Here is a 57,671-nt window from a genome sequence, read left to right on the forward strand (position 1 = left end):
TTTCCAGGCTAACAAGGTATCCAGCAGTTCAGCCGGAGAAAGGGCTTTAATCCACTGACCGTTGAGCCAGTTCAGTTTTTCCACATCAAAGATTGGACCGCCCAAAGACACACGGTTGATGTCAAAGTGTTCAATCATTTCCGCCAGGGTGAATTTTTCACGCTCGTCTGGCATTGACCAGCCCATGCGGCCCAGATAGTTCAGCAAGGCTTCTGGCAGTACACCGATGTCTTTATAGTAGTTGATTGAAGTCGGGTTCTTGCGTTTTGACAGTTTGGATTTGTCCGGGTTACGCAGCAGCGGCATGTGGCACAGTACTGGCATGTCCCAGCCAAAGTATTGATACAGCAACTGATGTTTTGGTGCCGATGGAATCCATTCTTCACCACGAATGACATGGGTAATTTGCATTAAATGGTCATCGACCACGTTGGCTAAATGATAGGTTGGCAGGCCATCAGTTTTCAGCAGAATCTGCATGTCGACTTGCGCCCAAGGAATTTCCACTTCACCGCGCAGCATGTCGTTAAATTTGCAGATGCCTTCGGTTGGAATTTTCATGCGGATTACGTGCGGTTCGCCTGCCGCCAGACGACGCTGAACTTCTTCGGCAGAAAGCTGTAAACCGCGACCGTCATAACGTGGAGATTCGCCACGTGCTTGCTGTTCAGCACGCATCTGGTCCAGTTCTTCTGCAGTCGCGAAGCAGTAGAAGGCATGACCTTTTTCAACCAGTTCCAGCGCATACTGTTTATAGATGTCCATACGCTCCGATTGACGGTATGGCGCATGTGGGCCACCCACGTCTGGACCTTCTGACCAGTTCAGGCCTAACCAGCGCAAAGAATCAAGAATCATTTGTTCAGATTCAGGGGTCGAGCGCAGCTGGTCGGTATCTTCAATACGCAAAATAAACTCGCCGCCATGCTGTTTGGCAAAGCACAGGTTAAACAAGGCAATATATGCAGTGCCTACATGCGGAAAACCGGTAGGAGAAGGAGCAATACGGGTACGAACAGTCATAATCAGTAATGAGTCAGAATGTAAATTGGAATCTATTATAACGAAAAAGCCTGATCACTTAATGCTTTATTCTGCATTCGATGATCAGGCTGCAACAGCACGCGGCTTGAGGGGGAGTCAGTCGCGCGCAGGTTCAGTTCAATCCGGTCAATTAAGACTGGTTCGAGCTGAAGAAGGATTGTACAAAACGGCTAAAACGCTGGTTTTGTGAAGCAAAGAAATTCTGGGTTGGCGCTGCTTTAATTGACGTCATCATTTTCAGGTCATTATCGGCTTGCAGCTTGTCTGTTTTGGTGGTGCCTAACTGTTCTTTTTGCTGCAACAGGGCTTTTTCAATGAGGGAAGGTTTTGCTGGCGTCATTTTCACCGCAGTATGGGTATTTTTAACCACTGCCGTATGGCTGGTTTGCGCCATCAGGCCCAATCCTAAACTTAAACACAGTACATAGACTGACTGTTTCATCCTGATACTCCCCCAAACTGGTTTTGGATTTAATTTTTTTACGTTGTGGCTACTATATAACCACAGATAAAATGTAAAAAGTAAGAACTGCATCACACTTTTTACAAAAATATAAAAAATGTCAGGCTGCTGGTTACTTCTATTCACATTTCGCTGTTGAGTACATGTTTTAGCAAATAACTGTGAAGAGAAAGTGAAGATCAGCAACAAAACTTATCTTATATCATATTTTTTTATATATAATTATGCAAGTTTCGCATTTTATTGATATGTAACTGGGTGTTTTGGTGAATGGATCAAGTGCGGGCTATCTCATCTTAATCTTGCTTTAAATCAGCACGGTTTGCCAAGCGTCTGAAAGCCGGGTTTATTCATATTTTTGAATATCTATTCCATAAAAAGCTATAACCTGATTTTGGCCCATCTTATGCTGCTTTTTAAAAGAAAAACAAATGATTAAAAGAAAAAATTGCCCATCTTAAAACGAAAGTAAAAATTTTTCTGAATTGCGATTTATGATTTTATTTCATATAGTTAGCATTAATGTAGATAACCTATTTGTGCTGTCATGAAATCTCAAATTAAAGCTTTATTTTCAGCGGCTTTGCTGGCAACCGGCCTTGCGGCAACAGTCAATTCTGCCCAGGCAGCAGATCGTCAATTTTTAAACGTGTCTTATGATGCGACACGCGAATTCTATGATGAATTTAATGCCTCATTTGGTGATTACTGGAAAAAACGCACCGGTTTAAGCGTGAATTTCAAGCAGTCCCATGGCGGTTCAGGCAAACAGGCGCGTTCAGTGGTCGATGGCCTGAAAGGTGATGTGGTGACTTTGGCACTGGCCAACGATATTGAAGAAATCGTCAGATCGGGTCAAATCCAGCCGGGTTGGCAAAAAGAGTTCCCGCATAACTCGGCACCATATACCTCAACCATCGTATTTATGGTGCGTAAGGGCAATCCAAAGCACATCAAAGACTGGACCGATTTAACCAAACCGGGCGTACAGATTATTACCCCAAACCCGAAAACCGGTGGTCTGCCACGTTGGGTATACCTGTCTGCATGGGGCTATGCATTGAAACAGCCTGGCGGCAATGAAGCCAAAGCCAAAGATTTTGTCAGCAAGATGTATCACAACGTTAAAGTGATGGACTCTGCAGCACGTGCCTCAATGACCACTTTCGCAGAACGCGGCATTGGTGATGTACTGCTGACCTGGGAAAACGAAGCGCTGGTGACCCTGAAAACACTGGGTAAAGACAAGTTTGATATTGTTTATCCATCGATGTCGATTTTAACCGAGCCTTCAGTGGCAATTGTTGACCGTACCGTAGAGCGCAATGGCAACAAGTGGCTGGCAACCGGTTATATCAACTATTTATATTCACCGCTGGGACAGGAAATGGCAGCCAAACATTTCTATCGTCCACGCAATGAAAAGGTACTGGCCAAGTATGCGCATCAGTTCCCGAAACTGAAAACCTTCACCATTGATGAAGTATTTGGTGGCTGGGCCAAAGCGCAGCAAACCCACTTTGCGAACGGCGCCATCTTCGACCAGATTTATAGCAGCAAACGTTAATTGTCTGCATACTGGTTAAAAAATAAATTCAAACAGCCTCCTTGTGAGGCTTTTTGAATATTTGGCAAAATCACAAAACGGTTTTCTCTATGAAAAGTAATATTTCTGTACAAAAAGTCGTTTGGAGCTTTGTCAAAACAAGGTAATAATGTGCAGTTAAATTTTGGCTGTATTGATTGAATCCTTATGTCGCATATTTCTGTATTACTCCACGAAACTGTTGATGCCTTGCTGGCAGAACGCAATACAGGAATTTATGTCGATGGCACCTTTGGCCGCGGCGGGCATACCCGTTTATTGCTGTCCAAATTAGATGAACATGCGCGTGTGTATGCCTTTGATAAAGACCCACAAGCCTTAGCGGTTGCAGCAGAACTGGAACAGCAAGATCCGCGGTTTAAAATTATTCATGCCAGCTTTGCCGATTTAAAGCAGGAACTGGCCGCACGCGGTATTGAACAGGTCGATGGCGTGATGGCTGACCTGGGCGTATCATCTCCGCAGCTGGATCAGGCTGAACGCGGTTTTAGCTTTATGCAGGATGGCCCGCTGGATATGCGTATGGACAACTCGCAGGGGGAAACCGCGGCTGAGTGGTTGCTACAGATTGAAGAAGAAGCCCTGGCCAATATTATTTTTAAATATGGCGAAGAACGTTATAGCCGCCGTATAGCTAAAGCCATTAAAAACGCCGGTTTGATTGAAACCACCGGCCAGCTGGCCGAAATTGTAAAAACTGCCCATCCAAAATGGGAAAAGCATAAACATCCGGCAACGCGAACATTTCAGGCCATTCGTATTGCTATTAATAAAGAATTAGAAGATATTGATATTTTCTTGCCTCAGGCCGTGGAAGTGCTGAAGCCTGAAGGCCGTCTGGCGGTCATTAGCTTCCACTCTTTAGAGGACCGTTTGATTAAACAGTTTATTCAAAAAGAATCAAGCTTGGCAGAAGATACCGGTTGGGGGCTGCCGCAAGTACAACAAGATACCCGCCGTTTAAAAAAGATTGCTCGTATCCGTGCGAGTGAAGAGGAAGTCAAAGCCAATCCGCGTTCACGCAGTGCGTGGCTGCGTGTGGCTGAAAAGTTAGCTTGAACAGGCGAAGAATGAAAACCAAAGCAGTTGAAAACAATACAGAACAGTCACGACTGAAAAAAATGGTCGTCTATTTGATTTTGTTGGCCCTGGTGTTTATCAGTGCGCTCATGGTGGTCTTTCAGGTGTTTGAATATCGACATGATTATCGTCAGCTCAGTTCTTTTATGCGTGAGCGCGATGATCTCAATGCCGAGTGGGGCCGTCTGCTGATTGAACAGCAGACCTTTGGTGCCACCGCCCAGATCGGGACACGTGCCGTAACCCAGTTACGCATGTATTCACCACCCACCGCACAAACTGTGGTGATTTCATTGCCGACGACTTCAGAACAGAAACAATAGGGCTGGCTGTACATGGTAAATTCGCGTAAGAAGCAAACAGGTAAAAAACAGCAGTCTGTTACCCAAAAAAGCAGTTTAAATGTCGATATGTGGCGCTTCTACCTGATGTGGGGAACGGTGCTGCTGGTCTTTGTGGCGCTGGTCTGCCGGGCCTTTTATGTGCAGATTATCAATCATGATTTTCTGCAGAATAAGGCCAATGCCAATATTCTAAGAACTGAAAAACTCAAAGCCATGCGCGGCGTGATTTACGACCGGCATGGCGTGCCTTTGGCGATTAGTACCCCCATCATGAAAGTGGTGATTGATCCGCGTGATTATTTTGAGGCCAAAGAGCTGTATGACGACACCATGGCCGAGCTGGCCAAAGACCCGAATAACCGCAAACTCAAGCGTCAACTGCCCAATAAAAACCTGAATCTGGATGAACTGGCCGATGCGGTGGGCATGGACCGTCAGGAATTGCATCAGAAAATGCATGAGCGTCCGCGTTCGCGTTATCTGGTGCTGCAAAAAGAAGTACCGCCACAGCAGGCGGAGCTGATCCTGAAGCGCAACTTCCAGGGTGTCTATACCGAGAAAAACTATAAGCGTTATTATCCGCAGCCACAGCCGAATGCCCAGATTATTGGCCTGACCAATAGTGAAGGCACCGGGATTGAAGGTCTGGAAATGCAGCTGAACAGCCGTCTGGCTGGGGTCGATGGCGAACAGCAAATTATCCGTGATAAACGTGGTAACCGGGTTAAAGATCCGGAAGTGATTAAAGAAGTCGAGCACGGTGAAAATATCACTTTAAGTATCGACTCGCGCCTGCAATACATCATGTATCGTGAACTGACCGCTGCCGGCGTGGCCAATAATGCCCGTTCTGCCACAGCCATTGCAGTCGATGTGAAAACCGGTGAAATTCTAGCCATGACCAGCTGGCCATCGTATAACCCGAATGACAAAAAGGGCCTGGAGAACAAAGATGCCATGCGTAACCGCGGGGCAGTCGATTCCTTTGAGCCGGGCTCGACCATGAAGCCATTTACCGTGGCCATGGCGCTGGAAAGTGGTAAATATTCGGCCAATACTGTGGTCAATTTAGGGGGTGGTTCGATGCGTGTTGGTAACCATACCATCCGTGATACCCGCAATTATGGCAATTTGACCCTGGCTGGCATTATCCAGAAATCGTCTAACGTCGGCGTGGCGAAAATTGCCCTGTCTTTGCCCTATCCAACCTTGCCCACCTTCTATAAACGCTTGGGCTTTGGCCAGCGTTCGGCTGTGAAATTCCCGGGTGAAAGTGCCGGCCTGATTTTACCGCCAAGCAAGTGGAATGTCTCTGAAGTGGCAACCATGTCCTATGGTTATGGTCTGAATGCGACCGTGCTGCAACTGGTCGATGCCTATGCCATGATTGCCAATCAGGGCAAAAAACTGCCGCTGAGTCTGTATAAGTTGGAAGGCGAAGTGCAGGGCGAGCAGATTCTTGACCCGAAAATTGCCGAGCAGGTTCTGCTGATGATGGAAGCGGTGACTTTACCGGGCGGTACGGCGCGTCAGGCCAATATTCCGGGTTATCGTGTTGCCGGTAAAACCGGTACCGCACATAAATTGCGTGCCGACCGCAAAGGCTATTCGCAAAATGAATACCGCGCCCTGTTTGCCGGAATTGCACCGGTCAGTGACCCGCGTCTGGCCATGTTTGTGGTGGTAGAAAACCCGACCGGTCAATACTATGGCGGTCTGGTCGCTGCGCCAGTGTTTGCACGGGTGATGCAGGAATCCTTACGTTTAATGAATGTACCTTTAGATAAACCTTTAGATACAGCACAAATCCAGTAAATAGGTGATGAATGTCCATTACATTTCAAGATCTTTACACCGTTGAGCATGTTGCTGGATGGATGTCACAACCCTTTGCCGGCTTCAGTTTAGACAGCCGCAAAGTTACAGCAGGGCAAATTTTTATTGCCCTGACCAGTTTTTCGCAGCCTGAAAAAACCGTCCAGTTTGCCGAAGCGGCGTTGGCGCGTGGCGCATTGGCCATTATTGCAGAAACCGATTTGGGCCTGCCGAATCAGCTGATCGTACCGGAGGTGCGGCACTTAATGGGGCAGTGGCAAAAACAGTATCTGCATGCCACGCAGCCGGTGCAGGCCACACGTATTCTGGCGGTTACCGGCACCAATGGCAAAACCACCATTGCCCGTCTGATGGCAGAACTGCTGATGCTGCAGCGCAAGCCATGTGCGGTGATGGGCACCACCGGTAATGGCATTTTGCCGAATCTGGAAGCTTCTTCGCATACCACGCTGGATGCTTTACAGCTCCAGCAGGCCCTGCACAGCTATGCCCAGCAAGGCGCTGAATTTGCGGCAATTGAAGCCAGCTCACACGGATTGGAGCAAGGCCGTTTAAATGGCTGTGCGATTGAAATTGCCGTGTACAGCAACTTAAGCCGTGACCATCTGGATTATCACGGTACGCTGGAGGCTTATGCTGAAGCCAAAGCCGCGTTGTTCCGTTTTGCGTCTTTAAAAGTAGCCGTTATCAATCTGGATGATGCCTTTGCGGAAGTTATGCTGACCGCCGCGCGTCAGAATCCGGCACAACCGAAAATCCTGACTTATTCCACCACGCAGGCGGCGGATTATCAGGTGCAGAATATTGAATACAGTCTGGCTGGCGCGCAGTTTGAACTGATCAGCGCCCAGAAGCGTTATCGTGTACACAGTCCGTTACTGGGCCATTTTAATGTGGAAAATCTGGTCGCCAGCCTTATTGCCGTTGAGCAGGCCGGATTTGACTTATCGGATTTAATTGCCAGCGCGCCACAGCTGCAAGGTGCACCGGGACGGATGCAGGTGATTCGTGATGGCGAACGTCTGTTTGTGGTCGATTATGCGCATACGCCAGATGCTTTGAAACAGGCGTTAATTACCCTGAAACGGCATGTATCGCAGCAGCTCTGGGCTGTCTTTGGTTGTGGTGGCGATCGTGACCGCGGCAAACGTCCGTTAATGACCCAGGCCGCGCTAGAGCAGGCTGATATCGCCTTGCTCACTTCGGACAATCCGCGGACTGAATCACCCGACCAGATTTTTGCTGACATGCAGCAGGGCATTGATTTTAGCGGCCACAGCTATCATGAAATCCGTGATCGTCGTGAAGCAATCAAGTTTGCGGTGAAGCAGGCCCAGCCGGGCGATATTGTGGTGATTGCCGGTAAAGGTCACGAAAATTATCAGGAAATTGATGGGGTGCGACACTGGTTTGATGATGTCATTGAAGTTCAGGCTGCAATTGATGCCCAGCATCATGCTACCAGCTCTGCCTATCCCGCCTAATCAGGAATTTTTATGCATACTTCAACCACCAGTACTGCGGTCCTAACGCCGTGGAGCGCAGCGCAGTTACAACAGGCTACCCAGGGTTATTGGCTGAATGGTCGTACGCCAAGCACTGAAATTAAACGTATTTTAACCGACTCCCGTCATGCCGAAGCCGGCGATGCTTTTCTAGCACTGAAAGGTGAGCGTTTTGATGCCCACGATTTTGTGGCACAGGTGGCAGCCAGCGGCTGTCAGGTGGCGCTTGTCAGCCAGCCGGTCGATGCCGATATTTTTCAGTTGGTGGTGCCGGATACCCGCTTGGCACTGGGTCATTTGGGTGCTTATCGTCGTGCTCAATATCCCGATCTGAAAGTAATTGCCTTGACCGGTAGCAGCGGTAAGACCACCACCAAGGAAATGCTGGGCAGTATTTTATCGCGTCTGGCGCCGACCTTAATTACCCGCGGTAACCTGAATAATGATTTAGGCGTACCGATGATGTTGCTGGAGCTGCGTCCGGAACATCAATATGCGGTGATGGAGCTTGGGGCCAGCCATCAGGGTGAAATTGATTATACCTCACAGCTGGTACAGCCGCAGGTAGCCGGGATCATTAATATCGGCACCGCACATCTGGGCGAGTTTGGTGGTCGTGAGGGTATTTGCCGGGCCAAATCTGAAATTTATGCGCATATTGTGGCAGATGGATGTTCGATTGTACCGGCCGCAGATGACTTTGTTGACACAATCCGTCAGGCGGTTCGCACTGAACAGTGCCTCAGCTTTGGTAACGGCGGGGATGTGTTTGCCACCGATATCGAGCTCCAGCCACAAGCGGCCCGTTTCCAGTTGCATACGCCGCAAGGCGTGCGTGCAGTCGATTTACCGTTTGCTGGTGAACATAATATCCAGAATGCTACAGCCGCAGCGGCGTTTGCGCTGGCGATTGGCATTGGTCTGGATGATATTGTTGTCGGACTGGAACAGGCCCAAGGTGCCAAGGGTCGTCTGAATTTTATTCAGCACGGTGCGCATCTCTTGATTGATGATACCTATAATGCCAACCCGACCTCAATGCGGGCGGCCGGTGAAGTGCTGGCGCAGCAGGAGGGGATTCGGGTCATGGTCATCGGTGATATTGGCGAGCTGGGTGCATCGGCGGCAATTGAGCATTATAAGCTCGGCCGCGATCTGGTGTCGCTCAAAGGCCTGAACTTTGTGGTGGCGGTGGGCGAGTTTGCTCCGGCCAGCCAGGAAGGGGCACGCAGTACCCAATACGGCAAAAAACTCCAGGCCTTTTTGAATCAGGAACAGGCCTTGCCATTTTTAATTAGTCTAGTCGAAACACATCAACCTCAGTCCATGAGTTTCCTGTTCAAAGGTTCTCGTTATACCCATATGGAAACGTTGATGACTGCATTGATGGAGAAACTTTAAATGCTGTTATGGTTGTTTGAACAGCTTGCGGGCTATCACAGCTCGTTTCAGGTGGTTCGTTATTTAACATTACGTTCATTGCTGAGTGTCCTGACAGCGCTCGGGATTGGTCTTTTGCTTGGACCTGTGATGATTCGTAAGTTACAGGCATTAAAATACGGTCAGGCAGTCAGCTCGTTTGCGCCAGAAGGGCATGCGAAAAAAATGGGTACCCCGACCATGGGCGGTGTGCTGATTTTACTGTCGATTGGGATTTCGACCCTGCTCTGGGCCGATCTTTCCAACCCCTATGTCTGGATTGTGCTGGCGGTTATGGTGATCTTCGGTGCGGTTGGCTGGGCCGATGACTGGATTAAAATCCGCTATAAAGACAATGCCGGACTACCGGCACGCAAGAAGTTCTTCTGGACTTCGGTGGCCTCTTTGGGCGCAGGTATTGCGCTGTACTATATTGCCACACAGCAGCCGAACCCGGCGCAAACCGCCGATATGCTGGATGTCTTAATTCCGTTCTTTAAAGATTTCAGCATTCCGTTATCCATGATTCCACTGGGTATTGGCTTTATTATTTTCACCTATCTGGTGATTAATGGTGCTTCCAATGCGGTGAACCTGACTGATGGTCTGGATGGTCTGGCGATCATGCCAATTGTACTGGTTGCGGCCGGTTTAGGTGTATTTGCCTATCTGGCCGGTGATGTGCGCTTTGCCGATTATCTGCATATTCCTTATGTCAAATACGCCTCTGAACTGGTGGTGATCTGTGCCGCCATGATTGGTGCCGGTCTGGCCTTCCTCTGGTACAACGCGCATCCGGCGCAAGTCTTTATGGGTGATGTCGGCGCTTTATCGTTAGGTGCGATGCTCGGCACAATTGCGGTGATGGTGCGTCAGGAAATCGTTTTTGCGATTATGGGTGGGGTGTTTGTGGTTGAGGCGATTTCGGTCTTCCTGCAAATTGGCTCACTGCGGATGCGCAATAAACGCGTGTTCTTAATGGCGCCGCTGCATCATCACTATGAAAAGAAAGGCTGGCGTGAAACCCAGGTGGTGATTCGTTTCTGGATTATTACAATTATGCTGGTGGTTTTAGGCTTAATGACCTTAAAATTGCGCTAAGCAAATTGAACTGAAAAGTCGGCGCTTGCCGGCTTTTTTTATGGCAGCAAGCTTGGGAGAAAAACATGAACCTGCTGATGTGTCCTGTCTGTCGTCAGCCCTTAAGCCTGACCGACCGAACATGGCGCTGTGACAACAAGCACAGTTATGATGTGGCCAAACAGGGCTATGTCAATTTGCATGTGGTGCAACATAAGCACAGTAAAAATCCGGGCGATACTCCGGAGTCTGTACAGGCGCGCCGGGCATTTTTAAGTGCAGGACACTATGCGCCGCTGCAGCAGGCGGTGGTGCAGAAAATTCGCAGCCTGCGTATTGAAAACCTGCTTGATATTGGCTGTGGGGAAGGCTATTACACCAACGCCATGGAGGCTGAAGTGCTGCAATGTGTGGGCGTCGACATTGCCAAAAATGCAGTACAGGTGGCGGCCAAGCTGAATAAAGGCGTGACCTGGGTGGTTGGAACCGGTGCGACTTTGCCGGTTTTGGATAAATCAATTGATCTGTGTACCAGTCTATTTAGCCCGATTCCAAAAGCGGAAATTCTGCGGGTGTTGAAACCGGAAGCTTATCTGATGGTGGTAACCCCGGGACCGCAGCATCTGTTTGCGATGCGCGAAACCTTGTTTGAAGAAGTTAAAGCGCATGAGCCGCAGAAGTTTGTGGAACAGCTAAAAGATGCGTTTGAGTTGGTCAGTGAAGATGTGGTTGATGCAGCAATGTGCTTAAATCAGAGCGATTTAAAACATCTGATTGCGATGACGCCATATGCCTATAAGGCCAAACCGGAACGCCGTCAGGCGCTGGAGCAGCAGGATCAGTTCCCGCTGAATGCGCAATACCAGATATATCTGTTTCAGAAAAAGTAAGTCCTAAAAAAGCCCTCAACTGAGGGCTTTTTGTTGTGCGTTTATAAGACTTCATCAATCAGGTTTTCAATCGCATCAGGGCGAGAATTCTGCTGCTGATTTTGCGCTGGTTGTTGCGGCTGTGCCGGTTGCTGTGGCTGAGGCTGCATTGGTGGTGGAGTCGCCTCATCCGGAATCAGGATTTCCTCACCCGGCAAATCATCAAAATCATGCTGCGGTGCAGGCACGACCGGTGCCGGCGCAGGACGATACAGCGGACGGGCCAATGGCGGTGATGAACGATAGCGCTGCTGCAACTCCTGGTCCATGCTGTCATTGCTGGCACTATCGCGGCTTAGCTGGTTGCCTTTACGGTCCAGACTGACCCAGGCTTCCGGTGTACCTTGCAGGGCTTTACCCATAAACTCGGTCCAGATCGGCAGGGCTGCGACACCGCCATATTCACGACGACCCAAAGTCGTTGGCTGGTCAAAACCGACCCAGGAAATGGTCACCAGTTTACCATTAAAGCCAGCGAACCAGGCATCTTTGGCATCGTTGGTGGTTCCGGTTTTTCCACCAATATCATTACGGCCAATACGCAGGGCAGCGCGTCCGGTACCATACTGAATCACATCACGTAGAATATTGGCCATATCATAGGCCGAGCTGGATTTTAAAATACGCTGTGCCTGACGATACTGGCTGCGTTCAATCTTGTTGGCTGGCGCTGCATCTGCGGTCTGAATCGACTGATTGGTGACTTCAATCACTTCATCATCTGGCGTTTTTACTTCAGCTGTTTCAGGATTTTTTTCATCTTCACTGATACAGGCAATGCAGGCATATTCAGGATTGGCCTGATAGATGGTTTTGCCATACGCATCTTCAATACGCTGAATAAAATGCGGTTGTACCCGATAACCGCCATTGGCAAAGGTGGCATAGCCGGTGGCCATTTGCACCGGCAGCACCTGTGGCGTACCTAAGGCGATGGTGTAGTTACGCGGAATCTGGTCTTCCTGCAAGCCAAAATCCATAAATAGTTGGCGGGTACGGTCCAGACCGACGGTTTGAAGTAAGCGGACTGAAACGGTATTTCGAGATAAATACAGCGCACGGCGTAAAGGAATCATGCCCAGATAGCGGCCATCCGAGTTACGCGGCGACCATTTGCCAATGGTAATTGGGCTGTCATTGAGCATGGTATGCGGAGTCATGCCGCGTTCCAGTGCCAGCGCATAGACAAAGGGTTTAATGGTTGAACCCGGTTGACGCCAGCCTTGCAAGGCACGGTTAAAGGTCGATTGATAAAAGTTATAACCGCCGACAATGGCTTCAATCGCGCCATTGTTTGGGTTAATTGCAATCAGCTGCCCCTGAACTTTGGGAACTTGCACCAGTGACCAGGAACTTTTGTTCTGGTTGGGGCGTAAACGGACAATATCGTTAACTTTGACAATTTGAGCTGCCCGGTTTGGTGCTGCGCCAACACTATTGGCATTGCGATAGGGACGCGCCCAGGACATGCCAGACCACGGGACAGTGACGGTAGAACCATCCTGCATCAGGGCTTCAAAAGAATTGTTCAGGACTTTGGTGACTTGTGCGGGATAGGTGTTGGCAAAGGCACGAAAGTCACTCAGTGGCTGGTCATGCGCTTCGGCACCGCGCCAGCCATGACGGCGGTCATATGCTTCTAGACCATTTTGCACCGCCTGTTCGGCATAAGCCTGACGTTTACTGTCAATGGTGGTGTAAACCTTATAACCAGAATCAACCGCCTGCTTGCCGAATTTTTTGACCAGTTCAGCTCGGACCATTTCCCCAACATAGGGGTGAATATTACTGATACTGCGATCCGGCATATCCAGGTTAATTGGCTCGGCAATCCCAGCCTGATATTCATTCTGGTTGATATAACCGAGTTGCAGCATCCGGCCCAGAATCCAGTTGCGACGTTCTAAGGCACGTTCCGGATTGACCACTGGATTGTAACGTGATGGCGCTTTTGGCAGACCAGCAATCATCGCCATTTGCGCAATACTCAGTTCTTCCAAGCTTTTGTTATAGTAAATTTTGGCTGCTGCCGCGATCCCGTAAGCATTTTTACCGAGAAAGATTTTATTGACATACAGGGTCAGAATTTCTTCTTTGGACAGGTTCTGTTCAATTTTTCGGGCTAGAAAAATTTCAGTCAGTTTGCGTCTTAAAGTGCGTTCCGGGCTTAAATAATAGTTCTTGGCCACCTGCATGGTAATGGTCGAGCCACCGGTTTGCACATTAGAACCGGTCACCGCTTCACTCACCGCACGGCCTAGGCCTTTAAAGCTGATGCCGCTATGTTCGAAAAAGGCCGAATCTTCAGCCGCTAAAAAGGCATAGATAAACTTTTCGGGAATCTGGTTGTACTCGACAGGTACAGAAAGTTTGCCACCATACTCTGCAATTAACTGATTATCCGTGCTATAAACTTGTAAAGGCTTCAAAAGAGGCGCTTTTTTTAGAGTGGTCATTTCCGGCAAAGATGGGGCAATATAGAGATACATGCCATAAAAACCCATCGGAATGGAAACTAACACAATAATTATGAGCAAAAAAAATGGATGAACACGGCCCGAACAAGATAGCTTTTTCATAACAAGTAAGTTTTAATAAGAGCTAATGGCAAACTAATTGCTGGTCAGTATAGCCTTTACCCATACGGATTGTTAGATGAGTTATTGTATCCGTACAAAAATATAGACCACAAAGCAACTTAGTGAATGGCATTTTTTTTGGGGATAAAAAAATAATAGGAAAAACTTATTGTGCGCAGGTTATATCGTAAACCGAGTAAGGGGTTAATAGGTGTAGATATTAGTTCTACTTCTGTTAAGTTATTGGAGCTCTCTGTAAAGAATGATCGTTACTGGGTGGAAAGTTACGCCTTGGTACCGCTCCCAGAGGGCAGTGTGGTTGAGAAAAATATTCTGAATCCTGAAGCTGTAGGGGATGCGCTCGAGCGTGCCTTTAATTTGGCCAATACACCGACAACAGCTGCCGCTTTAGCGATTCCAACCTCAATGGTAATTAGCAAGACCATTGAGATGGATGCCGATATGACGGATGACGAACGTGAAGTTCAAATCCGGATGGATGCAGAGCAATATATTCCTTTCCCATTAGATGAAGTTAGCCTGGACTTTGAGGTGCTGCCTGATCGTCTGGCCAATCCAAACCGGGTCAATGTTTTGCTGGTGGCGACACGACTGGAAAATGTCGAGAGTCGCTGTGAAGCGATTGAACTGGCCGGTTTAACCCCAAAAGTGGCAGATGTTGAAAGCTTTGCCATTGAAAATGCCTTTAAAGTCTTCGCCGATACCTTGCCGATGGGGGTAAATACCATTGGTGTGTTAGACATTGGTCATACTATGACCACGCTGTCGGTACTCAAAGACAATAAAATTATTTATACCCGCGAGCAGGTCTTTGGTGGCAAGCAGCTGACCCAGGAAATCCAGAACCGCTATGGTCTGTCCTTTGAAGAAGCCGGCCGCGCCAAGAAAAGCCGTACCTTGCCAGATGATTACGATGTTGAAGTGCTGGAGCCATTCCTTGAGGCGGTGGTGCAGCAGGCGGCACGTTCGCTGCAGTTCTTCTTCTCCTCATCGCAGTTTAATGAAATTGACCATATTCTGCTGGCCGGTGGGAATGCCAATATTCCAGGCCTGGCCAAGCTACTACAGCAAAAACTGGGTTACCGCGTCACCATTGCCAATCCGTTTTTACAGATGGGTTTCTCCTCCAAAATTGATATTAAAAGAATTGAAAGCGATGCCTCTTCATTGATGGTGGCATGTGGCTTGGCATTGAGGAGTTTTGATTAATGGCAAAAATTAACTTACTCCCTTGGCGTGATGAGCTAAGAGAAAAACGAAAAAAAGAATTTATTGCGGTTTGTATTGGGGCTGCATTAATTGGGGTGCTGGCCGTCACGCTGGCATGGTTCTATTACAATCATAAACTTCAAGATCAGGAACAGGCCAATCAGCTGGTGATCAGTACCAACCAGAATCTGGATGTACAGTTAAAGTCGCTGGAAGGCCTGCAAGAGCAGCGTAATGCCATTGTCGAGCGCATGAAGCTGATTCAGGGTCTGCAAAGTCAGCGTCCGGTCGCGGTACGTTTGGTCGATGAGCTGGTCCGCGTTACCCCAAGTAGCATGTATTTGACCAAAGTGGCCCGTATTGGCAATAAATTTACCTTTGAAGGCAAGGCCGAAAGTCCAAACACGGTAGCAGAGTTCCTGCGTAATCTGGAAGCATCGCCATGGTATCGTAACGCCTTCATGAATTCTTTCTTGGCCGTTGAAGAAAATAAAAACAAGGCACCAAGTTCGGTTGTTCCACGGGTAGAAGAAAGCTATGGCAGCTTCGTGGTAACGGCAGATTTGGATGAAATTGCACTTCCAGGCACAGCACCTGCGTCTGGTACTCAAGCAACAGCGGGGGCAGTACAATGAGTCTCGATCAATATGAAGAAATGAATCAGGATCCTGTTGCTGCGCCAAAGAAAAAAATGACGCTGGATAAATTCCTGCAGCAATGGAATACCTTGGATCCGAATAACTATGGCAGCTGGCCGTTTTCCGTCAAGCTGACCATCTGGATCTTTATCATTATTTTAATTGCCTTCCTGGGCTATTTCCTGGCCATCAAGCCGAAGCTGGATGCAATTTCCAATGCGCGTGCACAAGAGCAGAATCTGCTGAATGAGTTTCGTGAAAAAGATTCCAAACTGCGTAACTTGCAGCAATATCAGGCGCAGTTACAGGAAATGGAAGCCAACTTTAACCAGCAGCTACAACAGTTGCCAAAAGAAACCGAAATTCCAGGTCTGGTTGAAGATGTCAACGTTACGGGCGTGAACTCAGGCCTAAGATTTAAAAATATCCGTCTGGAAAATGAAATCAAGCAAGAGTTCTTTATCGAGCAGCCAATTTCGATTGAAGCCACCGGTGATTATCATGCTTTTGGTTCTTTTGTGAGCGGTACAGCCGCTTTACCGCGAATTGTGACCATGCATGATTTCACTATTACTGCCGGTGAAAACAAGGAAAAGAAAACCGATATTCCACAAATTACCTATGTCGCGAAAGCCAAGACCTATCGCTATGTCGGGAATACCGATGCACAGGCCGGGAATAGCACGACTCCAGCCACAGGAGCAGCACAATGATGAAATTTGAAAAACTTTCGTTGGTTCTGGTGTTGGGCCTACTGGCTGCAGGCTGTGATTCACGTATTGATGCCGTGAATGCACAAATGGCAGAAATCCGTAATCAGCCGCCGTTACCGATTGAACCGGCACCGACTTTTGAGCCGGCACCTGTATTTAACTATGCAGCACATCAGCTGAAAAGCCCGTTTATGCCAAGTTCTCTGGCGGCCGAGCTAAAGATTATGGCGGGTAAACGGGTTTATCCAAACCTGTCGCGCCAGTTGCAGCCTTTAGAAAGCTATGCACTGGAAACTTTAAGTATGAAAGGTAGCATGCGCGGGCAACGCGGCGAGATTCTGGCCCTGATTCAAACTCCAGATGGGGAAATTGAACGGATTCAGCGCGGCAGCTATATGGGCTTGAATCATGGTCGGGTCATCAATATTACGCCGACACAAATTGACTTAATTGAGATTATTCCAGATGGTCGCGAAGGGTATGTTGAACGTCCAAGAAGTCTAGTACTGATTGGGCCGGCGCCATAAATTAAAGGAATAAAAATGAATAATACTGTGAAAGATTTTATTTTTGGGGATGGCATTACAATGAACAATTTGTTCCGTCAGTTTTCAATGGGCGCTGTTGCGATGGCCGTCATGCAAGTGGCCAATGCGCAGGTCAGCATTACCAATATTGTACCAATGCAAATTCCAGGACAAGGTACTGAAATTCGTGTCATGTTCAATGGCTTGCCACCTCAGCCTGCAGCCTATCAGCTTGAGCAGCCATCACGTTTGGTGCTGGATTTTGATAAAGCCCAGCAAACCTTAAAGCAGGCCAGCATTCCGGTTGCAACCCGGGAAGCCAGCTCGGTGGATGTCAGTTCCGATGCCCAGCGTGCACGTTTAACGGTCAATCTGGCTGAAGCGGGTGCTTTTACTACCCGTGTCGAAGGCAATACTTTTATTCTTAAAATTAACAGCACTCAGCCAGCCGCAACACCAGTAGCTGTACAGCAGACGGCTCAAGGCGTATCAAATATTGGCTTCCAGCGCGGTGCAGAAGGGGAAGGTCAGGTGGTAATTGACCTGGCAGGCAGCAATACCCCGGTCGATGTGCAACAGCAAGGCAGTAAAATTATTGTCCGTACTTTGGGCAATAAAATTCCTGCGCATCTGGCACGCCGTTTAAACGTCAATGATTTTGCCACGCCTGTATCTACCATTGATGCGCAAAATGATGGTGGCAATGGCGTAATTACCATTCAGTCTGCCGGAAGCTATGAATATATGGCGTATCAGGCGGAAAATAAACTGACCATTAGCCTGAAACGCCCGGTAGATAAGAACCCGTTCAAACCACGTGCAGCACAAAGCTATACTGGCAAAAAGATTTCTTTAGATTTTCAGGATATTGAAGTGCGTCGTGTGCTGCAGTTACTGGCGGATTTTACTGGAATTAACATGGTCGCCGCTGATACGGTACAGGGCAATATCACCTTACGTCTCAAAGATGTGCCGTGGGATCAGGCGCTGGATATTATTTTAAAAACCAAAAATCTGGATAAACGCCGTAATGGCAATGTGATCTGGATTGCACCCGTCGCAGAGCTGATCAAGGCCGAAGAAGAAGAAGCTAAAGCGATTGCACAAAGCGTCAAGCTGGCGCCGCTGCAAACCGAATATATCCAGTTAAATTATGCCAAGGCTGCTGATATTGAAAAACTGATTACTGAAGGACGTAATTCAAAAAATAGTAATAATAATTCCAATAACAATAGTAGTACTAATAATATAGATCCTTTGGGTGATAGTGTTGGTAGTCTGCTCAGCCCACGTGGTACGGTGTCGGTTGATCCACGGACCAATACTTTGATTATTAATGATACTGCGCAGAAGATTGATCAGATTCGTGGCATGATTGACTTGCTTGATGTACAGGTCAAACAGGTCATGGTTGAGGCACGGGTTGTACGTGCATCAACAGAGTTTGCTAAAGAGATGGGGGTGAAATGGGGGATATTATCTCAAGGTATAACCAATAACAACCATTTGCTTGTAGGTGGTAGTGATACAACGCTCTGGGATTTAAGAACCCCTGAAATTGATGGCACTACAGGAATTCCAACTTACGATATTCAGCGTCCAGATAACTTAAATGTTGATTTGGGTGTAGAGAATGCAGCGGGTCGTATTGCATTTGGTTTGATTAGTTTATCTGACTTTATGCTTGATCTTGAATTGTCAGCACTTCAAGCAGATGGTTATGGCGAGGTTATTTCAACGCCTAAAGTCCTAACAGCGGATAAACAAAAGGCGACAGTAGAGTCTGGTTTGGAAGTGCCATATCAATCTACCGAAGGTTCGGGGGCTAATGCAACGGCTACAACTGAATTTAAAGATGTTGTATTAAAGCTGGATGTCACACCAAGTATTACACCTGATGGTAAAGTGCAAATGGATTTGGATATATCGAGTGACAGTATCGCAGGGGTAACACCGATGGGTGAGTATTACCTGAATAAAAATCGTTTAAATACGAATGTGGTGGTTGAAAATGGCGAAACTGTTGTTCTTGGTGGTATTTTTGAACAGGAAACACTAAATCAGCAAACTAAAGTGCCATTCCTGGGTGATATTCCATATTTAGGCCGTTTATTCCGTAAAGATATTAAATCGGACAATAAACGTGAGTTGCTGATTTTTGTGACACCACGAATTGTTAATGACAGTGTTTCAAGAAATCATTAATATATTTTCAATTTAACAAAATAAATAGGTGACTCCTTGCCAAGCAAAGAGTTTAACGCCCTGCCAAATATCTATTTGGTGGGGCCGATGGGGGCCGGAAAAACCACGGTAGGGCGACATTTGGCAGAGCTGCTCGGACGCGAGTTCCTGGACAGCGATCATGAAATCGAGCGTCGTACCGGGGCCACCATTCCCTGGATTTTTGAAAAAGAAGGGGAAAGCGGTTTCCGTAACCGTGAAACCACTGTCATTGACGAGCTGACCTCTCGCACTCAACTGGTTCTTGCCACCGGCGGCGGTGCAGTCACCCAGGCCCCGAACCGTGAATTTCTCAAACAGCGTGGTATTGTGGTGTATCTGTATACCCCGGTGGAAATCCAGCTGCAACGTACCTACCGCGATAAAAACCGTCCTCTCCTTCAAGTTGAAAATCCTGAACAGAAACTGAAAGATTTGCTTGCAGTACGCGATCCATTATATCGTGAGGTGGCGCATCATATTATTGAAACCAATCAGGGTGCAGCCCGTGATCTGGCGCAAAAAATCCTGAATGTGATCGTGGCGAAGAAATCAATTTAATTGAGTACAGTGTTTTAAAACCATGCAAACCTTATATGTTGAACTCGGCGATCGCCGTTACCCGATTTTTATTGGCAGTGATTTAAATCCGCAGACGCTACTGGAACCTTATATTCAAGGCAAGCAGGTCATGATTGTGAGCAACAGTACCGTGGCGCCTTTGTATTTAAAGCACTATCAAACTGCCATAGAAGCACTGGGTAAACAGGTGGCAACATGTATTTTGCCCGATGGTGAAAAATACAAGAATATTCAGCATCTCAACCTGATTTTTGATGCGCTGCTAGAAGCTGGTTTTAACCGCGACTGTACTGTGCTGGCCCTCGGTGGCGGTGTGATTGGCGATATGGCCGGATTTGCCTCAGCCTGTTTCCAGCGTGGTGTGTATTTTATTCAGGTGCCGACCACCTTGCTGTCTCAGGTCGATTCCAGTGTGGGGGGGAAAACCGGGATTAACCATCCGCTAGGTAAAAACATGATCGGCGCCTTCCAGCAACCGCAAGTGGTGCTGGCTGATATGTCGCAGCTCAAAACCTTGCCCGATCGTGAACTGTCTGCCGGTCTGGCTGAAGTGATTAAATATGCCCTGCTGGGTGATATTGAGTTTCTGGACTGGTTAGAACAGCATATGGAGGGGCTGGTAGCACGTGATCCGGTTTTACTGGCAGAAGCGGTGTATCGTTCTTGCGCGCACAAAGCCCGGATTGTCGCCAATGATGAAAAAGAGCAGGGCGAGCGCGCATTGCTGAATTTGGGTCATACCTTTGGTCATGCCATCGAGTCTTATCTGGGTTATGGCGAATGGCTGCATGGTGAAGCGGTTGCGACCGGCATGGTGATGGGCGCCGATTTATCGTATCGGATGGGCTGGATTTCCGCAGACGATGTTGAGCGTACAAAAAGAATCATTTCTCGTGCCCAATTGCCGATAGTATGTCCTAAAATTCCGTTGGATGATTTTCTCGGTTTTATGGCCCATGACAAAAAAGTGTTGAATGGCCAGTTGCGACTGGTATTAATGCAGCGTCTGGGACAGGCCATCATTACCCGGGAATTTGATCCGGAATTAATGAAACAGTCTATTCTTGCGCATCAGGCAGCATAAATAAGGGATCCCATGGCAGCAGCATCACAAAGCGTCAAACAACGTGTTCAGAATTCCATCTGGTTGGTGTGTGGTGCGCTGTGTCTGCTGCTGGCGATTATCTTCTGGGCCATTACCGATCGTGATGAGTTGGTTGAAGTCGAAAAAGCCCCGGAATCAGAAGTTGAATTGCAGATTCAGCCGGCAAAAGTCGCGGCAACCGCGCATTTGGGTGCCTTGATTGATGAGGTCAAACCGCTGGAACAAACCAAGCGGTTAACCGCTTCGGGGCTGCATGAGCCTGAATTTCGTGGCACCAAGTTTATCTCCGAGCAGCGTAAGAACCAGACCATTGAGCTGTTCCGCGTGAGCGAAGAAGATATTATCAAGGGTTTTCTAAAAAAACAGGCCGATCGCCAGAATTTTCTTTATATTCGCTTGAGTGGTGAAAACCGTGCCGAGCAATATGTATTGCTGTATGGCAATTATAAAAATACCAGTCAGGCGCAAAGCGCTTTAGAACAGCTAGCGCTGCAATTGCCCGCATCGGTCAAACCGGTGGTGACCAGCTTTATGGACTATCTGGCGTTTGTAAATGACCTGGGTGCAGAGGAAGTAAGCCTGAACAATAAACTTTATGAAGTGGCTTTAAAGCCGGCTGCGCTACCGAAAATTGATGAAAGTCTGCTGGCTGCACCAAAACAGAGCGCAACCAGTCCGCAACGCTCCACCACAACCACCACCGTAACCCGCCGTGATCAGGACGGAAACGTAGTGGATGTGCAAAAATCACAAAGTGGTGTTGCTCCACCTGCACCAGCATCGAATAACACCACCACAGAACAAGAAATTAGTGATCCTTTCAATTAAACTGCCGTTCTAAAATAGCGCAGGCTGGTGTATAAAAATAAAGATATGCACAAAAACAGTGCGTATAAAATAAGCGAAACTTCCCTGAAAGCGCACCGCTCTCACTGAAACTTGCCCAAATTAAGTCATTTAAAAATAGCACAATAAAGTTGGCATCATTTTTGCATTATTGGTGCATCAATTGAGTTAATGTCCCTATTTTGGAGCAAGAAAGATTCAATGATTGTGCGAAATCGTCAAATGTTTATGCTTGATTTAAGTGCATAAAGGCAGTCACGGTTTTCCTCAGTTTGTCATCTTGATCACTCAAGATCAGAGCCAGGAGAAATGAACTTGCTCAACATGGATCTTAAGCTAAGTCAGTCGGACCAGGTCGCAAAAGAAAGTAGATTGTTAATGCCCAGCAAGGGCGCGTTGAAAGAAGGGTACGCTATGCACATGCCATCGCCTAATACTGTAGCTCCCGCTCAAGGTTTATACCAACCGGATGAGTTTAAAGATAACTGTGGTTTCGGTTTAATCGCCCATATGCAGGGTGATGCAAGCCATGATCTCGTCAAGACCGCCATTCATAGTTTGAGTTGTATGACCCACCGTGGTGGTATTGCCGCAGATGGCAAGACGGGCGATGGTTGCGGTCTATTACTTGCCATGCCAAAGCAGTTCTTCCGTGAAGAAGCCAAACGCTTAAGTGACATTACCTTAAGTGAAGTGTTTGCTGTGGGCACCATTTTCCTGAGCCTCGATCCGGCCTTAGCTGCGCATGCCAAACAGACGTTAACCAAAGAAATTGAAGCAGAAGGCTGTAAAGTCATTGCCTGGCGTGTAGTGCCAACCAATAACGATGCCTTAGGCTCAATTGCCATGCAGTCTTTGCCTGCCTTTGAACAGGTCATCGTGAACTGCCCGATTGGCGTGACTGAAGTTGAATTTAACCGTAAATTATTTTTGGCGCGTCGCCGTGCCGAGCAGCAACTCAGCAATGATCCGTATTTCTATGTGACCACTTTATGTTCAACTGTGATCAGCTATAAAGGTCTGATGATGCCAGCTGCGATTGCTGACTTCTATACCGACCTGGCTGATGAGCGTTTAGCGTCACATATCGTGGTGTTCCACCAGCGTTTCTCGACCAATACCTTGCCACGCTGGCCGCTGGCGCAGCCGTTCCGTTATCTGGCGCACAATGGTGAAATCAACACCATTACGGCAAACCGTAACTGGGCGCTGGCGCGTACCCCTAAATTTGAAAACCCGTTATTGCCGGGCTTAACCGAGCTGAATCCAATTGTGAACCGTACCGGTTCGGATTCATCCAGCCTGGACAATATGCTGGAAATTCTGGTGGGTGGCGGTATGGATCTGTTCCGTGCGCTACGTATGCTGGTACCACCAGCCTGGCAAAACGTGGAAACCCTGGATGCAGACCTGCGTGCCTTCTATGAATTTAACTCGAAACACATGGAAGCCTGGGATGGTCCGGCAGGTCTGGTGATTCAGGATGGTCGTCATGCCATCTGTATGTTGGACCGTAACGGTTTACGTCCGGCACGCTGGGTCATCACCAAAAATGGTTACATCACCTTGGCTTCTGAAATTGGGGTTTGGGGTTATGAACCGGAAGATGTGGTGTCGAAAGGCCGTGTCGGTCCGGGTCAGATTCTGGTGGTGGATACCATGACTGGCAAAGTGCTGGACACCAGTGATGTAAACCAGCACCTGAAAAAAATGCGTCCTTACCGTGAATGGTTACGTGAAAATTCAATTCGCGTTCAAGGCAGCCCGGAATTAGAAGAATATTTATGTGATCAGGGCTTAAAAGGCGATGGCCTGAAAGCGGCACAAAAAATGTTTATGGTCACTTTTGAAGAACGTGACCAGTTACTGCGTCCAATTGCAGAAAGCGGTCAGGAAGCCGTTGGCTCGATGGGCGATGATACCCCAATGGCCGTGTTGTCGCGTCAGGTGCGCCATGTATCGGATTATTTCCGTCAGCAGTTTGCACAGGTCACCAACCCGCCAATCGACCCGTTACGTGAATCAATTGTGATGTCGCTGGAAACCTGTCTGGGCCGTGAGCAAAATGTGTTTGAACAGGGACCGGAACATGCTGATCGTCTGATCATTTCCAGCCCGGTACTGTCAAACTCGAAAATGCACCAGATTCGTACTTTAGGACGTAAAGGCTATGAAATTGCCGATATCGACCTGAACTATGCTGAAACTGAAGGTCTGGAAGCGGCAATCACACGTATTTGCGAGCAGTCTGCGCAAGCGATTCGTGATGGCAAAACCTTATTGGTACTTTCCGATAAGAAAATCCGTGAAGGCTATCTGCCGGCCAATGCGGTAATGGTGACGGGTGCGGTGCATCACCACCTGATCAATACCGGTTTGCGTACCGATGCCAACCTGATTGTGGAAACCGGTTTTGCCCGCGATCCGCATCAATTTGCAGTGTTGCTTGGTTTTGGTGCAACCGCGATCTATCCATATCTGGCTTATGATGTGATCAATGATTTGGTCGCTAAAGGTGAATTGCTCGGTGATCCGGTCTATGCACAATCGAACTTCCGTAAAGGGATTGAAAAAGGCCTGCTGAAAGTCCTGTCAAAAATGGGTATTTCAACCGTTGCTTCGTATCGTGGCGGTCAGCTGTTTGAAGCAGTTGGTTTATCTGCTGAAGTGGTGAATACCTGCTTTAGCGGTGTGCCAAGCCGTATTCAGGGTGCGACTTTTGTCGATCTGGAAAATGACCAGAAAAAACTGGCCGATACCGCGTGGAAAGCGCGTAAGCCAATTGATCAGGGTGGTTTGCTGAAATTCGTCTTCGGCAAGGAATATCATGCCTTTAACCCGGATGTGATCAATTCCTTACACAAGGCGGTGCGTTCAGGTAATTATGCCGATTTTAAAGAATACGCCGAGATTGTGAATAACCGTCCAATCGCGACCATTCGTGATTTATTCAAACTGAAAACAGACAATTCGATTCCACTGGAACAGGTGGAATCAGTTGAAGAGATTTTACCGCGCTTCGACTCTGCCGGGATGTCTTTAGGTGCGTTGTCGCCTGAAGCGCACGAAGCGATTGCGATTGCTATGAACACGATTGGTGGTCGTTCGAACTCGGGTGAGGGCGGTGAAGATCCAGCGCGTTACGGCACCATCCGTAATTCGAAAATCAAACAAATTGCATCGGGCCGTTTTGGTGTGACGCCTGCATATTTAACCTCTGCAGAAGTCCTCCAGATTAAAGTCGCGCAAGGTGCAAAACCAGGTGAAGGTGGCCAGTTGCCGGGTGGTAAAGTCAACGGACTCATTGCACGTTTACGTTACTCTGTACCGGGCGTAACCTTAATTTCGCCGCCGCCGCATCACGACATTTACTCGATTGAAGATTTATCACAGTTGATCTTCGATTTAAAACAGGTGAACCCACAGGCGATGGTGTCGGTGAAACTTGTTTCTGAGCCAGGTGTCGGTACGATTGCGGCCGGCGTTGCGAAAGCGTATGCCGATTTCATTACCATTTCTGGTTATGATGGCGGTACAGCGGCTTCGCCACTTTCTTCTATTCACCATGCAGGTTCTCCGTGGGAGCTCGGTCTAAGTGAAGCGCATCAGGCACTGCGTGTGAACGACTTGCGTGGTAAAGTTCGCGTGCAAACCGATGGTGGTTTAAAAACCGGTCTGGACGTGGTGAAAGCGGCCATCCTCGGTGCTGAAAGCTTCGGTTTTGGTTCTACCCCAATGATTGCTTTAGGTTGTAAATACCTGCGTATCTGTCACCTGAACAACTGTGCGACTGGTGTGGCGACGCAGCAGGATCACTTGCGTCAGGAACACTATATTGGTGAGCCGCAAATGCTGATCAACTTCTTCACCTTTATTGCTGAAGAAACCCGTGAATGGCTGGCGGCGCTGGGTGTATCCAGTCTGAAAGACCTGATTGGTCGTACAGACTTGCTGGAAATCCTGCCGGGTGAAACCGACAAGCATGCCCATCTGGATTTAAGTGCCTTGCTGGAATCACATCCTGCCGCGGAAGGTAAGGCGCAGTACTGTGAAGTACAAGGCAATGAACCGTTCGATAAAGGCGTATTGGCCGAGCAGATGGTTAGCGAGATGCTGCCAGCCATTGAAGCCGGTACCGGTGGTGAATTTAATTACAGTATTGGCAACTGTGACCGTTCAATCGGTGCACGTATTTCTGGTGAAATTGCCCGCCGTTATGGCAACCTGGGTATGGAAGCCCATCCGGTGAAAATGAACCTGACCGGTACTGCAGGTCAATCGCTGGGTGTCTGGAATGCCGGTGGTTTACACATCAAGTTGGAAGGCGATGCCAACGATTACGTCGGTAAAGGGATGGCCGGTGGTCGTCTGTCGATCTTCCCGCCAAAAGGTTCGCCATTCCAGACCCAGAATACTGCGATTATTGGGAACACCTGTCTGTACGGTGCCACTGGCGGTAAACTGTTTGCAGCCGGAACTGCAGGTGAGCGTTTCGCGGTGCGTAACTCGGGTGCCTTTGCTGTGATTGAAGGCGCAGGCGATCACTGCTGTGAATATATGACCGGTGGTATCGTAACGGTACTGGGTAAAGTCGGACACAACTTTGGTGCCGGGATGACAGGTGGTTTTGCTTATGTACTTGATTTGGACAACGACTTCGTTGACCATTACAACCATGAGCTGATCGAGTTAAACCGTATTTCTACAGAGTCGATGGAAGAACACAAAGAGTTCTTGTCACGTATCTTAGATGAGCATATTCAAGAAACGGGTAGTGCCTGGGCGTACAAGATCCGCCATGAGTTTGATTACTACAGCCGCAAGTTCTGGCTGGTAAAACCAAAAGCAGCCAACTTGCTGACTTTGTTAAAGACAACTCAAGCTGATCCTCAATAATTCCACGACTGCAGAAATGAAGCCAGATGCAAGGCAACTGTGAATCCCTTGCATCTAGCCACGGAGTAAAGACATGGCAGAACGCCTAAGTAATGACTTTCAATTCCTGGATGTTGCACGCCAAGACCCAGAGAAAAAAGAGATTGACGTCCGCAAATCTGAGTTTGTGGAAATTTATAAGCCATTTACCGCAGAAGTGGCGACCAACCAGACCCATCGCTGTTTAGGCTGTGGTAACCCGTATTGTGAATGGAAATGTCCGGTACATAACTACATTCCAAACTGGTTAAAACTGGTTTCAGAAGGCCGTATTTTCCAGGCAGCAGAACTGTGCCATCAGACCAATACCTTGCCAGAAGTCTGTGGCCGCGTTTGTCCGCAAGACCGTTTGTGTGAAGGTGCCTGTACCTTAAATGATGGCTTTGGTGCCGTGACCATCGGCAATGCAGAAAAATACATCAATGACACTGCATTTGCGCTGGGCTGGCGTCCAGACATGTCGCATGTCAAATGGACCGATAAAAAAGTCGCGATTATTGGTGCGGGCCCGGCAGGTCTGGGTTGTGCTGATATTCTGGTGCGTAACGGTGTAAAACCGGTGGTGTTTGATAAACGTCCGGAAATTGGTGGTCTGCTGACTTTTGGTATTCCAGAATTCAAGATGGAAAAAGACGTAATGAAACGCCGCCGTGAAATTTTTACCGGTATGGGCGTAGAATTCCGTTTAAATACCGAAATTGGTACAGATGTCACCATTGACCAGTTACTGGCAGATTACGATGCCGTATTCATGGGCATGGGTACTTATACCTATATGAAAGGTGGTTTTGCCGGTGAAGACTTAGATGGTGTGTATGATGCACTGGATTTCCTGATTGCCAACGTGAATCGTTGTCAGGGCTGGGAAAAAGATCCATCAGAATACATCTCTGTGGAAGGCAAAAAAGTGATTGTCCTGGGTGGTGGTGATACCGCGATGGACTGTAACCGTACTTCAATCCGTCAGGGTGCAGAGTCGGTGACCTGTGCCTATCGCCGTGATGAAGCCAACATGCCGGGTTCACGTCGTGAAGTAACCAATGCGCGTGAAGAAGGCGTGGAATTCCAGTTTAACCGTCAGCCAATTGAAATTGTGGGTGAAGATGGCAAAGTTACTGGAGTAAAAGTAGTCACTACGCAACTGGGTGAACCGGACAGTCGTGGCCGTCGTAGTCCAGAGCCAATTCCGGGTTCAGAAGAAATTCTGCCGGCAGATGCAGTGCTGTTGGCCTTCGGTTTCCGTACCAGCCCAGCCGACTGGTTTGCCGATGTGAACATCAACCTGGATGGTTCAGGTCGTGTGGTGGCTGCAGAACAGCAGGAATTTAAATTCCAGACTTCAAACCCGAAAATTTTCGCCGGCGGTGATATGGTGCGTGGCTCTGATTTAGTCGTGACTGCAATCTGGGAAGGCCGTCAGGCAGCAGAAGGCATTCTGGACTATCTGGATGTCTGATTTACGCTGAATTCATTCAAGAAGCCCGCTTTTAGAGCGGGTTTTTTTAATCACTTTGGTTTTAGAATCGGTAGGTGAAGATGAAAAAGAGACAAGGGCTGCTAGCAAATTCGCTGTAAACACACTTTATGCAACAGGTCATTTTGAAGTTTTTTGCAAATTGAATCGGTCTTTTTGCCATAGGGGAAAAGTGATTTTGTTCACATACTGAGCGTCTCCAAAACAAGAAAGGTCAGTAACCATGACGCAAGTGACGGCAGAAAAATCTTATCTTCATCGTCCGAAAGCTATTGGGATCACGGTTCGCCGGCCCAAATTTAATCCTTATGCTATCCGCCGGCATTATTTTGCCAATTCGCCGGTGATGTCGCATCTGCTTACCGCCTTATCTTCCACTTTTCCCATTGGTGAGCAGTTTTTTGTGCATAGCGTGCGTAATGTACGCGATCAGGTTCAGGATCCGCAATTACAGGCACAAATTGCTGCATTTATCGGGCAAGAGGCGATGCATTCCAAAGCGCATCGTGAGTTTAACAACGCCTGGCGCCGTGATGATTATCAGCTGGATCGTTTTTCAGGCCTGGCTGGCGCGTAAAGATCATCATGTCAAAAGTCTGCCCCCTAAAGTGCAACTGGCGATTACCTGTGCTTTTGAACATTTTACTGCGCTACTGGGCGGCTATATTCTGCGTCATCCAGAAGTGCTGAGTACGCTGGATGATGATGCAGCCAAGCTGTGGATCTGGCATGCGATTGAAGAAATTGAACATCGAGCGGTGGCGTTTGAGGTATATCAGCATGTGTATGCCGATCATCGCCTGCGCCGTATGATCATGCGCAGTGTGACTGCCGGTTTGCCAGTCTGACTTTTTATAGCGCTTCACAGCTGTTTTTACAGGACAAGAAAAACAGTATGCCGAAAATCGGCGGTAATCTGTTTGGTCTGTATTTGCTGGCGAAAATGCTGCTGCAGCTATTGCCGGAATATCTGTCTTATTACCGGAAAGATTTTCATCCGGCCAAAATCAATTACAGTCGCAGCCTTAGATACTGGAAACAGCGCATGGCAACGCAGTATCAGGTTGAAAGTTCCCAGCAGGAACAACAGCCACAATTATTCAGTTAATTCAAACAGATGGTAAACCAATGATTAAAACCGGGCTTCTTTACGCGTCTGGTTTTTTCATGCGCGTATGTTTTCCAAGTGATAAATAAAATTAACAAAACTGGGCTAAAATACCGTTAGAATCAAATTATTGAACAAATACAAATAAATAATTAGAGGATAAGGCATGAACTTGATGAAAAAAACACTGCTGATGCTGGCACTCAGCAGCAGCTTGACTCTGAGTGGCTGTGGCTATAACACCTTACAGGTCAAAGATGAAGCCGTGACAGCGGCCTGGTCGGAAGTACAAAACCAGTATCAGCGCCGTGCCGATCTGGTGCCGAACCTGGTCAATGTGGTGAAAGGCTATGCCGCACATGAAGAGCAGGTGCTGACTGAAGTGACCCAGGCACGTGCCAATGTGGCCGGCTTAAAAGTCGATCAGGCGGTGCTGGAAGACCCAGCCCTGTTCCAGCGCTATCAGGAAGCGCAAGCGCAAATGACCGGGGCGTTATCGCGTTTAATCGCGGTATCAGAAAATTATCCGGATTTAAAAGCCAATCAGCAGTTCCGGGATTTGCAGGTGCAGCTTGAAGGCACCGAAAACCGTATTGCGGTAGCGCGTAACCGTTATATCACTACGGTGCAGGACTTTAATGCCTACTCACGCCAGTTCCCGCAGGTAATGACCGCAAAAGTGATTGGTATGGACACCAAGCCAAACTTTAGTGCCGATCAAAACGCACAAACTGCACCAACCGTGTCGTTTGAATAATCCCACGCCCCAAGGAGCCGCGGATCATGCCTGATTCAATTACTGCTCTCATCCGGTGGATACTGCACAGCCTGCTGTTGTGCTGTGCACTATTGCTCAGTTCACTCAGTCTGGCAGATACCGCTGCTAGCGGCTCAGCAGATGACCTGGCGGCGGCGCGTATCATTCAGGAACAGCAACGTGAGGCCAATGCTCGTCATCAGAGTCAGGCAGTCGCTGCATCTGAGGCAAGTGTTGAACAACCGGCGATCGCCAATGATATGGCAGAAGGGGAGTCCATCCGCGGCTTGCCGACTTTAAATGAGCCGGTGATTGATCAGGCCAATTTGCTGAGTGCAGCGCAGAAACAGGCGATAAGCCAGCGGATTTTAGCGCTGCATCAGCAAGGCAAAGCACAAATTGGGGTGGTGATTGTCCCGACCACCGGTCAGGAAGATATTTTTGATTTTGCCATGCGCGTTGCAGAACGCTGGCAATTGGGATCGGCCAAATATGACAATGGCTTGTTGATGGCAATTGCAGTGAATGATCGACGTATTCAGATTTTAACCGGTTATGGTCTGGAAGGGGTACTACCCGATATTGTGCTGGGCCGGATTATCAACAACCAGATCACCCCGTATTTTAAGCAAGCGCAATATGCCAGCGGTATTGAAGCCGGTCTGGCCGAAATTGAACGTATTTTGAATCTGGACCCAGAAGTGGCGGCTAATGCGGCTAAAGAGCTACAAGAACGCCAGCAACAGGCACTGCGTGAGCAGCAGGCACGGGAAAAAACCTTTAATACGGTGATTTTTATTTTAATTGCCGGGGTGATTGGCTCTTATATTGTCGGTAAACGTCTCAGCGCCTCAACCGCTGCGGTGGCGGCTACGGTGGCGGGGCTGGTCAATGGTGTGGGCATATTCACCAGTTTATTAATGGGGCTTGGGATTTTCTTTTTACTCATTACCGCACTGGCCCAAGCGATTTTTCATATTTTCTTGGCCTCGGCTGGTCGTGGCGGCGGAGGCGGTGGCTTTGGTGGAGGCGGTGGATATAGCGGCGGAGGCGGCGGCTTCGGCGGGGGAGGGGCATCAGGATCATGGTAACCACAACAGATACAACCGAAATTATTACCCAGCCGAAAACTCAGGAGTTGAGTCAACCCAGTTTAAAGCGCTGGTTTAAGCACTTTTTCTATATGCCAGCCACCAAACGCTTTTTTAACCAGCAGGATCAGTATGCAATTGCGCAAGCAGTCACAGAAGCCGAGCATGGTCATATTGGTGAAATTCAGGTGGTGATTGAAGGCTGTCTGCCTTCGCGTTTGGCTTATTATCAGGATACGCGTACCCGCGCACGGCAGCTGTTTGCTGAGCTAGGTGTTTGGGATACAGAATATAACAGTGGTGTACTGCTTTATTTAAACCTGTGTGAGCGTAAAGTCGAGATTGTGATTGACCGTGGTATTAAGCATGCCACCGAGCAGCAAGTCTGGGATGAGATTTGTCAGAAAATGGTGTATGGCCTAGCGCAAAGAGAATATCAGCAAGCAGTGATCTTGGGGGTGAAAGAAATTGGTATGATTTTGGATGGTTTTTATGACCGAAAAATTCAGGATGAAGCCAATGAGCTGGGGAACAAGCCGATTATTTTAGGTTAATGTTGTAAATATGTGACACTAAGTGTCACTTTTTTACATAAAAATACATTAAAAAAATAAAGTGAAAATTTTTTATCCATAAATGGCTGTTTTTTCTTTAAATATATTTATAATAAAAGTTGGCACATATAGTGCTATATACAAAATAGCTTATAAAGCTTATAAAAAATTAACAAAACATTTGTGGAGAATGTTATGAACGCTCAAAAAGGTTTTACCTTAATTGAATTAATGATCGTTGTAGCGATCATTGGTATTTTGGCTGCGATTGCGTTGCCAGCTTATCAAAACTATATGAAAAAAGCTGCTTACTCAGAAGTAACAACAGCAATGGCTGCTGTTAAATCAGCTATTGATGTATGTTATGCACAGGAATCAGCTTTAGCTTCATGTGATACTGCGGCAGAAATTGGTGAAACATTACCATCGGGTTTAACTAATAAAGCATTGAATAAAATCGAGATTACTGAGGAGACAGCAGCGATTGTAGCTACTCCAAATGCTTATAAAGGTATTGATGCTACTAATGATACTTGTACTCTAACACCTACTGTTGCAGGTCAACGTTTAGAGTGGAACTACTCAGGTGGATGTGTTACTGCTGGTTATGCTAAATAATTGTTTAATAAATAAAAAAACGCATCAAATCTGATGCGTTTTTTTTAGCTATTTTAAAAACTTTAGCAAAATATCCAAAAGCAGATGCTTGGTTACCCTTAAAAGCCAATGCAGTAGATATGGTCGTTTTAGTCAATAAAGAATCCGCATCTATCATCAAAATAGTAGACCTAAGACCGTGGAAATAATTTCATAAGTTAAAAATGGGGAATTTAAGTATTCCTCATGTGATCATCCCATTTTAAAACTGGCAGAATTCCAATCAAACTTGCCACACAAAGCACTATCATCTTGCTTAAAAAAATATAAGATAGAGCCAGTTTTTTGGTCTATTTTTCCTATGAAATCTGCATTGCTATTTTTGGCTGCCATCCTCATCTCCCTTGCATGGTTATTGCCCATTCACTACCGTCCGTGGGTCACTTATACAGGCGAACTTTACGCATTTTTTGCTCTGTTTACCCTTGCAGCCTGCCTGTTTAAAGAAAAATTACAGATACCTAAAATCAGCCTGCCTTTACTGGCCTTAACCGCTGTCCCATTTATTCAATGGGCCTGTGGTTTGCTATTCTTTTTTGACAAAGCCCTATTTAGCAGCCTGTATATTTTTGGTTTTTGGCTGGCAATTGTACTGGGTTATAACCTGACCGTAGATGCTGCGCAGCGAGAAAAAATATTTACAGGTTTGAGTTTCGTCTTTTTAGGTGTCGGCACGATCACTGGTCTCATGGCCATTTGCCAATGGCTCACCATCGACCAGTATTTCCCGTTTATGGTCGATATTCGTACCGGCCAGCGTCCTTATGCCAACTTTGCTCAGCCGAACAATATGGCAACCTTTCTGGTCATGTCCTTAATGGCCTGTTTATATCTGTATGAAAAACAAAAACTGAAAACAGCACTTTTGGTTGCAACTGGTTTGGTGATCTTAAGCGGGGTGGTGCTGAGTCAATCGCGTACCTCTTGGGTCGCCTCGCTGTGTATTTTGGCCTATCTCGGTTATCAGCAGTACCAAGGCTATATCCGCCTGAAATGGTTCTATAGCGCGCTCTGGTTTACCACTTTTGTCGGTTTAATCTTTATTGCACCTTCCGTAAGTCAGCTACTCTCTCAAAGCGCAGATATAGCGGTACAGTCTCGTGATGTGGTACAGCGCGCTACCGGTGATATGTCACGGCTGGCAATCTGGGAGCAAATGCTGCATGCAATAGGCCATCAGCCCTGGTTTGGTTATGGCTGGCATCAGACTAGTGTCGCTTACACGACGATTAGTGAATTTTTTCAGGGACCGGTATGGATTCGTAGCGCCCACAATGTGGTGCTCGATCTGCTGCTCTGGAATGGTCTGCTGATTGGCTTGCCTTTGTTGGCTTATCTGGCCTATTGGGGTTATCAGCTACATCGGCAGGTGAATTCAACTGTTTCAGTGATTGGCCTGTTGATGCTCGGTGCCTTCCTGATTCATGCCATGCTGGAATTCCCGCAGAACTATGCCTATTTTCTGCTGCCCGCCGGTTTTATCTTGGGAATTGTACAATCGCAACGTCCAAATGCTGGCGTGCAGTTATCGCCAATATTCATGCGGGTTAGCTTTGGCGTGGGCTTAGTCCTGCTGCTGCTGATTTATCGTGATTATGAAGTGATGGTGCCAAAGCTGAATCAATCGGTGCGTTATGAAAAGACACCGGAAAAAATCACCAATCAGGATCAGATTTATCTGCTCGAGGAGTTTAACCGCCGCATTGCCTGGATTCGTCTGAATCCGTATAGCCAGCAAAGCCCAGAGCAATTACAGCAGATTCATGAGATTGTGCTGAATTATCCAACCCAGTATGACCTGCTTAAATATGCCCGGGTGCTGGCATTTAATGGCTATGAAGCCGAAGCCAAACAGCAGCTGGAGCTGTTAAAGACTTTGCGAAAGGTCGAGGTGGATTATGACAGCTTGCTGGATGGGGCAGAAATCAGCAAAGAGCCGTAAATTATCTGCTGATTTTTAAGGCTGCTGTTTGGGATTTGAAACACATTGCTCAATCCATAAAAAAGACCGGAACTCCGGTCTTTTTTGTACGCTTCATCTTTTTAATTGAACTTAGAGTTGACTTTGAATATAGTTTTCAATACCGACAGATTCAGTTAAATCCAGTTGCGTGGTTGCCCAGTCCAGATATTCTTCTTCTTTTTCCAGAATTTCCTGAACCAGATCACGGGTCACATAATCCATTTCCTGTTCAGCCAAAACGACGGCTTTCTGAATGGCTTCAATATTTTCTTTGACTTTACGGACATCACAGTTCAGCACTTCAACGGTGTGCTGACCAATATACAGTTTGCCCAGATGTTGCAGATTTGGCAGACCTTCTAGAAATAAAATCCGCTCGATAATTTTATCGGCATGTTTCATCTGACGAATTGATTCTTTATATTCCGCCGAACCGAGTTGCTCAATGCCCCAGTCATTAAACATGCGCGAATGTAAAAAATACTGGTTAATCGCCGTTAAATGATGATACAGCTCCTGATTCAGCTGATTAATCACCTCACGATTGCCTTTCATTGCACTACTCCATCTCACAATTTCTGCCCTAAACAGTTTTAAGGCAATCTAGAGCTTTATCTTAAACAAGATGATGCAGGATGGCGAGTAATTTATTGAACAGCAAATGAAAATCGTCATCAATGTGATTCGGCAGCAATGCCTGGTCGGGCAATAAAAACCCGCTTGAGTCAGAAGCGGGGGAGGAGAGTCGGCCCACGGACCGAAGGATTTATTCTTATTGGAATTAGGCAGCAACTGCGAGACGGCCAGCAAGTTCGGCCACCTCATCGCTAATAATGGCACGTGCTTCAGGGGCACAGCGGCCACAGCAGGTTCCCAGATCCAGCAGGTCACGAATTTCACGATAGCTTTCAGCACCATTCGCTACGGCGTCTTTAATGTCTTGATCTGTAATACCACGGCATAAGCAAACGTACATGAATGCAACCACAATAATTGAAATAAGATAAGTGTTATTATTGATAATTATTATCGTTTGTCAATAAAAATCATTTGAAAATTCATTTGTTGTGATTGGGTTTTTGAATAAAAAAATACCATCTTATCGATGGTATCTTTTTTGTACAACTAAGTTATTGATTAATAATCACCACGCCATCCATTTCAACCAGTGCACCTTTGGGCAGGCTGGCCACACCTAAAGCGGCGCGTGCTGGATATGGCTGGGCAAAATATTCACCCATAATCTGGTTCACCAACTGGAAATTAGATAAATCGGTCAGGTAGATGTTCAGTTTGGCAATATCAGCCAGCGTGCCACCTGCGGCTTCACAGACGGCTTTCAGGTTGTCAAAAACACGGCGGATTTGCGCTTCAATGCCTTCAACCAGTTCCATGCTGTAAGGATCAAGGCCAATCTGTCCTGACAGGTACACGGTATTGCCAACTAAAATGGCTTGAGAGTATGTACCAATGGCAGCAGGCGCATTTTCAGTATGGATCACTTGGCGGGACATCGATTTCTCCTTTTATAAGTATGGACAGCATAAACGATTAGCCGGGCAGGCCCGGGACTATCGTATCATGATTAACAGGCTTTGGATGTTTCAGCAATATTGGGCGGCAGTTCCAGACGGATAATCCGCGGGAAGCCAAAATGCATACGCAGGTCGCGAATAATCTGGGCAATCTGCTTACGGTTATTCACCACAATATTGACATAGGTTTTGGCATCGTGGCTACGGACCATTTCCACCCCTGTCTTGGCTTTACGGCATTGATAGATCAGGTCAGAAATCTGTTCATCATTCATTTCAATATCAATGCATAAATAGGCGGTGAAGCTGACGTCATCGACATCATCCGAGTTCCACTGTAGCGGCATGATATTTTCCGGATGCAGATGCTGTTCATGCAGCAGGTTATGGCAACGCGCACGATGCACAATTAAACCCCGGCGGGATAAATGGCCTTGAATCGGATCACCCAGTACCGGATTACAGCAATGCGCATATTTAACATCAATGCCTTCGGTGCCCTGAATCAGACGATCCGAAACTTCCGAGTTGCTGTCCTGTGAATAAAGATGGTTGGCCACCAGTTGGGGTAACAGGTCACCGACTGCAATCTGTTCGAACAGGCGTTCTTTACTGTCGATATGACGCCATTGCAACAGGTTAATCCAGTCGTCTTCGCTTAAATCTTTAATCGAACAGTTAAACAGTTTTAAGGCACGGTTAAGGGCCTGCTCACCCACCAGACGCTGCTCATCAATATCCTGATCACGCAGAATGTTTTGCAGGGCACGGCGCGCTTTTTGGGTATTAATAAAGCTGAGCCAGTCCGGGTTTGGTGTCGCTAAAACATCGGTAATCACTTCCACCACCTGACCGCTGGTCAGCGGGGTCGATAGCGGTTTGATTTCTCCATTAATTTTGGCACCGACGGCATGGTTCCCCAGGAACAGGCTGGCTGAATAGGCAAAATCAACCGCGGTAGCACCTTGCGGTAATTCATGCAGATGACCATGCGGGGTATAAACCCAGATTTTTTCCTGATGCAGATAATCCAGCAGCTCGCTAAAGGTGGTTTTGGCACAGGCGCCATCAATCAGCACGTTTAGGTTTTGCATCGAGGCCTGAATCGCCGAGCGGCAGGCTTGCGGTGCATTCTCACCGAGAACCACGCCAAAACGGGCTGCTTTACGCATCAGCTCGGTTTGAATGGTTAAGGATAAGGTGGTTTCTTCACCTTTCAGGCGCAGCATCAGCGACTGGTTGCCCCCCGGTAAGGGCCGGCGAATATGATCGGCAAAATGCAGCACCTGAAAATGTTCACGTAAAATATCGGCTAAGCGGTCACAGTCGGCAATGCTTTGCAGAATAATTTCAAAGGCGTGGCTGTGAGTCAGCTCTTGCAGGTCGATGTCATTTTTAACGAAATAGCGAAGCAGTTCGATATTGTTATTTTTCTTTTTAATCCGGCCGCTAATCTGATGATATTGCAGCAGCTCGGCCAGGTTCTTTTCCCATTTGGCCTGATATTCACAGCGTTTCGGCTTGGTTTCTAGCAGGGCAGCCTGAACATTATTGAACATATCCAGATCAAGATTCTGGTAGCACAGATGTTCCAGGTTGTCGGCCATTTCATTCATGCCGACAATACGCGCCATCGGCACAAAAATATCAAAGGTTTCCTGGGCAATGCGGGCACGTTTGTCTGGGCGCAAGGCATCTAGTGTGGTCATATTGTGATAGCGGTCAGCCAGTTTAATAATGATCACACGCGGGTCTTGCAGGGTCGCTTGCAGAATTTTACGGAAGGACGCGGCTTTATTGTATTCTTTATCGCTGGAATGGCTGAGTTTGGTCACGCCATCGACCAGTTCGGCCACGGTCCGACCAAATTTTTCAGTAATATCTTCTTTGCTAAATTCGGTATCTTCAATCACATCATGCAGCAGTGCCGCCATCAGGGTTTCGGCATCCAGACGCATATGTGCCAGAATGCAGCTGACCGCAATCGGATGCAGAATATAAGGCTCGCCGCTTTTACGGGTTACGCCATCATGCGCCAGATCGGCATAGTCACAGGCCGCAAGCACGCGCTCGCTATCGCTTTCACTCAAGTAAGCGTCGATAATCATATTTAGTTGCTGTTTGGCTTGGCTGACCTCTGCGCCTGGCATATACCACCTTTAACTACAATGCTCGTAACAATCACAAAAACTGATCTTCTAATGAAAAACATATTGCATGACTTGTCAATTTTTTTCACCGAAAATATCGAAATAAAAGCTCGTTGTAATTACGAGTTCCGATGCTTATGTTATAACGGTTATTGCGCAAATATTAAAGTTCAAATAATAAAAAAGCCTAGTAAAAAACTAGGCTTTTTCAGGATGTATTTTCTTATTGGAAAGAAAAACCATCTAAATTCAAGTTATTTGCTGAAAGTGCAAGGTCAAGGCTAGAGGCTTGGTAGTCCTGATCTCGTTGTTTCAAAATGTCTTTAGAAACGTGGCCTTCTGCAATTTCACGTAAAGCAACAACGGTAGGTTTGTCGTTGTCCCACTCAACGGTAGGTTCAATTCCTTGACGTGCCAATTGACGCGCGCGTTTGCTTGCCACTAGTACAAGCTCAAAGCGGTTGTCTACATGGTCTAAACAATCTTCAACGGTGACGCGTGCCATAAGAGTTCTCGTTTGAATGGTAAATTTAAACAGACTGTGCAGTATAAGGTGCTTTGTCTGAAGACTCAAGTTTTAATCAGGGTGCTGTAGGGGTAATCAGCTTCTGGATCAGCTCCTGGTGACGGTTGGCCTGCTGGCTTAACACCAGACGGTTGGCAATAATCACGGCTTCTAGGTCATGCAGTGCTTTATTGAAGTCATCATTGATAATCACATAGTCAAAGTTGACATATTGCTGCATATCTTCTACCGCACAGCTTAAGCGATGTTCAATCACATCGACAGCATCGGTGCCGCGATTGGACAGGCGCTGGCGCAAGTCAAACTGGCTTGGCGGTAAAATAAAAATCTGTTTCGATTCAGGAAAAAGTTTGCGCACCTGCTGCGCACCTTGCCAGTCAATCTCTAGCAGGACATCGTGACCTTTGGCCAGTTGTTCTTTGACTGTGGCTTGGGCTGTTCCATAATAATTGCCAAAGACTTCGGCATATTCAATAAAACCGCCTTGTTGCACCAGGTCGATAAAATCCTGTTTCTGGGTGAAATGGTAATGAACGCCGTCCAGTTCGCCAGGACGTTGACCACGGGTCGTGTGGGAAACAGAAACGTGCAGATTGTTGACACGTTCAAGCAGGGCTTTAACAAGGGATGTTTTGCCTGTTCCTGAAGCTGCAGAAACGACAAACAAGAGACCCGACATGATATTTTTCCTGATATGATAAAATATCTTCTCTATTTTAGAGCAGAGCTGGCTTAAACAAAATAGTTAAGCATCTATTTGTTTGCATTAATTTCGCATCTGTCTGCAAAAGTTGAAATGAATATCGAGGGTTCTATGGAAATTGTATTGGCTAATCCACGTGGTTTTTGTGCGGGTGTGGACCGTGCAATTGCAATTGTGAATCGTGCCCTTGAATGCTTTAATCCACCAATTTATGTGCGTCATGAAGTGGTGCATAACAAGTTTGTGGTGGATGATTTACGTCAGCGCGGTGCGATTTTTGTAGATGAGCTGGATGAAGTGCCAGACGACAATATCGTGATTTTTAGTGCCCATGGCGTGTCAAAAGCCGTCCAGCAGGAAGCGGAACGCCGTGGCCTGAAAGTGTTTGATGCCACCTGTCCGCTGGTGACTAAGGTACATATTGAAGTGACCAAATATGCCCGCGAAGGGGTTGAAGCGATTTTAATTGGACATGAAGGCCATCCTGAAGTGGAAGGCACCATGGGTCAATATGACAAGAAAAATGGCGGTGAAATTTATCTGGTGGAAGATGAAGAAGATGTTGCGGCTTTAAGCGTGCGTCATCCTGAAAAAGTCGCATTTGTTACGCAAACCACGCTGTCGATTGATGATACCGCCAAAGTGATTGATGCCTTGCGCCAGAAATTCCCGCAGATTCAGGGGCCGCGTAAAGATGATATCTGTTATGCCACCCAGAACCGTCAAGATGCGGTGCGTGATTTAGCCAGTCAGTGTGATGTAGTGCTGGTGGTCGGGTCGCCAAACTCGTCGAATTCGAACCGTTTACGTGAACTGGCCGAACGCATGGGTAAACAGGCGTATCTGGTCGATAATGCCGATCAGCTGGATCAGGCCTGGTTTAATCCTGAAACAAAAATTGGCGTGACTGCCGGTGCGTCTGCTCCGGAAATTTTAATTAAACAGGTGATTCAGCGTTTGCAGGACTGGGGGGCAACCGCCCCTGCCGAGCTTGCCGGTCGTGAAGAGAACATTACCTTTAGTTTACCGAAAGAGTTACGTATTCCTGTAACTCAGGCTTAAACTGAGAAATAGATAACAATCTAATTTTTCTTTTAAAAATAAGCAGATGATTGTGATATGACAGTCATCTGCTTTTTTGTGCCTTTTATCTGTTCTGTGTAGTTTTTGTAACTTTAATAAGTATGATTTTAACTGGGCCAACATTTTTGCCTAGGGGGAGAGCATGCGAAAAAGTCAGGGATTTACCTTAATTGAGTTGATGGTCACGATTGCGGTGCTGGCGATTGTGGCGATGATGGCAGCGCCTTCAATGAATAACTTTAGAAAGAATCAACAGCTTAAAGAACAGGAAAATAAAATTAAATTAGCACTCGCAGAAGCACGTACAGAAGCACGGTTGCAAAATAAACCTATGATTGTTTCATTTAGTACACCAAGTTCAAATGCTATTAATACGATTTTTGTAGATATTGATAGTTCTAAATTCAATTTTAATATGCGTAATAAAAAAATAATTTTTTACAGTAACGGTTTGGCTGATACCTCAGATGGAGCATGTTTGAGTATTTCAGATGTTGATGGTGAGCGCACTAAAGCATTAAAAATAGAAAAATTGGGAATACTTTCAACTAGTAACAGTTGTTCTTGAGGTTGAGTGAATGATAAGTAGTCAAAAAGGTGTGGGCTTAATTGAAATTATTACTTCTTTAGTCATTCTTGCAATCGCTGCTATGGGATTTGTTGCCTTGCAATATCGAACCTTGGAAATGGCATCCGAATCTTTAAGTCGTGTTGAAGCTGTCAATATAGCTCGGAATTTATCTGAGCGGATGTATGTGAGTCGTACCTCTTATACGAATTGTTTTAAAGGGTCATGTTCTGGAGATACATTTGCAGGTAAGGATTGGAATGAAATGCATGAGTTGGCGGCCGCTAGAGGTATGAATATAGGAGTCTATAAATGTCCAGAAACGACAAATGGGCGTCAATGTATTTATGTTGCTTGGGGCGAGACAGATGCTAAGCCTGGTTCTTGCACTGAAACTGCTAAATTTGCATATAAGTCTGATGCCAAGTGTGTAGTGGTGGAGGCATTCAATGAATAAATCTCATCTAGGTTTCACACTTGTTGAGCTTATGGTATCTCTGGTACTTGGCCTCATTATTGTCGGGGCGGCTTTTCAGATGTTGCTGTCTGGGCAACGTAGTTTAGCATTTCAAGAGTCTATTCAAGGGCTACAAGATAATGCAAATATAGGTATTAATTACGTTGCTGATGATATTAAGCTTACAAACCTCAATCTGACATTCACTGAAATTAAGCCAAATCAAGTATCTGGTTTAATTGTAAAAAACACCAACTATCTGACCGGAGCTGCGAGTACAAATGTTTCTGGCGAGGGGGTTAAATCATCTTTTATAGCTGATAAAAGTGACGTATTGGTTATTCAATATAAACCAGATCAATCTAAAGAATATGATTGTGAAGGAAATACGATCAGTGCAAATGATGTTGTTGTTCAACGCTACTTTGTAAGACGTGATGATAACGGCGCGACACATGATTATGTTTTAGCATGTGATGCAGGAAAATATAAAGAGGGTGTTGCGTTATCTAGCTTAGATGGTAAAGGTCAAATTATTATGAAAGGAGTTGATCTTTTTAAAGTGCGTATAGGTGTTAAAGATAAAGATAATAATTTGTCATATAAAACTTTAGGTGAATTTGCTGACGAACCTAATACATCTAAAGCTGTTTCTTTGCAGATAGGTATCTTGGCACGTTCTTTAGATAGTATTAGTGCTAATTCGGAAGAAAAGCTCAGCTACGAGATATTTAGTAAACCTTATTCAATAACAAAGCCAAACACGGTGAAGACAAAATATGTTTGGATTCCTGTTGAACGAACCATTGCTTTACGCAATGGATTGGGAGAAGAGCTATGAATAAAGCCAGTCAACAGGGTTCAACGATTGTAGTTGTTATGGTGGTTGTTATCTTACTCACCATTATTGGTGTCATGGCTATGCGTGGCGGTATGTTTGGTCTAAGAATTGCGACCAATAGTCAAGCCAATAATATTATGGATCAAAATAATGACGCATCGTTTTATCATATTGAAAACCTAGAATTTATTCAAAGCCAATTGATGGGTACAGGTCTATTGGGTTTTCCAAAGATGACGGATAACCGCAATAAGGAATTAGTACTTTGTTATCGTGGTAGTTCAAGCAAATTCTATCAATTAGGCAAAGTGAGTTTAGTCTATTCTGAATTGGATGGCAGTACAGAAAAGCTCAAAATAGAACATGTAGGTGGTTCTTCAAATATGGGTTTCTGCCAAGTTAATGATTCGAAATCTGACTTTGTGAGTGGTCGTGGTGCTGCGATGACTCAAATTGCTGTACGCATATCCGGATATCCTGAGGATGAACCATTTGCGCATTATCAAATTGGGACTGATATTGAAAATGCAAAGTTAGAGGATACATTACGTGTAGTGATTACCTCCACGACTGTTATGCCTACACTTAGTTCTGCCAAAGATGAAACTATTAACATGTGTATGCAAAACTTAAGTTATATCGATGATTCTAGTTCTGACTTGCAAACAGTTTCAGAGTGCTTAAGTGGTGCAAGTGTGCCTTATAAAACTCAAGTCGCAGAATACAATTTAGGACAGTTTATTAAGAAATATGTTGCTCCAGCAAGCTCATAGGAGAGCCGTTATGAAAAATAGCACACAGATGAAAAAAAAATGGATGCAATTTAAAGTATCGGCTTTATCTGCATCAGTGACAGCTTTAATTTTAAGTGGTATTCCTACTCAAATCTCAGCGTCCGATATTGATATTTATCAGGCGGGTGGAACAGGAGCGATTAATATTTATTATATGCTTGATGTGTCAGGAAGCATGGGGGAAGTTCGTGTAGTTAATGATTATAAGCATACTGCTAATATCTCTCATATAAGCTGCAAACTAGAAAGAGAAGAGGGACGAAACTATATTAAACGGACGTGGGGTGGTGATAGTGTTAGATGGGCTGCTTTTGATTATGTAGGCCCTGGAAAAGGTCAATATAAGGAAAGTGGTGATAATTATGAATTTGTAGGTTCTGGAAATGGGAGTTATCAGCGAACGAGACAAGAGATTTATCCCTTTATCGGGGCTACTCGATATAGTCGATCGGATGAATTTGAAGTTATGGCAAATAAGTGTGAAAACACAAAAAATATTTGTCATGACTATCAAATACTTGATAAAAATTTAATAGAAAATAATTATATTTATGCTTATAAGGGCGAAGCTTATTGTCAAATAGATGAGTCTTGGTTGGATGAGTCAAATGCCAAAGATAAAAATTACTTAAATAAGATTAAGCAAATATGTGAACCTGTTTCTACTGGAGCAAAAGGCTATAATTGTTTGACACGATTGGCGAATTTGAAAAAAGGCTTTTTTCAATTAATTAATTCTGAAAATACTACAGAGAGTCATAATTTTGCCCTAGGCCAATATACTGGTTCTAGTTCTAATGGAGGAATAAAAACAATACTAGATTTTACATCGATGAATGAAGATGGTAAGGTAAAAATCTCAAAACTTGTGGAGGCACTAAGACCTAATGGTGGTACACCGATTGCGGGTGCATATCGTGAAGCTGCTAATAAAATGACAGCAGGAAATGCTTTAAGTAATGCAAAACCTTCTTGTAGTGGTAATGGAATCTATTTTCTAACAGATGGGCAGCCTGATCCATCATCAACCAATTTATTCGAAAGTGAAAAGGTGAGCGATTCCGAGCTTACAGACTATTGGCAACGTGTTGCTGGTAAAGCTCAAGATTTATATAACCATGCAAAATTAATTAAAACAGCAACCGTAGGCTTTGGTGGAGAATATTATCTATCGAGTGATTATGCAAAAAATGGAAATTTTAACTGTAACGTTTATGACCATCCAGAAAAGGGTTTGTGTTTATGGGGCACGAAAAATAGGCAGTACGGTCAGGGTGGTTTTTATAATGCACAATCTGCTGAAGACATTGTAAGTAGTATTAATCAGTTTGTGAGTGATGTTTCGGTACCAATCGAAGGTGCTACAATGGGAACCAATACTATCCCTGTCGATGCTTTAGATTCTACACGACTCCAAAATTATTCATATTTCCCGATGTTTAAGCCAATTGCTGGTGGTAAAGAGCAATTATGGGCAGGTAACCTTAAAAAGTTTGCAGTTAAAACGAGTACGGGTACAGTTGTAGATCAATCAGATAAGCCTGTATTTAAAGATGGAAAAATACAAGAAAAGTTAAGCGATTATTGGTTTGAAGCGAATGGTAGCTCTGATGATGTTTATATGGCATGGGGTGGTTTATTAAGTAAACTTAAAGTTCATCATAAGCCATTAATCACATCTGGAAATTTGGGTTTTAATCGGAATGTCTATTTAGATATTGGGGTTAATAACGGTAATGATCTAAAGCATGCAGTGGCCGATGTTCTTAAAGGTAGTGAAACTTTAGAAAATAAAAAACACTATTTATATGGGTTATTGGGGTATTCAAAACTCACCCAAAGTGATTTCGATGCGTTGGCGAGTAAATCATACAATGAGCAACTCAGCTATCTGCAAACTAAAACTAATACTAAAGATTTCCAAATGGGTTCAGTGATTCACTCAACGCCAATTATGTTGACGCAAAAAGGCGTGTTTGAGGAAAAAGATGGTGAATATGGGGTTACTACAAGAGAAGACTATATTTTAGCAGGTACCACGCAAGGCTTAGTTCAAGTTGTAAACGCAGATAATGGTAAAGAAGTTTTTAGTTTTTTACCGAGTGAGTTTTTAACACGCACAAATAATCCACAAGAAAAAGGATTTGCTGAATCACTTGCATTGGATCGTTTTACAACGGCTAATACTGATAAATTTTTCTACGGAATTGATGGACCGTGGGTTGCACATACTGAATACGAGTATATCTTTGAAGACGACAAAGAAATTATGACAGCCAAAAAGCAATATGCTTATGGTGGTCTTCGTATGGGTGGTAGAAGTTATTATGCACTGGATTTAACAGATCTGGGTAAGACTTCTGGTAAACCAAAACTTCTATTTGCTATTAAACCGGATGATCATACGACTGGAGCTTTGTCTTATATGGGAGAAAGTTGGTCGAAACCAGTCATTACTTATATTCCTTGGAAAGGACAAAAAAAGTTAGCCATGATTGTAGGGGGTGGCTATGATCGCTTATATGAAAAACAGCTGAGTAACACTGAATTAAGTGGAACTGTTAAAGGAAATGGAATCTATATCTTTGCTGCTGAAGATTTGGATACCAATACTAAAGCGGGTACTTTGTTGTGGTGGGGAAGTAGTAATGCCACTTCTAAAGGTGGTGCTATTGAGTCTACAGAAATTAAAGCAATGACACATAGTATTCCATCACGTGTGAAAGCGGTCGACCGTAATGGTGATGGTATTACAGATCACTTGTATATGGGTGATTTGGGTGGACAGGTTTTCCGTATTGATTTTAATTCAAAGTTGGGTTCAAGTGCCGCGAGTAGTAACCTAGTATATCAAGCAAACAAAATAGCAGACCTAAATACCACTGGTAAATCTCCAAGACGTTTCTATGAGGCTCCGACCTTTACCATTCATAAAGATGATAACGGTAAACGCTTTGCAATGGTGACCTTGGCTTCAGGTGATCGTAGTAGTCCATTAGACACGGGCACGTCTTATCCTCAAGATTATGTTGTTGCAATTAAAGATGATACTGTGACGTCTAGTCCAATAGGTACTCCTACATTAATTACCCTAGATTCGATGCACGATATAAGTGGTACTGGTAGCTTTAATAAAGGTACTCATAAAGGCTGGTTTTTTCCAATGCCTAAAGTAGGTAAAGATGCGAAGCATCAAGTAAGAGCAATGGAAGAAGGTATAGCATTAGACAATGATTTGTACTATTCACTTTTTAATCCTGATGAAAGTACTGCTAAAGATGGGGATGCAACAGAATGTACTGGCGGGATTGTAGGTAGTAGTTCAGCTTACAAATTTTGCCTGCCTTATGGTGATAAAACTTGTTTTGGAACGACTACATCCACCAACCCTGAGAAAATTGGAGATTTAGGTTCAGGTATTATAGGTTTAACATTTGGTACTGGTCGCTCAACAGCTACTAATAGAACCTTAATTTTTAATAAGGATATTGATCCTAAGCCACCAGAATATACGGTGTCTGACAAATTGATACCTAAACGATGGTTTGAATATTTACCAATTAATTCTGGTGGTGACTAATGATGAAAAATATTAAAGGATTCACTTTAATAGAGCTCATGATCGTTGTTGTCATCTTGGCAATTGTGGCAGCTATAGCGCTGCCTAGCTATCAAGCTTATGTGCGTAAAGGTAATGAAAAGCTTGCATTACAACAAATTGCTGCTTTGAGTCTTGAGCTTGAGAAAGAGAAGTCACGTAACTTTAGTTATGAAGGTATGAATGGAAAAAGTGTGACAGCAAATGCAGGAACAAAACATGTTTATACAACTACTGTCACTTCAGAGTTAAGAAAATGGTCAATAAAGTCTTGTGTTAATCAGGCCTTAGATGATTCAAGTTTATATAAAAATTATGCATCGAATAGTCAGGGGGCAACATGTGAATGGTCTGATACTTCTTGTACAGTACCAGTTAATTGCCAATGAGGAGTCAAATGAAATCATATAAACAAGGTTTTACGCTCATTGAATTAATGATTGTTGTGATCATAATTGGTATTTTGGCTGCAATTGCTTATCCAAGCTATACGGGTTACCAAGAAAGAACCAAACGCGTTGAAGCTCAAAGTGTGATGTTAGATATTGCGCAACAGTTATCAGCATACAAAGTTGCACACGGAAGTTATAAAGATGCATCGACAGCAGCATTTATTACAACGAATGTACCCGATGACGTAAAGAATAATTATGCTCTAGGTTTAGTGCTTGCCAATAATGATCAGACATGGACACTCACAGCAACTCCGGTGCCTACTGGAAAATTACAAGGTACTGGTGCAATAACGTTAGATAGCACAGGCAAACAGTGCTGGGAGAAAACTTCCGGTGCATGTGAGCCATGGGACGGTAAATAAACCCAAAATTGTAGCCAACCATTTTTTGATCTTTCATTCAGGGCAAACTTCGCGTAAAATACTGCCCTCTATGAAAGGGGTTTGAAATGTATCGATGGTCGGTACAGGGATAATCCGTAAAAACTATAAGGTTGTATCATGGTAGTTATTCGTCTTACTCGTGGTGGTGCTAAAAAGCGTCCATTCTATCAAATCGTTGTAACTGACAGCCGCAATGCGCGTGACGGTCGTTTCATCGAACGTATCGGTTTCTTCAACCCAACAGCTCAGGGTAAAGCAGAAAAACTTCGTTTAGATGCTGACCGTTTTGCTCACTGGGTTTCTCAAGGTGCTCAACCGTCTGAACGTGTTGCTTCTTTAGCTGCTCAAGCGAAAAAAGCTGCAGCTGCTGCATAATTTTTAGAAATTAAGTCGTAGGTAGCCCATGACACCAACACAGAATGTGCCCGAAGATCGTATTCAGATTGGACAGTTACGTTCAGCTTATGGATTAAATGGGTGGCTCTGGGTCTATTCCAACACAGAACCTATGAGCAACATATTTGACTACCTGCCTTGGTACATTGAAACCAAAGCAGGTTGGCAAATGGTTGATGTAAAACGTTGGAAACCACATGGCAAAGGCTTGGTGGTCAGCTTAAAAGGTGTGAGTGATCGCACCGCAGCAGACAACTTGGTTGGCGCAAATATCTGGATTTCAAAATCGCAACTGCCTCAACCAGGTGTGGACGAGTATTACTGGTCAGATTTAAAAGGCTTAACGGTGTTAGGCTTGGATGATGACGAACAGGAAATTAATCTCGGTCAAATCCATGAACTGTTTGAAACAGGTGCCAATGACGTGATGGTGGTTCGCGCAACTGCCGATAGCGTCGATGGTGAAGAGCGTATGATTCCATGGCATAAAGATGTGGTACAACGCGTTGATCTCGAAGCGGGTCGTATTTACGTCAATTGGGGCGTAGATTACTAATATTTTTGGAAATACGGGAGTCTGCGATGTTTTTTGCAGTCATTACGCTTTTTCCTGAAATGTTTGAAGCGATTACACGTTTCGGTATTAGCGGGCGCGCAGCACAACGTGATTTGATGCAAATTCATTGTATCAATCCTCGCGATTATGCTGAGGGTAACTACAAACGGGTGGATGAACGTCCATTTGGTGGTGGTCCCGGTATGGTGATGATGGCTGAGCCACTGGCAAAAGCAATCCGCCGTGCCAAAGAACTTGCTCATGAAGCAGGTGCGGTCAACGTACCGGTGGTGTATATGTCACCACAAGGTCAAACCTTAAATGAACCCGCTGTACAAGAATTTGTTCAATATGACGGATTAATTGTGCTGTGTGGCCGTTATGAAGGTGTCGATGAACGTTTAATCCAGAAATATGTCGATCAGGAATGGTCGATTGGGGATTACGTGTTATCGGGCGGTGAACTGCCTGCGATGGTGTTATTAGACAGTATTATCCGGAGACTTCCGGGTGCCATGTCTGATGAACAATCCCATGTGCAAGACTCCTTTGTGGATGGTCTGTTAGACTGCCCGCAATATACAAAGCCTGACCATTTTGAAGGTTTGGATGTGCCTGAGGTATTGAAATCAGGTCATCATGCAAATATTGAAAAATGGCGTTTTTTGCAACGTTATCAGCGTACACTTGAACGTCGACCTGAACTGGTTGAACAAGTGGAACTGACCAAACAGCAGGAAAAATGGCTAAAAGATTTGCCAGAACATAAATCTTAATTTATGCTTCGGGCGCAATGAAAGCTTGGTCTTTAGACTGAGTATTTAAATAGGCTCTTTATGTCTTGAAGCGGTCAAGCATAAAGGGAAAGTTAATCGGGTCTATGCGCTTTAGCCTCTAGCCCCAGTGGATCTCAGACCTCTTCTGACCCACACATATTGGAGATACCCCATGAGTGGTAAGCATCCTTTAGTTCAAGCTGTTGAAAATGCTCAGCTTAAACAAGACATCCCAGCTTTTGCACCAGGTGACACAGTAGTTGTTCAAGTAAAAGTTAAAGAAGGTGACCGTGAGCGTCTACAAGCGTTCGAAGGCGTTGTCATTGCGAAGAAAAACCGTGGTCTGAACTCTGCGTTCACCGTACGTAAAATTTCTAGCGGTGTTGGCGTTGAGCGTGTATTCCAAACTCACTCTCCAATCGTTGCTAAAATCGAAGTGAAACGTCGTGGTGACGTTCGTCGTGCTAAACTTTACTACCTACGTGAATTGTCTGGTAAAGCTGCACGTATTCGTGAAAAGTTACCAGCGCGTAAAACTGAAGCTTAATCAGTTTTATCTCGTTGAAAAAAATGCGCCCCATGGCGCATTTTTTTATGGCTGAATATTGGTTTATAAACCTTGCAGTTTGAGCCGGTTGGCATGCTGGCGATAGACCGCGACCGGGTCTGGAGCAAAAGTACCTTTTAAACCGAACAGTAAATTCACTTCATAGAGATGATTCCATGGAAAATCATCCCGAATGGTTTTACCAAATTTGGCGCTACAGACCGAGACAATGCCATCATTGGTACCGCCTTTATGGGCCGAGATTAAATCAAGGACTTTCATAGCAGCATCACCAACATCCAGTGGATTGGTGACTTGTGTATTTCTGGTCATTGCATATAAGGCAATACCCTGATCCTGATATTTGCCTTCATCACGTCGGAAGCCACCACGGTACCCTGATTGGCACCACCGAAGGTCAGTACCGAAGCCACCTGGTCAGGAATTACACTTGCGGCATAACGCACCGCATGGGCTCCATGCGAATGGCCAATCACGTTGACTTTTTTCGCTCCCGTGATGGTCATCACCTCCTGGAGCTGAGCCAGATATTGCTCACCACGGACTTCGCTGGAGTTAAACGGTGACATCCGTGCTGCCCAGGCATTGCCGCCGTTACGGGCTTAAAATTTTTATTTTCATAAAGTTCCATTTTCTTGATCATTAAAAATAAAAACCCTGCTCAAAAGAGCAGGGCAGATCATCCTTAAGTTTACAAGCCTTGCTGTTTTAAACGGTTGGCATGTTGGCGGTAGACACTGATCGGATCGGGGGCGAATACGGCTTTCAGGCCCAGAAACTGATTGACTTCATCTAAATGGTTCCAGTTATAGTCATCGCGGATGGTTTTCCCAAACTTGGCACTACAGCGAGAGACCAGACCGTCATTTTCTTTGCCACCATCAATCAGCAAGCTGGTGATTTTCAGGGCAGAGTCCGGGTCCAGAATATTGGTGACTGTACCAATACCGGTAAAGGAATAATTCACAACCCCATTCTGTTTATAGGCACCTTCACCGCAGGCTGTGGTTGGCATCCCCAGCGGGAATTTCTGGTTAAACTTGGCCGAGCCGGCCAGGGTCAGGCTGCTGCCGCCAGCCAGAGAATCATGTGGGAAGCTGTTCGGGTTCAGACCTTGTGCCCAGGTAATGGCCTTGGATACCAGATTGACTGCACCGACCAATGGCCCTTCAACCGGTGTGCCTTCGGCTTTTAAAATCAGGTCGGCCACCGGCGAGCCTTTATTCGGTGCACCCACCGCAGTTAAAGATGCCACCTGGTCTGGCATTACCCCGGCCACATAACGAATGGTAGGCCCGCCATGCGAATGGCCAATCAGGTTAACTTTGTCGGCACCGGTCACAGCGAGAATTTCTTCGACTTGCTGTGCTAGCTGCTCGCCACGGACCTCACTGGAGTTAAATGGCGATACCCGGGTGGCCCATACATTACTGCCGTGGCGCGCCAGATCCGGCAGAATCTGATACCAGTAATCTAGGCCAAAATTGTCAGTCCCCAAGGTAATAAAGCCACTCATGCCATGACTAAATACAATCGGATATTTGGTTTTGGCATACTGCGAGCTAACAAAAGGTGCTTTGACCTGGGTGCTGTTTGAGGCGTGCAGCTGTGTGGTGCCGCTCAATACGGTAGCGGCCAGACCGGCGATGAGATATCCATATTTCATTGTTAAATCCTCAGTCTTGTTCTTGTGAGTACAGACTGCTTACGATCTGTACGGTGTTCAGCCTTGTTACCAAGGCAATTTAAAAGTCTAGAGTTGCTGCTGTTTCAGGCGATTGGCATGCTGGCGGAACAGTGCCACCGGATCCGGGGCAAAGCGGCCGGTCAGTCCGAACATCATATTGGCCAGATCGGTATGGTTCAGGTTGTAGTTGTCCCGAATCACCTTGCCAATATGCGAGCTGCAACGTGCCACCATGCCGTCATTGTCCTTATTGCCATACGACAGCGGCCCGAGTTGCATCAGGATGGTGTCAATATCCAGCAGATTGGTGGCTTGTGCAGTACCGGTCCAGGAGTAGTAGCGGATCCCGCGATCAACTTCAGCGCCGGCCTGATCACAGTTTGCTGCCAGTGCCGTGGTCGGGAAACGGCGGTTAAAGTCCGCAGAACCGGTTTCGGTCAGGGATTTCATCGAGGCATCAAAGTTGATGGGCATATCTGGCTGTAACTGGGCATAACTGATGAGCGGGGCAATCATATAATCACCGACCAGATTGAAGACGGTACGCAGTGCCGTACTGTTCTGAATATCATCGGCCACTTTAGAGCCGCGGAACGTGCCACCAATACCGGTGACTGAGGCCACATATTCAGGTTTGACCGCCGCCACATAACGTACAGTCGGGCCGCCATGTGAGTGGCCAATCAGATTGACCTTATTTTTGCCCGTAATGGCCAGCACATCTTCCACCTGGTGAATCAGCTGTTCACCACGAAATTCAGTCTGATGTGCCGGAGATAGCTGTGCGGCAAACACAGTGGCGCCGTGACGCGCCAGATCGGGCAAAATCTGGTACCAGTAATCCATATTGAAAGTTTCATTGCCAATTCGCGACCAGCCAAGCCAGCCGTGGGTCATGACAATTGGATATCGGGTTTGGGCATAATGGCTGATGGCGCGTTCCTGAACCTGCAAGACGCCCGGTTCGGCCTGTACGGGTGTGCTTAAGCCAAACAGGGCTGTCGCAAGTAACAGGGCTGAACCCCATGTGGTTTTTTGTTTTAAATGATGCATGACTGATCCTTCATTTCATTTTTTGTTTTATTGATGCAGTACCACCTGTCAAAAATTCCTCCTTTGTCGTGCTTTGCATAAAAATGTGATGATGTCTTCGATTTATATGGAATGATGAGTACTCATCCCGGCAGCCTGCCTGCAAATATGTCATTTCAGGCCAAAATTTATCAAAAATTACTGTTTTTATAATGACTTAGTAATTTTAAAATCCATTTTTTAGTATAAATAAACAGTTTTCTTGAAATCGTCATTAGCCATTCGGTTATTTTTTGTAGTTGCCGATAACTGGTTGAGGACGTGCAGGTGAAATGGCAAAGATATTGATAAAAAAATAGGGGGTAGAAGCTTAGTAGAAAGATAAAAATAGACCCATCCACCAAAATAATGGATGAGTCATCTTTAGAGGATGTTATTCGGCAAAAGGCAGTTTACCGCCCTGATCGTGCACTGATTCAAAGGTATCCAGCCGCAGCTGTTCTTGCGGATTATTAAAATACTGTTGACGTAATTCTGCGACTGCCTGCTGTTTGGCGGCATCATTTAGGCCGGCACTGAGAATCTGATCGCGTTCATTTAAATATTGGATGACACGGGTTTTCCAGTGGCTGCGCTCGACATCCAGCTGTTCCAGACGCTGCGTGGCTTCAGGCCCGACCAGATTCAGGCGCATCTGGCGCAGTTCTGTACTGGAGCCACCGCGGGCTTTAATTTCTGCGGTCAGTGCTCTTAAATCTTCCAGCTTGTTGAGCTGTTCCAAGTTAGCCTGCCAGTCTTCCGGTAGTTGCTCAAACAGGGCTTTTAATTTCTGGGCTTTTTCTGCTTCGGAGAGCTGTTTATTGTCCATCACGCTCAGGCGCTCCAGGGTATAGTCATGATAAACATCTTCCACCCCAAACAGACCCTCAATTTCATAGGCCGAGAAAAACTGCTGACGCAGGTTTTTCATGCTAGTAAAAATGCTGCGGTAATATTGCGGACTGTCCGGATCCAGTTGCGGCGGCTGCAATTCCCCCAAACGCTCCCGATAATCCAGATAGCGCTGCCATAAATCCAGAATTTGTCCCAAGGCCGGTTCCTGATGAGTCTGGGCGATATAACGCTGAAAATCCTGACGGATCTGCTCCAGGGTTTTCTCGCCGTATTGGGTAATAAAATATTCAAAACAGTTGCGGGTCTGTTCATTGACCATCAGCCGGTTACCTGAGTCGAGCTGTAACTGGCAGTTAATTTCAGTATCCTGCTGACTGGGACTTAAAAAGGACAGGGTTGCAGAGCTGTTTGGACTGCTCACGGGTAGAGACGAGGTTGCAGATGTACGCGCTGTGGCGGCCTGTGCATGACCGGGGGGTGGTGGCGAATGGGGAATTAACCAGTAAATAATGCCCACCACCGCTATGGTGATCAGGCCCAACCAGAGCCATAATTTATGTTTTTGCATTCCTATGCACCTGTTTTTCCATTGTATTTATTTTAGGTTTTCGGTTCGGCCTCAATATGCCATAAAAATGACATTGTTTTATAGAAAAGTTGTAAAGCTTGTGCTCAGGTTGCTACCATGGCGCAGTTTAGAATTGTCCGATTTTTGCCATGAAAGCATCTTCTCCTAAAATTCAGCGTCGTCCTGTGCATGGCGTATTTTTATTGAATAAACCCCTGGGTATCAGCTCGAATGCTGCGCTGCAAAAGGTGCGCTGGCTGTATCGTGCGCAAAAAGCCGGACATACCGGTGCTTTAGATCCGTTGGCCTCTGGTTTATTACCAATCTGTCTGGGCGAGGCGACCAAGTTTTCGCATTTTCTTCTGGATTCAACCAAGCGTTACCAGACCACCATTCAATTGGGACACAGCACCACCACCGGTGATGTTGAAGGTGAAGTGCTGTTAGAGGCTGCGGTACCGGCATTGACTGAAGAAAATATTTTAACCGTCCTGACGCAATTTACTGGTGATATTCAGCAGGTACCGCCGATGTATTCAGCGCTAAAAAAAGAAGGCCGTCCCTTATATGAGTTGGCCCGTAAAGGCATTGAAATTGAACGGGATGCGCGTCCCATCAGTATTTATGCGCTGGAGCTGTTAGGGTTTACCGACGATAGCATTACCCTGGATGTGACTTGTTCCAAAGGCACCTATATTCGTGTACTCGGTGAAGATATTGCCAAGGCGCTCGGCAGCTATGGGCATCTGACCTATTTGCACCGTATTCAGACCGGGCATTTTGATCTGATCCCAAGCTACACCCTGGACTATCTGGAAAGCCTGAGCGAAGCCGAGCGTGAAGCGCTGTTGCTGCCGGTTTATGCCCCGATTGAGCATTTTCCACAGGTACAGGTGCCAGAAGGCCGGGCCGAATATTTTTGTCGCGGCATGGAAAGTAATATTGACCATGCGGCGGCAACTCAGGTATTGGTATTTGAGGGCGAGAAATGTTTAGGGCTGGCGGAAATTACCGATAAAAAACGTCTGGTACCAAAACGGGTCCTGAATCTCTAATTTTCATCTGCACTGAGGCCACAGGATTGCCCCGATATGGATATTGAAATCGTCATCAGCCTCGTGATTTTTGCCTTCTGTGCCGGTGCAATTGATGCCGCGGTTGGTGGTGGCGGCCTGATCCAGATTCCGGCGATTATGGGCGCAATGCCGCAACTGGCGCCGGCCACGGTGTTTGGCACCAACAAACTGGCTTCCATTTGTGGCACTGCTTCGGCGGCCTTTTCTTTTTTACGCAAAGTGCAGCTGTCCTGGAAATTGCTGGGCGTGATCGGGCTATGTGCCTTTCTCAGCTCTTTCGTTGGCGCAGCCTGCGTGTCAATGATTCCGACCGATATTTTGCGGCCCTTTGTGCTGCTGATGCTAATCGTGATTGCCATCTACACCTTCATGAAAAAGCAGTTTGGCCAGCTGCATGTGCAGCAGACTTTAAACCGCAAAATGTTGCTCCTGGCGGCGTTGGGCAGTGTGCTGATTGGTTTTTATGATGGTATTTTTGGCCCCGGCACGGGCAGCTTTTTTATTTTCTATTTTATCCGTTATTTACAGGTCGATTTTTTGCATGCCTCGGCCTTGTCGAAAATTGCCAATTTTATGACCAATCTGGCAGCGCTGAGTTTCTTTATTCCCACGGGGCATGTGCTGTTTATGGTCGGGGCGATGATGGCACTGGCTAATATTACCGGTTCTCTGGTCGGGGTACGTCTGGCCTTTAAATATGGCAGCGGCTTTATCCGGATTGTATTTCTGATCCTGGTTAGTGTGCTGATTGTGCGCATGGCCTATCAGATGTTCTGGTTGTAAATCATTCTCATTATTAAAATTTCCCATACAAATTGCTGCAGGAACCGTCGCACGGGCTTGGCGTATAGTGAATGCTTAGCCTGACCTGTCTGCTTAACAATAATGATGCAACCCGTTGTCGGGTGTTTAAATTTTGGCATTTGAAAGGGTAATAACAACATGAATATTTTTGAAGCACTACGTGAAAGCCATGAAATACAGCGTGATCTGGCCGAGCGTTTAATCCAGACCTCGGGGGATACACCAGAACGCCGCGAGCTGTTTGATCAACTGAAAAATGAATTATTCGCCCATGCTGTGGCCGAAGACCGTTATTTTTATATTCCGCTGATGATGACTGATTCCGGGCTGAACATTACCCGGCATGCGCTGGCAGAACATCATGAAATGGATGAGCTGCTGGAAAAACTGACCGAAACCGAATTTAGCAATCCGGGCTGGCTGGCGATTGCCAAGCAGCTGTCTGAAAAAGTACATCATCATTTGCAGGAAGAAGAACATGGCTTTTTCCAGCAGGCCGGGAAAATTTTGGAAGAGCGCCAGAAAACCGAGCTGGCCAAACAGTATTTAAATGAATACGGCAAATATAAAGCCATTCAAAAAGACAGTCTGGTCTAAATTCAGGACTTAAAAAAGATGGCTCTCTTGGCCATCTTTTTTTATTCATCTTGTTTGATCTTTCTTTTTGCTTAAGGGCTGATGGTTTTTTTGCGGCTGGCTCTTAGAGTCACGCCCACGGAGGCCAGCATCACACAGAACAGCGCGACCCATTGCAACAGGCTGATCTGTTCACCGAGTAACACCAGGCCGGTTAGCGCGGCCAGTGCCGGCGATAAACTGGACAGGGTGCCATAGCTGAGCTTGCTTAAATGCTGCAAGGCTTTCAGGTCCAGTGCATACGGAATGGCGGTGGCCAAAATGGCAATGGCGATGGCTTTGCCCCAGTATTGGGTATCGACCAGGGCCGCGGCATTGTGATACAGACCAATGGGTAACAGGGTCAGCGCAGCCAGACTAATGGCAATGGTGAGGGCATGCATGCCAATATTCTGCTGTACCACGCGCTGCCCGAAATAAATATAGAGGGCCCAGCAAAAGCCGGCGCCCAGCGCACAGAGGGCACCAAAGACTGAGAAATTGTCACTGTTGGCCTGTCCCCAGGGCACCATCAGCGCAATTCCCAAAATGGCTAAAAGCACCCAGATATAATCACTACGCTGTTTAATCGAGAGCAGGGCCAGTCCCAGTGGGCCAATAAATTCCAGACCAACCGCAATCCCTTGCGGCAATTTGCCCAGCGACATATAGAACAGCACATTCATCAGACACAGGGCCGCGCTATAGCAGAGCAGATCACGCCATTTTAAAAAGGACAGCCGGGAAATAATCTTCCAGGAACGGAACATCAGGCAGATAATAATGGCGGCAAAGCACAACCGTAAAATGGTCACGGTAAGCGGATCGAGCACCTCAAACAGTTGTTTGGCAAAGGAGGCACTAATCTGGTACGAAGTCATGGACAGCACCATGAACAGTACCGACAGCAGTTGAGCATTTTGCATAAGCGCACCACCAACACCGGAAGGTGTCAGCATATTGGGGAGATGCTGCTGATTATAGCAATTTGCTTAAATTTTGATGAGTAGCCGGTCAAAATAAATTCCAGCACTACACAGCAGGAGGCTCAGTCTGGCCAGATCCACTCTACTTAACTGGACTGCTGTTTACGCTGCTGTACGGTATAGGTACAGCCAATAGAGGCGGCAATAATGGTGCTTAAGGCCAGCCATTGATTCCAGAGTAACTGTTCGCCCAAAAAGACAAAACCGGAGAGCGCGGCAATGGCCGGTTCCATGCTCATCAGTGTACCGAAACTGAGTGCGGTCAGGTTGCGAAGTGCAATCATTTCCAGACTAAAGGGCAAGGCGCTGGCCAGAACTGCCAAGGCAATAAA

At 46.2% G+C, this 57,671-nt stretch carries 52 protein-coding genes and 4 pseudogenes (2 of these 56 cut by a window edge); 40 read left to right on the forward strand and 16 right to left on the reverse strand.

Annotation, left to right across the window (positions count from 1 at the left end):
• A protein-coding gene (gene gltX, locus FTT68_RS06870; protein WP_104500009.1) for a glutamate--tRNA ligase crosses the window boundary here: on the reverse strand, positions 1–1,023 show its 5' portion. The gene continues 486 nt to the left of window position 1, outside the view; the window shows 1,023 of its 1,509 coding nt (coding positions 1–1,023); it begins with the start codon at positions 1,021–1,023; its stop codon lies beyond the left edge, outside the window.
• Between the two features lie 151 nt (positions 1,024–1,174).
• Complete coding sequence (locus FTT68_RS06875) at positions 1,175–1,486, reverse strand: hypothetical protein (RefSeq protein WP_005180544.1); 312 nt, start codon at positions 1,484–1,486, stop codon at positions 1,175–1,177.
• 568 nt (positions 1,487–2,054) lie between these two features.
• Here FTT68_RS06875 and FTT68_RS06880 point away from each other — a divergent pair.
• From FTT68_RS06880 to FTT68_RS06915, 8 genes and pseudogenes are all read left to right on the forward strand, one after another.
• Positions 2,055–3,074: a sulfate ABC transporter substrate-binding protein gene (locus FTT68_RS06880; RefSeq protein WP_005180543.1), complete on the forward strand. Its 1,020-nt coding sequence runs from the start codon at positions 2,055–2,057 to the stop codon at positions 3,072–3,074.
• Between the two features lie 186 nt (positions 3,075–3,260).
• Positions 3,261–4,172 carry a 16S rRNA (cytosine(1402)-N(4))-methyltransferase RsmH gene (gene rsmH / locus FTT68_RS06885; protein WP_005180541.1) on the forward strand — a complete coding sequence of 304 codons (912 nt, stop codon included), beginning with the start codon at positions 3,261–3,263 and terminating at the stop codon, positions 4,170–4,172.
• A gap of 11 nt (positions 4,173–4,183) precedes the next feature.
• Positions 4,184–4,516: a cell division protein FtsL gene (gene ftsL, locus FTT68_RS06890; protein ID WP_005180539.1), complete on the forward strand. Its 333-nt coding sequence runs from the start codon at positions 4,184–4,186 to the stop codon at positions 4,514–4,516.
• 12 nt (positions 4,517–4,528) lie between these two features.
• A pseudogene (ftsI, locus tag FTT68_RS06895) lies at positions 4,529–6,360 on the forward strand (penicillin-binding protein PBP3).
• Positions 6,361–6,363: 3 nt separating this feature from the next.
• Entirely contained in the window at positions 6,364–7,857 is a 1,494-nt protein-coding gene (locus FTT68_RS06900) for a UDP-N-acetylmuramoyl-L-alanyl-D-glutamate--2,6-diaminopimelate ligase (protein WP_180175245.1), read from the forward strand.
• Positions 7,858–7,869: 12 nt separating this feature from the next.
• Positions 7,870–9,279 (forward strand): UDP-N-acetylmuramoyl-tripeptide--D-alanyl-D-alanine ligase, encoded by a 1,410-nt coding sequence (murF, locus tag FTT68_RS06905; RefSeq protein ID WP_168395903.1) that lies wholly within the window; start codon positions 7,870–7,872, stop codon positions 9,277–9,279.
• A complete protein-coding gene (mraY, locus tag FTT68_RS06910; RefSeq protein ID WP_005180530.1) occupies positions 9,280–10,398 on the forward strand; it encodes a phospho-N-acetylmuramoyl-pentapeptide-transferase in 1,119 nt (372 codons plus the stop codon). It begins immediately after the preceding gene.
• Between the two features lie 65 nt (positions 10,399–10,463).
• The gene (locus FTT68_RS06915; protein WP_168383681.1) at positions 10,464–11,267 is read left to right on the forward strand and encodes a putative RNA methyltransferase; all 804 of its coding nucleotides are present in this window, start codon (positions 10,464–10,466) and stop codon (positions 11,265–11,267) included.
• Positions 11,268–11,308: 41 nt separating this feature from the next.
• Here the strand turns inward: FTT68_RS06915 and ponA are convergent, their stop codons facing one another.
• Positions 11,309–13,885: a penicillin-binding protein PBP1a gene (ponA, locus tag FTT68_RS06920; RefSeq protein ID WP_180175246.1), complete on the reverse strand. Its 2,577-nt coding sequence runs from the start codon at positions 13,883–13,885 to the stop codon at positions 11,309–11,311.
• A gap of 171 nt (positions 13,886–14,056) precedes the next feature.
• Here ponA and FTT68_RS06925 point away from each other — a divergent pair, with 171 nt between their 5' ends.
• The 16 genes and pseudogenes from FTT68_RS06925 to FTT68_RS14060 form a co-directional block, all read left to right on the forward strand.
• A complete protein-coding gene (locus FTT68_RS06925) occupies positions 14,057–15,115 on the forward strand; it encodes a pilus assembly protein PilM (RefSeq protein ID WP_005180518.1) in 1,059 nt (352 codons plus the stop codon).
• Positions 15,115–15,750 carry a PilN domain-containing protein gene (locus FTT68_RS06930; protein ID WP_005180516.1) on the forward strand — a complete coding sequence of 212 codons (636 nt, stop codon included), beginning with the start codon at positions 15,115–15,117 and terminating at the stop codon, positions 15,748–15,750. Before FTT68_RS06925 ends, FTT68_RS06930 begins: the two co-directional genes overlap by 1 nt.
• Positions 15,747–16,466, forward strand: a complete 720-nt coding sequence (locus FTT68_RS06935) for a type 4a pilus biogenesis protein PilO (RefSeq protein ID WP_005180513.1) — start codon at positions 15,747–15,749, stop codon at positions 16,464–16,466. Before FTT68_RS06930 ends, FTT68_RS06935 begins: the two co-directional genes overlap by 4 nt.
• Positions 16,466–16,993 carry a pilus assembly protein PilP gene (locus FTT68_RS06940; RefSeq protein WP_045795346.1) on the forward strand — a complete coding sequence of 176 codons (528 nt, stop codon included), beginning with the start codon at positions 16,466–16,468 and terminating at the stop codon, positions 16,991–16,993. The genes FTT68_RS06935 and FTT68_RS06940 overlap by 1 nt, the downstream gene beginning before the upstream one ends.
• 60 nt (positions 16,994–17,053) lie before the next feature.
• Positions 17,054–19,198 carry a type IV pilus secretin PilQ gene (locus FTT68_RS06945; RefSeq protein ID WP_180175264.1) on the forward strand — a complete coding sequence of 715 codons (2,145 nt, stop codon included), beginning with the start codon at positions 17,054–17,056 and terminating at the stop codon, positions 19,196–19,198.
• A gap of 36 nt (positions 19,199–19,234) precedes the next feature.
• The gene (aroK, locus tag FTT68_RS06950) at positions 19,235–19,777 is read left to right on the forward strand and encodes a shikimate kinase AroK (protein WP_016658449.1); all 543 of its coding nucleotides are present in this window, start codon (positions 19,235–19,237) and stop codon (positions 19,775–19,777) included.
• Between the two features lie 22 nt (positions 19,778–19,799).
• A complete protein-coding gene (gene aroB, locus FTT68_RS06955) occupies positions 19,800–20,882 on the forward strand; it encodes a 3-dehydroquinate synthase (RefSeq protein WP_180175247.1) in 1,083 nt (360 codons plus the stop codon).
• Between the two features lie 12 nt (positions 20,883–20,894).
• Positions 20,895–21,731, forward strand: a complete 837-nt coding sequence (locus FTT68_RS06960) for a hypothetical protein (protein ID WP_180175248.1) — start codon at positions 20,895–20,897, stop codon at positions 21,729–21,731.
• Positions 21,732–22,169: 438 nt separating this feature from the next.
• Positions 22,170–26,645: a glutamate synthase large subunit gene (gene gltB / locus FTT68_RS06965; RefSeq protein ID WP_104483771.1), complete on the forward strand. Its 4,476-nt coding sequence runs from the start codon at positions 22,170–22,172 to the stop codon at positions 26,643–26,645.
• 73 nt (positions 26,646–26,718) lie between these two features.
• Positions 26,719–28,140 (forward strand): FAD-dependent oxidoreductase, encoded by a 1,422-nt coding sequence (locus tag FTT68_RS06970; protein ID WP_180175249.1) that lies wholly within the window; start codon positions 26,719–26,721, stop codon positions 28,138–28,140.
• A gap of 241 nt (positions 28,141–28,381) precedes the next feature.
• Positions 28,382–29,266: pseudogene (locus tag FTT68_RS06975) on the forward strand (metal-dependent hydrolase).
• A 166-nt stretch (positions 29,267–29,432) separates the two neighbouring features.
• Positions 29,433–30,023, forward strand: coding sequence for a LemA family protein (locus FTT68_RS06980; protein WP_005180484.1), 591 nt, complete (start codon positions 29,433–29,435; stop codon positions 30,021–30,023).
• Positions 30,024–30,049: 26 nt separating this feature from the next.
• Complete coding sequence (locus tag FTT68_RS06985; RefSeq protein WP_180175250.1) at positions 30,050–31,114, forward strand: YgcG family protein; 1,065 nt, start codon at positions 30,050–30,052, stop codon at positions 31,112–31,114.
• Positions 31,108–31,668: a TPM domain-containing protein gene (locus tag FTT68_RS06990; RefSeq protein WP_104487965.1), complete on the forward strand. Its 561-nt coding sequence runs from the start codon at positions 31,108–31,110 to the stop codon at positions 31,666–31,668. The genes FTT68_RS06985 and FTT68_RS06990 overlap by 7 nt, the downstream gene beginning before the upstream one ends.
• 195 nt (positions 31,669–31,863) lie before the next feature.
• On the forward strand, positions 31,864–32,286 hold the full coding sequence (locus tag FTT68_RS06995) for a prepilin-type N-terminal cleavage/methylation domain-containing protein (protein WP_180175251.1): 423 nt from the start codon (positions 31,864–31,866) through the stop codon (positions 32,284–32,286).
• 56 nt (positions 32,287–32,342) lie between these two features.
• Positions 32,343–32,474, forward strand: a pseudogene (locus FTT68_RS14060) (type IV pilin accessory protein); the annotation flags it as partial.
• A gap of 43 nt (positions 32,475–32,517) precedes the next feature.
• Here the strand turns inward: FTT68_RS14060 and FTT68_RS07000 are convergent.
• Positions 32,518–32,658, reverse strand: a complete 141-nt coding sequence (locus FTT68_RS07000) for a hypothetical protein (protein ID WP_180175241.1) — start codon at positions 32,656–32,658, stop codon at positions 32,518–32,520.
• Here FTT68_RS07000 and FTT68_RS07005 point away from each other — a divergent pair.
• Positions 32,627–34,267, forward strand: coding sequence for a PglL family O-oligosaccharyltransferase (locus tag FTT68_RS07005; RefSeq protein WP_180175252.1), 1,641 nt, complete (start codon positions 32,627–32,629; stop codon positions 34,265–34,267). The two genes, FTT68_RS07000 and FTT68_RS07005, sit on opposite strands and share 32 nt — an antisense overlap.
• A gap of 111 nt (positions 34,268–34,378) precedes the next feature.
• On the opposite strand, the gene bfr is transcribed toward FTT68_RS07005, so the two are convergent.
• From bfr to gmk, 6 genes are all read right to left on the reverse strand, one after another.
• A complete protein-coding gene (gene bfr / locus FTT68_RS07010; RefSeq protein WP_180175253.1) occupies positions 34,379–34,843 on the reverse strand; it encodes a bacterioferritin in 465 nt (154 codons plus the stop codon).
• A 226-nt stretch (positions 34,844–35,069) separates the two neighbouring features.
• Complete coding sequence (locus tag FTT68_RS07015) at positions 35,070–35,264, reverse strand: bacterioferritin-associated ferredoxin (RefSeq protein WP_034597991.1); 195 nt, start codon at positions 35,262–35,264, stop codon at positions 35,070–35,072.
• Between the two features lie 154 nt (positions 35,265–35,418).
• The gene (locus FTT68_RS07020) at positions 35,419–35,802 is read right to left on the reverse strand and encodes a RidA family protein (protein WP_005180461.1); all 384 of its coding nucleotides are present in this window, start codon (positions 35,800–35,802) and stop codon (positions 35,419–35,421) included.
• Positions 35,803–35,873: 71 nt separating this feature from the next.
• On the reverse strand, positions 35,874–37,973 hold the full coding sequence (locus FTT68_RS07025; RefSeq protein ID WP_180175254.1) for a bifunctional (p)ppGpp synthetase/guanosine-3',5'-bis(diphosphate) 3'-pyrophosphohydrolase: 2,100 nt from the start codon (positions 37,971–37,973) through the stop codon (positions 35,874–35,876).
• A gap of 223 nt (positions 37,974–38,196) precedes the next feature.
• Entirely contained in the window at positions 38,197–38,478 is a 282-nt protein-coding gene (gene rpoZ / locus FTT68_RS07030) for a DNA-directed RNA polymerase subunit omega (RefSeq protein ID WP_005013174.1), read from the reverse strand.
• Positions 38,479–38,554: 76 nt separating this feature from the next.
• Positions 38,555–39,178: a guanylate kinase gene (gene gmk, locus FTT68_RS07035; RefSeq protein ID WP_045795273.1), complete on the reverse strand. Its 624-nt coding sequence runs from the start codon at positions 39,176–39,178 to the stop codon at positions 38,555–38,557.
• 135 nt (positions 39,179–39,313) lie between these two features.
• Here gmk and ispH point away from each other — a divergent pair, with 135 nt between their 5' ends.
• The 12 genes from ispH to rplS all read left to right on the forward strand — a co-directional run bounded on the left by ispH (position 39,314) and on the right by rplS (position 49,656).
• Entirely contained in the window at positions 39,314–40,264 is a 951-nt protein-coding gene (ispH, locus tag FTT68_RS07040) for a 4-hydroxy-3-methylbut-2-enyl diphosphate reductase (RefSeq protein ID WP_045795274.1), read from the forward strand.
• A 163-nt stretch (positions 40,265–40,427) separates the two neighbouring features.
• Positions 40,428–40,853: a Tfp pilus assembly protein FimT/FimU gene (locus FTT68_RS07045; protein ID WP_180175255.1), complete on the forward strand. Its 426-nt coding sequence runs from the start codon at positions 40,428–40,430 to the stop codon at positions 40,851–40,853.
• A 10-nt stretch (positions 40,854–40,863) separates the two neighbouring features.
• Complete coding sequence (locus tag FTT68_RS07050) at positions 40,864–41,310, forward strand: prepilin-type N-terminal cleavage/methylation domain-containing protein (protein WP_179992164.1); 447 nt, start codon at positions 40,864–40,866, stop codon at positions 41,308–41,310.
• Positions 41,303–42,151 carry a PilW family protein gene (locus FTT68_RS07055; protein WP_180175256.1) on the forward strand — a complete coding sequence of 283 codons (849 nt, stop codon included), beginning with the start codon at positions 41,303–41,305 and terminating at the stop codon, positions 42,149–42,151. Before FTT68_RS07050 ends, FTT68_RS07055 begins: the two co-directional genes overlap by 8 nt.
• Positions 42,148–42,924, forward strand: coding sequence for a hypothetical protein (locus FTT68_RS07060; protein ID WP_180175257.1), 777 nt, complete (start codon positions 42,148–42,150; stop codon positions 42,922–42,924). Before FTT68_RS07055 ends, FTT68_RS07060 begins: the two co-directional genes overlap by 4 nt.
• A 10-nt stretch (positions 42,925–42,934) precedes the next feature.
• Positions 42,935–46,525: a PilC/PilY family type IV pilus protein gene (locus FTT68_RS07065; RefSeq protein ID WP_180175258.1), complete on the forward strand. Its 3,591-nt coding sequence runs from the start codon at positions 42,935–42,937 to the stop codon at positions 46,523–46,525.
• Positions 46,526–46,527: 2 nt separating this feature from the next.
• The gene (locus tag FTT68_RS07070) at positions 46,528–46,932 is read left to right on the forward strand and encodes a type IV pilin protein (RefSeq protein WP_180175265.1); all 405 of its coding nucleotides are present in this window, start codon (positions 46,528–46,530) and stop codon (positions 46,930–46,932) included.
• 8 nt (positions 46,933–46,940) lie between these two features.
• Positions 46,941–47,360 (forward strand): type IV pilin protein, encoded by a 420-nt coding sequence (locus tag FTT68_RS07075; protein WP_166138009.1) that lies wholly within the window; start codon positions 46,941–46,943, stop codon positions 47,358–47,360.
• A gap of 138 nt (positions 47,361–47,498) precedes the next feature.
• A complete protein-coding gene (gene rpsP / locus FTT68_RS07080) occupies positions 47,499–47,756 on the forward strand; it encodes a 30S ribosomal protein S16 (RefSeq protein WP_131260619.1) in 258 nt (85 codons plus the stop codon).
• A gap of 28 nt (positions 47,757–47,784) precedes the next feature.
• Entirely contained in the window at positions 47,785–48,333 is a 549-nt protein-coding gene (gene rimM, locus FTT68_RS07085; RefSeq protein WP_180175259.1) for a ribosome maturation factor RimM, read from the forward strand.
• A gap of 26 nt (positions 48,334–48,359) precedes the next feature.
• Complete coding sequence (trmD, locus tag FTT68_RS07090; RefSeq protein ID WP_180175260.1) at positions 48,360–49,109, forward strand: tRNA (guanosine(37)-N1)-methyltransferase TrmD; 750 nt, start codon at positions 48,360–48,362, stop codon at positions 49,107–49,109.
• Positions 49,110–49,281: 172 nt separating this feature from the next.
• Complete coding sequence (gene rplS, locus FTT68_RS07095) at positions 49,282–49,656, forward strand: 50S ribosomal protein L19 (protein WP_003792460.1); 375 nt, start codon at positions 49,282–49,284, stop codon at positions 49,654–49,656.
• A 63-nt stretch (positions 49,657–49,719) separates the two neighbouring features.
• Here the strand turns inward: rplS and FTT68_RS14150 are convergent.
• The 4 genes and pseudogenes from FTT68_RS14150 to FTT68_RS07115 form a co-directional block, all read right to left on the reverse strand.
• Positions 49,720–50,279 (reverse strand): annotated as a pseudogene (locus tag FTT68_RS14150) (esterase/lipase family protein); the annotation flags it as partial.
• Between the two features lie 89 nt (positions 50,280–50,368).
• Positions 50,369–51,343 carry a triacylglycerol lipase gene (locus FTT68_RS07105; protein ID WP_180175261.1) on the reverse strand — a complete coding sequence of 325 codons (975 nt, stop codon included), beginning with the start codon at positions 51,341–51,343 and terminating at the stop codon, positions 50,369–50,371.
• 87 nt (positions 51,344–51,430) lie between these two features.
• A complete protein-coding gene (locus FTT68_RS07110) occupies positions 51,431–52,417 on the reverse strand; it encodes a triacylglycerol lipase (protein ID WP_075174928.1) in 987 nt (328 codons plus the stop codon).
• 412 nt (positions 52,418–52,829) lie between these two features.
• Positions 52,830–53,858 carry a lipase secretion chaperone gene (locus FTT68_RS07115; RefSeq protein ID WP_180175262.1) on the reverse strand — a complete coding sequence of 343 codons (1,029 nt, stop codon included), beginning with the start codon at positions 53,856–53,858 and terminating at the stop codon, positions 52,830–52,832.
• A 149-nt stretch (positions 53,859–54,007) separates the two neighbouring features.
• On the opposite strand from FTT68_RS07115, the gene truB reads away from it, so the two are divergent.
• The 3 genes from truB to FTT68_RS07130 all read left to right on the forward strand — a co-directional run bounded on the left by truB (position 54,008) and on the right by FTT68_RS07130 (position 56,335).
• Positions 54,008–54,913 carry a tRNA pseudouridine(55) synthase TruB gene (truB, locus tag FTT68_RS07120; RefSeq protein WP_005180406.1) on the forward strand — a complete coding sequence of 302 codons (906 nt, stop codon included), beginning with the start codon at positions 54,008–54,010 and terminating at the stop codon, positions 54,911–54,913.
• Positions 54,914–54,949: 36 nt separating this feature from the next.
• On the forward strand, positions 54,950–55,717 hold the full coding sequence (locus FTT68_RS07125; RefSeq protein ID WP_104473447.1) for a TSUP family transporter: 768 nt from the start codon (positions 54,950–54,952) through the stop codon (positions 55,715–55,717).
• Between the two features lie 159 nt (positions 55,718–55,876).
• Positions 55,877–56,335: a hemerythrin domain-containing protein gene (locus tag FTT68_RS07130; protein WP_075168265.1), complete on the forward strand. Its 459-nt coding sequence runs from the start codon at positions 55,877–55,879 to the stop codon at positions 56,333–56,335.
• Between the two features lie 71 nt (positions 56,336–56,406).
• Here the strand turns inward: FTT68_RS07130 and FTT68_RS07135 are convergent, their stop codons facing one another.
• Positions 56,407–57,279: a DMT family transporter gene (locus FTT68_RS07135; RefSeq protein WP_104505691.1), complete on the reverse strand. Its 873-nt coding sequence runs from the start codon at positions 57,277–57,279 to the stop codon at positions 56,407–56,409.
• Between the two features lie 146 nt (positions 57,280–57,425).
• A protein-coding gene (locus FTT68_RS07140; RefSeq protein WP_005180400.1) for a DMT family transporter crosses the window boundary here: on the reverse strand, positions 57,426–57,671 show its end. Its footprint extends 630 nt past the window's final position; the window shows 246 of its 876 coding nt (coding positions 631–876); the start codon falls outside the window, past its right edge; its stop codon occupies positions 57,426–57,428.

It is taken from the genome of Acinetobacter sp. Q85-2 (assembly GCF_013420555.1).
GTDB classification, from domain to species: Bacteria; Pseudomonadota; Gammaproteobacteria; order Pseudomonadales; family Moraxellaceae; genus Acinetobacter; species Acinetobacter indicus.

Coding starts and splice junctions, on each gene's coding strand:
- FTT68_RS06915 (WP_168383681.1), top strand. CDS start 10,464: ATGAACCTGCTGATGTGTCCTGTCTGTCGTCAGCCCTTAAGCCTGACC.
- rpsP (WP_131260619.1), top strand. CDS start 47,499: ATGGTAGTTATTCGTCTTACTCGTGGTGGTGCTAAAAAGCGTCCATTC.
- FTT68_RS07075 (WP_166138009.1), top strand. CDS start 46,941: ATGAAATCATATAAACAAGGTTTTACGCTCATTGAATTAATGATTGTT.
- trmD (WP_180175260.1), top strand. CDS start 48,360: ATGTTTTTTGCAGTCATTACGCTTTTTCCTGAAATGTTTGAAGCGATT.
- rplS (WP_003792460.1), top strand. CDS start 49,282: ATGAGTGGTAAGCATCCTTTAGTTCAAGCTGTTGAAAATGCTCAGCTT.
- ponA (WP_180175246.1), bottom strand. CDS start 13,885: ATGAAAAAGCTATCTTGTTCGGGCCGTGTTCATCCATTTTTTTTGCTC.
- FTT68_RS07025 (WP_180175254.1), bottom strand. CDS start 37,973: ATGCCAGGCGCAGAGGTCAGCCAAGCCAAACAGCAACTAAATATGATT.
- FTT68_RS06990 (WP_104487965.1), top strand. CDS start 31,108: ATGGTAACCACAACAGATACAACCGAAATTATTACCCAGCCGAAAACT.
- FTT68_RS07130 (WP_075168265.1), top strand. CDS start 55,877: ATGAATATTTTTGAAGCACTACGTGAAAGCCATGAAATACAGCGTGAT.
- rsmH (WP_005180541.1), top strand. CDS start 3,261: ATGTCGCATATTTCTGTATTACTCCACGAAACTGTTGATGCCTTGCTG.
- gmk (WP_045795273.1), bottom strand. CDS start 39,178: ATGTCGGGTCTCTTGTTTGTCGTTTCTGCAGCTTCAGGAACAGGCAAA.
- FTT68_RS07015 (WP_034597991.1), bottom strand. CDS start 35,264: ATGTACGTTTGCTTATGCCGTGGTATTACAGATCAAGACATTAAAGAC.
- FTT68_RS06995 (WP_180175251.1), top strand. CDS start 31,864: ATGAACGCTCAAAAAGGTTTTACCTTAATTGAATTAATGATCGTTGTA.
- FTT68_RS07115 (WP_180175262.1), bottom strand. CDS start 53,858: ATGCAAAAACATAAATTATGGCTCTGGTTGGGCCTGATCACCATAGCG.
- FTT68_RS07065 (WP_180175258.1), top strand. CDS start 42,935: ATGAAAAATAGCACACAGATGAAAAAAAAATGGATGCAATTTAAAGTA.
- FTT68_RS07005 (WP_180175252.1), top strand. CDS start 32,627: ATGAAATCTGCATTGCTATTTTTGGCTGCCATCCTCATCTCCCTTGCA.
- FTT68_RS06970 (WP_180175249.1), top strand. CDS start 26,719: ATGGCAGAACGCCTAAGTAATGACTTTCAATTCCTGGATGTTGCACGC.
- FTT68_RS07050 (WP_179992164.1), top strand. CDS start 40,864: ATGATAAGTAGTCAAAAAGGTGTGGGCTTAATTGAAATTATTACTTCT.
- FTT68_RS06930 (WP_005180516.1), top strand. CDS start 15,115: ATGGCAAAAATTAACTTACTCCCTTGGCGTGATGAGCTAAGAGAAAAA.
- FTT68_RS06980 (WP_005180484.1), top strand. CDS start 29,433: ATGAACTTGATGAAAAAAACACTGCTGATGCTGGCACTCAGCAGCAGC.
- FTT68_RS06875 (WP_005180544.1), bottom strand. CDS start 1,486: ATGAAACAGTCAGTCTATGTACTGTGTTTAAGTTTAGGATTGGGCCTG.
- FTT68_RS06935 (WP_005180513.1), top strand. CDS start 15,747: ATGAGTCTCGATCAATATGAAGAAATGAATCAGGATCCTGTTGCTGCG.
- FTT68_RS07055 (WP_180175256.1), top strand. CDS start 41,303: ATGAATAAATCTCATCTAGGTTTCACACTTGTTGAGCTTATGGTATCT.
- gltB (WP_104483771.1), top strand. CDS start 22,170: ATGCCATCGCCTAATACTGTAGCTCCCGCTCAAGGTTTATACCAACCG.
- ispH (WP_045795274.1), top strand. CDS start 39,314: ATGGAAATTGTATTGGCTAATCCACGTGGTTTTTGTGCGGGTGTGGAC.
- aroB (WP_180175247.1), top strand. CDS start 19,800: ATGCAAACCTTATATGTTGAACTCGGCGATCGCCGTTACCCGATTTTT.
- FTT68_RS07125 (WP_104473447.1), top strand. CDS start 54,950: ATGGATATTGAAATCGTCATCAGCCTCGTGATTTTTGCCTTCTGTGCC.
- rimM (WP_180175259.1), top strand. CDS start 47,785: ATGACACCAACACAGAATGTGCCCGAAGATCGTATTCAGATTGGACAG.
- FTT68_RS07045 (WP_180175255.1), top strand. CDS start 40,428: ATGCGAAAAAGTCAGGGATTTACCTTAATTGAGTTGATGGTCACGATT.
- FTT68_RS06880 (WP_005180543.1), top strand. CDS start 2,055: ATGAAATCTCAAATTAAAGCTTTATTTTCAGCGGCTTTGCTGGCAACC.
- truB (WP_005180406.1), top strand. CDS start 54,008: ATGAAAGCATCTTCTCCTAAAATTCAGCGTCGTCCTGTGCATGGCGTA.
- FTT68_RS06945 (WP_180175264.1), top strand. CDS start 17,054: ATGAACAATTTGTTCCGTCAGTTTTCAATGGGCGCTGTTGCGATGGCC.
- FTT68_RS07105 (WP_180175261.1), bottom strand. CDS start 51,343: ATGAAATATGGATATCTCATCGCCGGTCTGGCCGCTACCGTATTGAGC.
- ftsL (WP_005180539.1), top strand. CDS start 4,184: ATGAAAACCAAAGCAGTTGAAAACAATACAGAACAGTCACGACTGAAA.
- rpoZ (WP_005013174.1), bottom strand. CDS start 38,478: ATGGCACGCGTCACCGTTGAAGATTGTTTAGACCATGTAGACAACCGC.
- murF (WP_168395903.1), top strand. CDS start 7,870: ATGCATACTTCAACCACCAGTACTGCGGTCCTAACGCCGTGGAGCGCA.
- FTT68_RS07020 (WP_005180461.1), bottom strand. CDS start 35,802: ATGTCCCGCCAAGTGATCCATACTGAAAATGCGCCTGCTGCCATTGGT.
- FTT68_RS07110 (WP_075174928.1), bottom strand. CDS start 52,417: ATGCATCATTTAAAACAAAAAACCACATGGGGTTCAGCCCTGTTACTT.
- FTT68_RS06940 (WP_045795346.1), top strand. CDS start 16,466: ATGAAATTTGAAAAACTTTCGTTGGTTCTGGTGTTGGGCCTACTGGCT.
- FTT68_RS07000 (WP_180175241.1), bottom strand. CDS start 32,658: ATGGCAGCCAAAAATAGCAATGCAGATTTCATAGGAAAAATAGACCAA.
- FTT68_RS07135 (WP_104505691.1), bottom strand. CDS start 57,279: ATGCAAAATGCTCAACTGCTGTCGGTACTGTTCATGGTGCTGTCCATG.
- FTT68_RS06960 (WP_180175248.1), top strand. CDS start 20,895: ATGGCAGCAGCATCACAAAGCGTCAAACAACGTGTTCAGAATTCCATC.
- bfr (WP_180175253.1), bottom strand. CDS start 34,843: ATGAAAGGCAATCGTGAGGTGATTAATCAGCTGAATCAGGAGCTGTAT.
- mraY (WP_005180530.1), top strand. CDS start 9,280: ATGCTGTTATGGTTGTTTGAACAGCTTGCGGGCTATCACAGCTCGTTT.
- FTT68_RS06985 (WP_180175250.1), top strand. CDS start 30,050: ATGCCTGATTCAATTACTGCTCTCATCCGGTGGATACTGCACAGCCTG.
- FTT68_RS07060 (WP_180175257.1), top strand. CDS start 42,148: ATGAATAAAGCCAGTCAACAGGGTTCAACGATTGTAGTTGTTATGGTG.
- FTT68_RS06900 (WP_180175245.1), top strand. CDS start 6,364: ATGTCCATTACATTTCAAGATCTTTACACCGTTGAGCATGTTGCTGGA.
- FTT68_RS07070 (WP_180175265.1), top strand. CDS start 46,528: ATGAAAAATATTAAAGGATTCACTTTAATAGAGCTCATGATCGTTGTT.